This window comes from Bartonella sp. AA86SXKL, assembly GCF_042196885.1.
The window spans coordinates 57,672-115,342 of record NZ_JBHIRE010000006.1 but is presented as its reverse complement, the minus strand read 5'-3'; the positions used below and the strand labels follow the sequence as shown (position 1 = coordinate 115,342).

Annotated in this window: 44 protein-coding genes and 5 pseudogenes (1 of these 49 only partly in view); 19 read left to right on the top strand and 30 right to left on the bottom strand. The window is 39.0% G+C overall.

Annotated features, from left to right (window positions below):
- On the bottom strand, positions 1-670 hold the 5' portion of the coding sequence (locus tag ACFIO5_RS04485) for a DUF1013 domain-containing protein (protein WP_375634428.1). The gene continues 26 nt to the left of window position 1, outside the view; 670 of the gene's 696 nt are visible here — the first part of the coding sequence; its start codon is at positions 668-670; the stop codon falls past the left edge of the window.
- Positions 671-1,038: 368 nt separating this feature from the next.
- Between ACFIO5_RS04485 and ACFIO5_RS04480 the strand changes: the two genes are divergently transcribed.
- On the top strand, positions 1,039-1,785 hold the full coding sequence (locus ACFIO5_RS04480; RefSeq protein WP_254492472.1) for a YebC/PmpR family DNA-binding transcriptional regulator: 747 nt from the start codon (positions 1,039-1,041) through the stop codon (positions 1,783-1,785).
- A 1,067-nt stretch (positions 1,786-2,852) separates the two neighbouring features.
- Here the strand turns inward: ACFIO5_RS04480 and tolB are convergent.
- The 11 genes and pseudogenes from tolB to ACFIO5_RS04425 form a co-directional block, all read right to left on the bottom strand.
- Entirely contained in the window at positions 2,853-4,178 is a 1,326-nt protein-coding gene (gene tolB, locus ACFIO5_RS04475; protein ID WP_375633419.1) for a Tol-Pal system beta propeller repeat protein TolB, read from the bottom strand.
- A gap of 38 nt (positions 4,179-4,216) precedes the next feature.
- Positions 4,217-5,644 (bottom strand): cell envelope integrity protein TolA, encoded by a 1,428-nt coding sequence (tolA, locus tag ACFIO5_RS04470; RefSeq protein ID WP_375636466.1) that lies wholly within the window; start codon positions 5,642-5,644, stop codon positions 4,217-4,219.
- A gap of 107 nt (positions 5,645-5,751) precedes the next feature.
- The gene (gene tolR / locus ACFIO5_RS04465) at positions 5,752-6,207 is read right to left on the bottom strand and encodes a protein TolR (protein WP_375634426.1); all 456 of its coding nucleotides are present in this window, start codon (positions 6,205-6,207) and stop codon (positions 5,752-5,754) included.
- Between the two features lie 15 nt (positions 6,208-6,222).
- On the bottom strand, positions 6,223-6,936 hold the full coding sequence (tolQ, locus tag ACFIO5_RS04460) for a protein TolQ (protein ID WP_375634425.1): 714 nt from the start codon (positions 6,934-6,936) through the stop codon (positions 6,223-6,225).
- 1,753 nt (positions 6,937-8,689) lie between these two features.
- On the bottom strand, positions 8,690-9,130 hold the full coding sequence (gene ybgC / locus ACFIO5_RS04455) for a tol-pal system-associated acyl-CoA thioesterase (RefSeq protein WP_375611759.1): 441 nt from the start codon (positions 9,128-9,130) through the stop codon (positions 8,690-8,692).
- A gap of 211 nt (positions 9,131-9,341) precedes the next feature.
- Positions 9,342-10,436, bottom strand: coding sequence for a Holliday junction branch migration DNA helicase RuvB (gene ruvB, locus ACFIO5_RS04450; RefSeq protein WP_375636468.1), 1,095 nt, complete (start codon positions 10,434-10,436; stop codon positions 9,342-9,344).
- A gap of 13 nt (positions 10,437-10,449) precedes the next feature.
- Complete coding sequence (gene ruvA / locus ACFIO5_RS04445; RefSeq protein WP_375636471.1) at positions 10,450-11,064, bottom strand: Holliday junction branch migration protein RuvA; 615 nt, start codon at positions 11,062-11,064, stop codon at positions 10,450-10,452.
- Positions 11,065-11,077: 13 nt separating this feature from the next.
- Positions 11,078-11,593: a crossover junction endodeoxyribonuclease RuvC gene (gene ruvC, locus ACFIO5_RS04440; protein WP_375633424.1), complete on the bottom strand. Its 516-nt coding sequence runs from the start codon at positions 11,591-11,593 to the stop codon at positions 11,078-11,080.
- A 1,327-nt stretch (positions 11,594-12,920) separates the two neighbouring features.
- Positions 12,921-13,167, bottom strand: a pseudogene (locus ACFIO5_RS04435) (DUF1465 family protein); the annotation flags it as partial.
- A 19-nt stretch (positions 13,168-13,186) separates the two neighbouring features.
- Complete coding sequence (locus ACFIO5_RS04430; protein WP_208439387.1) at positions 13,187-13,705, bottom strand: DUF1465 family protein; 519 nt, start codon at positions 13,703-13,705, stop codon at positions 13,187-13,189.
- 181 nt (positions 13,706-13,886) lie between these two features.
- On the bottom strand, positions 13,887-15,029 hold the full coding sequence (locus tag ACFIO5_RS04425; protein ID WP_375642894.1) for an OpgC family protein: 1,143 nt from the start codon (positions 15,027-15,029) through the stop codon (positions 13,887-13,889).
- Between the two features lie 365 nt (positions 15,030-15,394).
- Between ACFIO5_RS04425 and ACFIO5_RS04420 the strand changes: the two genes are divergently transcribed.
- From ACFIO5_RS04420 to ACFIO5_RS04370, 10 genes and pseudogenes are all read left to right on the top strand, one after another.
- Positions 15,395-16,057, top strand: a complete 663-nt coding sequence (locus tag ACFIO5_RS04420; RefSeq protein ID WP_375677838.1) for a thiamine phosphate synthase — start codon at positions 15,395-15,397, stop codon at positions 16,055-16,057.
- Between the two features lie 497 nt (positions 16,058-16,554).
- Positions 16,555-17,250 (top strand): hypothetical protein, encoded by a 696-nt coding sequence (locus tag ACFIO5_RS04410; protein ID WP_375625256.1) that lies wholly within the window; start codon positions 16,555-16,557, stop codon positions 17,248-17,250.
- A 721-nt stretch (positions 17,251-17,971) separates the two neighbouring features.
- Positions 17,972-18,373, top strand: coding sequence for a helix-turn-helix domain-containing protein (locus ACFIO5_RS04405; protein WP_375705122.1), 402 nt, complete (start codon positions 17,972-17,974; stop codon positions 18,371-18,373).
- Positions 18,374-18,717: 344 nt separating this feature from the next.
- Positions 18,718-19,761 (top strand): tetratricopeptide repeat protein, encoded by a 1,044-nt coding sequence (locus ACFIO5_RS04400; protein ID WP_375636481.1) that lies wholly within the window; start codon positions 18,718-18,720, stop codon positions 19,759-19,761.
- Positions 19,762-19,927: 166 nt separating this feature from the next.
- Positions 19,928-20,296, top strand: a complete 369-nt coding sequence (locus ACFIO5_RS04395; protein WP_375638272.1) for a helix-turn-helix domain-containing protein — start codon at positions 19,928-19,930, stop codon at positions 20,294-20,296.
- Between the two features lie 631 nt (positions 20,297-20,927).
- Positions 20,928-21,326 (top strand): conjugal transfer lipoprotein TrbH, encoded by a 399-nt coding sequence (locus ACFIO5_RS04390; protein ID WP_375634416.1) that lies wholly within the window; start codon positions 20,928-20,930, stop codon positions 21,324-21,326.
- A 315-nt stretch (positions 21,327-21,641) separates the two neighbouring features.
- Positions 21,642-22,061 (top strand): annotated as a pseudogene (locus ACFIO5_RS04385) (helix-turn-helix domain-containing protein).
- A 441-nt stretch (positions 22,062-22,502) separates the two neighbouring features.
- Positions 22,503-23,078, top strand: a complete 576-nt coding sequence (gene efp, locus ACFIO5_RS04380) for an elongation factor P (RefSeq protein ID WP_015856958.1) — start codon at positions 22,503-22,505, stop codon at positions 23,076-23,078.
- Positions 23,079-23,089: 11 nt separating this feature from the next.
- Positions 23,090-23,881: an inositol monophosphatase family protein gene (locus tag ACFIO5_RS04375; RefSeq protein ID WP_375620999.1), complete on the top strand. Its 792-nt coding sequence runs from the start codon at positions 23,090-23,092 to the stop codon at positions 23,879-23,881.
- An 8-nt stretch (positions 23,882-23,889) separates the two neighbouring features.
- Positions 23,890-24,586: pseudogene (locus ACFIO5_RS04370) on the top strand (inositol monophosphatase family protein); the annotation flags it as partial.
- A 164-nt stretch (positions 24,587-24,750) separates the two neighbouring features.
- Here the strand turns inward: ACFIO5_RS04370 and ACFIO5_RS04365 are convergent.
- The 5 genes and pseudogenes from ACFIO5_RS04365 to rpmE form a co-directional block, all read right to left on the bottom strand.
- Complete coding sequence (locus ACFIO5_RS04365) at positions 24,751-26,181, bottom strand: hypothetical protein (protein WP_375705121.1); 1,431 nt, start codon at positions 26,179-26,181, stop codon at positions 24,751-24,753.
- A complete protein-coding gene (locus ACFIO5_RS04360; RefSeq protein ID WP_375680193.1) occupies positions 26,150-26,302 on the bottom strand; it encodes a hypothetical protein in 153 nt (50 codons plus the stop codon). Before ACFIO5_RS04360 ends, ACFIO5_RS04365 begins: the two co-directional genes overlap by 32 nt.
- A gap of 956 nt (positions 26,303-27,258) precedes the next feature.
- Positions 27,259-27,505 (bottom strand): annotated as a pseudogene (locus ACFIO5_RS04355) (ABC transporter); the annotation flags it as partial.
- A gap of 193 nt (positions 27,506-27,698) precedes the next feature.
- On the bottom strand, positions 27,699-27,920 hold the full coding sequence (locus ACFIO5_RS04350; protein ID WP_375636488.1) for a hypothetical protein: 222 nt from the start codon (positions 27,918-27,920) through the stop codon (positions 27,699-27,701).
- Positions 27,921-28,207: 287 nt separating this feature from the next.
- On the bottom strand, positions 28,208-28,429 hold the full coding sequence (gene rpmE, locus ACFIO5_RS04345; protein WP_005774581.1) for a 50S ribosomal protein L31: 222 nt from the start codon (positions 28,427-28,429) through the stop codon (positions 28,208-28,210).
- Positions 28,430-28,616: 187 nt separating this feature from the next.
- Between rpmE and ACFIO5_RS04340 the strand changes: the two genes are divergently transcribed.
- Complete coding sequence (locus tag ACFIO5_RS04340; RefSeq protein WP_375671765.1) at positions 28,617-30,407, top strand: ABC transporter transmembrane domain-containing protein; 1,791 nt, start codon at positions 28,617-28,619, stop codon at positions 30,405-30,407.
- Between the two features lie 1,938 nt (positions 30,408-32,345).
- Here ACFIO5_RS04340 and ACFIO5_RS04335 read toward each other — a convergent pair.
- The 5 genes from ACFIO5_RS04335 to tkt all read right to left on the bottom strand — a co-directional run bounded on the left by ACFIO5_RS04335 (position 32,346) and on the right by tkt (position 39,461).
- Positions 32,346-32,759: a hypothetical protein gene (locus ACFIO5_RS04335; RefSeq protein ID WP_375683948.1), complete on the bottom strand. Its 414-nt coding sequence runs from the start codon at positions 32,757-32,759 to the stop codon at positions 32,346-32,348.
- A 659-nt stretch (positions 32,760-33,418) separates the two neighbouring features.
- Positions 33,419-34,450: a class I fructose-bisphosphate aldolase gene (locus ACFIO5_RS04330; RefSeq protein ID WP_375705120.1), complete on the bottom strand. Its 1,032-nt coding sequence runs from the start codon at positions 34,448-34,450 to the stop codon at positions 33,419-33,421.
- 108 nt (positions 34,451-34,558) lie between these two features.
- Positions 34,559-35,752 carry a phosphoglycerate kinase gene (locus ACFIO5_RS04325; RefSeq protein WP_375705124.1) on the bottom strand — a complete coding sequence of 398 codons (1,194 nt, stop codon included), beginning with the start codon at positions 35,750-35,752 and terminating at the stop codon, positions 34,559-34,561.
- 514 nt (positions 35,753-36,266) lie between these two features.
- Positions 36,267-37,274 (bottom strand): type I glyceraldehyde-3-phosphate dehydrogenase, encoded by a 1,008-nt coding sequence (gap, locus tag ACFIO5_RS04320; protein WP_375705119.1) that lies wholly within the window; start codon positions 37,272-37,274, stop codon positions 36,267-36,269.
- 180 nt (positions 37,275-37,454) lie between these two features.
- The gene (tkt, locus tag ACFIO5_RS04315) at positions 37,455-39,461 is read right to left on the bottom strand and encodes a transketolase (protein ID WP_375705118.1); all 2,007 of its coding nucleotides are present in this window, start codon (positions 39,459-39,461) and stop codon (positions 37,455-37,457) included.
- A gap of 334 nt (positions 39,462-39,795) precedes the next feature.
- Here tkt and ACFIO5_RS04310 point away from each other — a divergent pair, with 334 nt between their 5' ends.
- Complete coding sequence (locus ACFIO5_RS04310; RefSeq protein ID WP_375617852.1) at positions 39,796-40,071, top strand: DUF4164 domain-containing protein; 276 nt, start codon at positions 39,796-39,798, stop codon at positions 40,069-40,071.
- A 12-nt stretch (positions 40,072-40,083) separates the two neighbouring features.
- Complete coding sequence (locus tag ACFIO5_RS04305) at positions 40,084-40,467, top strand: cell division protein ZapA (RefSeq protein ID WP_375636496.1); 384 nt, start codon at positions 40,084-40,086, stop codon at positions 40,465-40,467.
- 1,483 nt (positions 40,468-41,950) lie between these two features.
- On the opposite strand, the gene pyk is transcribed toward ACFIO5_RS04305, so the two are convergent.
- Together pyk and ACFIO5_RS04295 are read right to left on the bottom strand one after the other, a co-directional pair.
- Positions 41,951-43,387 (bottom strand): pyruvate kinase, encoded by a 1,437-nt coding sequence (pyk, locus tag ACFIO5_RS04300; protein WP_375633445.1) that lies wholly within the window; start codon positions 43,385-43,387, stop codon positions 41,951-41,953.
- The gene (locus ACFIO5_RS04295) at positions 43,384-43,872 is read right to left on the bottom strand and encodes a DUF1036 domain-containing protein (protein ID WP_375633446.1); all 489 of its coding nucleotides are present in this window, start codon (positions 43,870-43,872) and stop codon (positions 43,384-43,386) included. The genes pyk and ACFIO5_RS04295 overlap by 4 nt, the downstream gene beginning before the upstream one ends.
- Positions 43,873-44,134: 262 nt before the next feature.
- Here ACFIO5_RS04295 and ACFIO5_RS04290 point away from each other — a divergent pair, with 262 nt between their 5' ends.
- Complete coding sequence (locus ACFIO5_RS04290) at positions 44,135-44,395, top strand: DUF2312 domain-containing protein (RefSeq protein ID WP_005774567.1); 261 nt, start codon at positions 44,135-44,137, stop codon at positions 44,393-44,395.
- A 560-nt stretch (positions 44,396-44,955) separates the two neighbouring features.
- Here ACFIO5_RS04290 and rimJ read toward each other — a convergent pair.
- The 4 genes from rimJ to ACFIO5_RS04270 form a co-directional block, all read right to left on the bottom strand.
- Positions 44,956-45,519 carry a ribosomal protein S5-alanine N-acetyltransferase gene (rimJ, locus tag ACFIO5_RS04285; protein ID WP_375629686.1) on the bottom strand — a complete coding sequence of 188 codons (564 nt, stop codon included), beginning with the start codon at positions 45,517-45,519 and terminating at the stop codon, positions 44,956-44,958.
- 571 nt (positions 45,520-46,090) lie between these two features.
- Positions 46,091-47,953: an ABC-F family ATP-binding cassette domain-containing protein gene (locus tag ACFIO5_RS04280; protein WP_375705123.1), complete on the bottom strand. Its 1,863-nt coding sequence runs from the start codon at positions 47,951-47,953 to the stop codon at positions 46,091-46,093.
- Positions 47,953-48,339, bottom strand: coding sequence for a YMGG-like glycine zipper-containing protein (locus tag ACFIO5_RS04275; protein ID WP_375633448.1), 387 nt, complete (start codon positions 48,337-48,339; stop codon positions 47,953-47,955). Before ACFIO5_RS04275 ends, ACFIO5_RS04280 begins: the two co-directional genes overlap by 1 nt.
- A gap of 105 nt (positions 48,340-48,444) precedes the next feature.
- Positions 48,445-49,080, bottom strand: coding sequence for a thiamine diphosphokinase (locus ACFIO5_RS04270; RefSeq protein WP_375617849.1), 636 nt, complete (start codon positions 49,078-49,080; stop codon positions 48,445-48,447).
- 147 nt (positions 49,081-49,227) lie between these two features.
- Between ACFIO5_RS04270 and ACFIO5_RS04265 the strand changes: the two genes are divergently transcribed.
- Positions 49,228-50,805 carry a M48 family metalloprotease gene (locus tag ACFIO5_RS04265; protein ID WP_375680188.1) on the top strand — a complete coding sequence of 526 codons (1,578 nt, stop codon included), beginning with the start codon at positions 49,228-49,230 and terminating at the stop codon, positions 50,803-50,805.
- Between the two features lie 297 nt (positions 50,806-51,102).
- On the opposite strand, the gene ACFIO5_RS04260 is transcribed toward ACFIO5_RS04265, so the two are convergent.
- Complete coding sequence (locus ACFIO5_RS04260; protein WP_375613183.1) at positions 51,103-52,014, bottom strand: RNA polymerase factor sigma-32; 912 nt, start codon at positions 52,012-52,014, stop codon at positions 51,103-51,105.
- A 577-nt stretch (positions 52,015-52,591) separates the two neighbouring features.
- Between ACFIO5_RS04260 and ACFIO5_RS04255 the strand changes: the two genes are divergently transcribed.
- The 3 genes from ACFIO5_RS04255 to ACFIO5_RS04245 all read left to right on the top strand — a co-directional run bounded on the left by ACFIO5_RS04255 (position 52,592) and on the right by ACFIO5_RS04245 (position 55,423).
- Entirely contained in the window at positions 52,592-54,172 is a 1,581-nt protein-coding gene (locus ACFIO5_RS04255; RefSeq protein WP_375705117.1) for a hypothetical protein, read from the top strand.
- Positions 54,173-54,193: 21 nt separating this feature from the next.
- On the top strand, positions 54,194-54,535 hold the full coding sequence (gene fdxA, locus ACFIO5_RS04250) for a ferredoxin FdxA (RefSeq protein WP_375617846.1): 342 nt from the start codon (positions 54,194-54,196) through the stop codon (positions 54,533-54,535).
- A 303-nt stretch (positions 54,536-54,838) separates the two neighbouring features.
- Positions 54,839-55,423, top strand: a complete 585-nt coding sequence (locus ACFIO5_RS04245) for a CarD family transcriptional regulator (protein ID WP_375633451.1) — start codon at positions 54,839-54,841, stop codon at positions 55,421-55,423.
- An 897-nt stretch (positions 55,424-56,320) separates the two neighbouring features.
- Here the strand turns inward: ACFIO5_RS04245 and ACFIO5_RS04240 are convergent.
- A pseudogene (locus ACFIO5_RS04240) lies at positions 56,321-57,068 on the bottom strand (tyrosine-type recombinase/integrase); the annotation flags it as partial.
- Positions 57,069-57,671 lie beyond the last annotated feature (603 nt).

Here is a 57,671-nt window from a genome sequence, read left to right as displayed (position 1 = left end):
TTTTTTGCAGCGCGTTCAGCTTTGCAAAAACTTTATCAGCGTCAAAAGTCTTATGCAGATTGTCTTCACTCTCATTTTCCTCTAGAGCAGCGTTTTCCGTCACAGAAGCGGGAAGCAACGACCTATCTTCTTCTGCTGCAACAGGACGATTTTTCGCCGCACGCTGGAGCTCAAAATCTAAATCGATTTGCGAACACAAACCAAGTCCTACAGGATCAAGAGGAACCAAATTTGCACTATTCCAATGGGTTCTAAGGCGGATTTGTTCAATTGTCGCTTTTGTTGTCCCAATCAACCGTGCAATTTGCGCATCTTTCAACTCGGGATGGTTCGTAACCAACCATAGGATACCATTGGGACGATCTTGGCGTCGAGAAAGAGGGATATAGCGTGCCCCTTTACGTTTTTTTTCAGGAATATGCACCCTAGATTGAGAAATTTTCAATCGTGCGTTTTGATCAGCCTCCACCCGTGCAATTTCACTGCGCGTCAATTGCCCAGAACTAATCGGATCTAAACCTTTAATACCATAAGCCGCATCACCATCGGCAATAGCTTTTACTTCCAAGACATGCAATTTACAAAATTCTGCAATCTGATCAAAAGAAAGAGCTGTATTATCAACCAACCAAACAGCTGTTGCTTTGGGCATCAAAAGTTGCGTTGCCATTTTTATAAATCCTCTTCTGCGCCTCTTCTATGAGGCAGGTTACCGCCCACTCAAGAGCACTGGAACTTTTTTATATGTTTAGGTCTCTCCAACCACTCCTAAAACAAAGCGCGGCATGGAATAAACCATTTTGCTATGAGATTACATTCTGTTATAGCGTTATTTTTGCTCAACGACAAGAGATCTCTCTTGTAATGATCCTCAACTAAGGTGTCTTTACCTTTAAGATGAATTTTCTTATAAAGGGTTTATTCGATTATTTCACCTCATGCTGTGGCACATTTATTCTGGTGGGATGCATGCTTTATCGCCTTAAATTCTAAGGAGTATCCAACTGGCAAAAAAGCCCTCAAATAGGAAGGAAAACTATGGCAGGCCATTCACAATTTAAAAATATTATGCACCGTAAAGGGCGTCAAGATGCAATGCGCTCGAAAATATTTTCTAAGCTTGCGCGCGAAATTACCGTAGCAGCAAAACAAGGTGCTCCTGATCCAGCCATGAATCCACGTTTAAGGCTGGCTGTTCAAAATGCCAAAGCACAATCGATGCCGAAAGATAATATTGAACGCGCGATTAAAAAAGCGTCAGGCGCCGATGTCGAAAATTATGATGAAGTACGCTATGAGGGCTATGGACCAGGTGGCGTTGCCGTCATTGTTGAAGCTTTAACTGATAACCGCAACCGCACCGCTTCAAATGTGCGCGCCGCCTTCACAAAATCAGGAGGAGCCTTAGGGGAAACAGGATCGGTCAGTTTCATGTTTAATCGGATTGGTGAAATAATCTATAAGCCAGAAGCAGGAACAGCCGATAACATCATGGATGCAGCAATTGAAGCCGGTGCCGAAGATGTGCAATCAGAAGAAACCGGACATCATATTACCTGCGCATTTGAAGATATTGGTGAAGTTTCCAAAACACTTGAAGCAAAACTTGGTGAAGCAGAATCGATTAAAACGATTTGGAAAGCCACCACCCTTGCACCAATAGATGAAGAAAAAGCTTTGTCCGTTTTACGACTAATTTCAACATTAGAAGAAGATGATGATGTGCAAAATGTTTATGCAAATTTTGATGTCAGTGATGAGATTTTGGCAAAATTGTCTGTATAATTCCCATCATTTGCATAAGCCCTCTCTTCATTCATGAGGGCTTCAAAAGCATCTGTCACCCCTCCTCTTTATCCGCACATATAAAAGCCCCGCATCAATAGCGGGGTAAGCCATTGATGCAACAAAAAACCACAATCAATCGCAGAAAACATAATCCCAAAAAGAAAGCATACAAAACTCTGTAGCCTTACGCCTTTCTTACATGCCCCAAAGATTATCCCTATATTCCTCTCTATTTGATCTTTTTGTTCTTTAAGATTAACCTCCTCTCCCCACCCTCAAGTAATGAAATGATCTAGCCTCTAAACAATTGGGGTTTTCTTGACGTATTCCTATGACGAATCACTCATGAAATTCACTTGAAACTTAAGGCTCAACAAACATGCATTCCCCTAAATATTCGCTACGCACTTAAAAAACACTTAGAATATATCAAGGAGGTTTATACGCCCTATATCCCCACACCTCAAAGGGCAGTGTTTTTACAACATCACAGAATAAAAATAAGCAAATGGAAAGCCAGAGCTGATTTTTTAGCAAAGTATTGTACAAAAAGCCGGTACATCTCTCTAATCCGTTGCAGATAAATTTTTGACTTTATGGCATTAACTTTATGGCATCGTATATTTCTAAAATAACGTCATTTATCTTAAAAATCTGTCCTTTTGCTCTTACCGATCAATCAATATTCAGACCTAAAACAACCGCGTACTTGAATAAAACACATCAGAGAGCAACAGCCCCCCCTGACAAGAGTCCGGACTCTTCACAAACAAAATCGAAGAGGAAGTTTAAAAAAAATATAGCGACACTTTGAATAAAAAGTTGAACTCTAGAGACCTCAGAATTTTCGACTCTATTTTTCAAGGTCTTGTTTTGAATTTTTTTAAGCATTTTCCCCCAAGGAAATTCCATTATCGATCAACAACCATAGATGATAGATGAAATCTACATAACTCCCCATGCCCATTATAATCAATTCCTTCTTTTAAATAATTTAAAAACTATTGAGATTGTGTAAACTTGAGACTGTATTCCTTCTATATTCTGTTTTTAAGCATTTTGTTTTACTGTACATTGAGCAAAGGCGACCATGCTGGATCTGAAGCATCATTGGGGGTAGGGAGTTGTCGTTCATTGCGTCCCGTAATATCAATCGTATAAATTTTTGGTCCCATACCGGGATTTTTGCGAAAGAACATCAGTACACGACCATTGGGGGCCCACGTTGGTCCTTCATTGTGAAACCCTGTGGTTAAAATTCGTTCTCCTTGTCCATCAGGGCGCATAACACCGATAGAAAATTGTCCGCTTAATTGTTTTGTAAAGGCGATATAGTCACCCCGTGGAGACCAAATAGGTGTTGAATAACTCCCATCGTTTGAAGAAATACGTTGAATATCACTCCCATCCGCATTCATTTTATAGATTTGCGGCTTTCCACTACGATCTGAAGAAAAGACAATTTGTTTTCCATCCGGTGAATAAGAAGCAGAAGTATCAATAGCAGAAGTTGTTGTAAGTCGCGTCATCGTACGGGTTCGTAAATCCATAGTGTAAAGATTGGCACTCCCATCATTTTGTAACAAACTCATGATAACTTTTTGTCCATCAGAAGAAAAACGTGGAGCAATTGTCATGTTATTAAACGTTCCGATCAACTCTCTTTGCCCCATTTCAATTTGTTGGAGATAAACATGAGGTACTTGATTGTCCTCATAAGCCATATAGGTCATTTCTTGTCTTTTTGGGGAAAAACGCGGTGTAAGCACCAATTCACTTCCATCAGACATATAAATCAAATTTGCGCCATCTTGATCCATCATTGCTAAGCGTTTAATGCGTGCATTTTGGGGGCCTGTTTCATCGATAAAAACAATTCGTGTATCAAAATAACCACTTTCTCCTGTCATTTCACTATAGATCTCATCTGCGATCATATGTGCCACACGCCGCCAACGTTCTGTCGCGGTATAAAAACGCCGTCCTTTCAATTGTCTTTGTCCAAACACATCCCATAAACGAAAATCGACCCTCAAACGTCCATCGATTTCTCTCATGACTTGCCCAGTAACTAAACCTTGCGCTTTTATTTTCTGCCAAGAAGTAAAATGCGGTTGTTTATTAGGATTAGAAATGTTTTCAAAAAAATTTGCTTTATCAAGCGGTAAAAAAAGCCCCGACCGTTCAAGATCGGCTGTCACCACAGCAGATATTTTTAACCCAATCGAATCATTGGAAATAAAGTCTGTAATTGCAATGGGAATGGGATTAAAATCAGCGCTCGAAATAGTTCCTTTCAATTGCGCATAACCCGATGAAATATTTGAAAGCCACAACCCACAAGTGACAATAAACCAAGCAAAAACTTTATGTCTCGTTATAGTCATCATGGAATGTGTCCTTTCGTTAAGCGCTTTTTTCTCGTTTATCATCTTATTTCTTGGAGGGGATCAACATTAAAGTCAAAACCTTGCCCCCATAGATCATATTGATCACGTGGGAGATCTGCATAAGGTTGGCATGAAAAGACAGCAGCATACACCTGCCTTATCATAATAGCTTGTTGACTCTCAAGGCCGCTTACGGGATCAATGATAGGGTCGCCCACAACCATCCCTTCACGGTCTAAGTAAAATCGCAACCGCACGACCGGACGATTTTTTAAATCGCCGCCAAGCGCCACAAGTTTAAGCTTCTGTTGAATACATCCCCCCGCAATATTGACCAATGTTTGTGCCATTTTTGTGGTATCGTTAATATTTTTTCTTGCACCCAAAGCTTCTGGTATATGAGAACGTTTTGCTCCCCCTCCTTGCGACCGCGCACGATTGAGCAAATTATTTTCCTCCAGAGCTAAAATATCTTCAATGGTCTGTTTCTCTTGGTTTTTCTTATTAAGCTTTGGCGTCTTTTGATTCAATGCAGCCTCATTCTTCTTTGGAAATTCTCCGTCAAACTTTGGTTTAAACTGTGGAAGAAGAGATTTTTCTGGAAGTACAATTTTGGGCGCTTGATGAACAATCTGCTCTGCTGATACTTTTGGGACCGTTGGAGCCAATTCTTTTGGCGATATCATTTCTTCATTTTTGTGCGCAGGCTTGAGCGCAACCTTAGAGGCATCCTCCGGTGCCTCTAAAGGCATCTCAGGCGCAACCTTGGGTGCATCCTCCGGTGCCTCCAAAGGCATCTCAGGCGCAACCTTGGGTGCATCCTCCGGTGGTGCCTCCAAAGGCATCTCAGGCGCAACCTTGGGTGCATCCTCCGGTGGTGCCTCAAAAGGCATCTCAGGTGCAACCTTGGGTGCATCCTCCGGTGCCTCCAAAGGCATCTCAGGCGCAACCTTGGGTGCATCCTCCGGTGGTGCCTCAAAAGGCATCTCAGGTGCAACCTTGGGTGCATCCTCCGGTGCCTCCAAAGGCATCTCAGGCGCAACCTTGGGTGCATCCTCTGTTTTTGCTTCTAATAATTCTGGTTTTGTAAGTTCGGGTGCAAATGTTTCTGATGTGTTCTCGCTTGATGGTGGCGATGCTGTTTCAACGGGACGCAGCTTTTCCTTTGGTTGAAACGGTGCCAGACTATCTATTTGTCCCTCTCCAATATGGCGTGCATCTTCTTTCTCTTGTGGTTGCATAGTTGGTTTTATGGCAGGGATTGCACGGATAGGAGCCTTCACGGCTCCTTGTTGAGAAGAAAACTCGTCCACTAAAGGAGCAAGAGTGATGGGAATTGCTTCCAATGGTTGTGGTAAAGAGACAGAGCTTGTAAACTGAATAGCTCCCCAACTGAGAAAAATGACATGGACCACAAGGGATAAAGCCAAGCCTCGTTTCATACTATGATAAGAGTCTTTGTTCATTCTTTATGCCTTACTTATGCCTTACATTTTTTCATTTTTAATCACTCTATGCTCTTTTAAAAACATCTTAAAAACAACCGTTTATGCACAATTTTATTACTTATTATTTATTGTTCTAAACTTGCTAACGCAACTTGAGAAAACCCCGCTTTTTGAATATCCGCCAGCAGTTTTAATACTTGTTGATATTCAACAGTTTTGGCAACCCGCACAAAAACCCGTTGATCTTTTTGTGTAGCATCTGCTTCCAGAAGAGTTTTCAGGTGTGCAATCAGTGCCTGTGACGTTTCATAATAATCTTGATTAATGGCAAAGCGCCCTTGCGCGTCAAGTGAAACCGTAAGGGGTGTTTTTTGAGCTCGTACGGGACCCGCTTGACTACGAGGCAAATCTAGAGGAACACCGTTCACTAAAAGGGGAGCAGAGACCATAAAAATAATCAACAAGACCAGCATGACATCCACAAAAGGAGTGACATTGATCTCACTCATCAGTTGGCTTCGTGAATGATGCCGCCTACGTGTATTTTTGCGAGAAGAAGAAGAAGCAACAGAAACGCCCATGGGATAAGATCCTTTTTATAAAGAGGAAGGTGCTGTGCGTGTTTCATCAATACGCCGCGATACAATTGTTGAAAATTCATCGGCAAAATTTTCTATTTGTGCAATGATGCGCGCACTTTCATGAGTCAACTTGTTATAAGCAATAACAGCTGGAATTGCTGCAAACAAACCAATAGCGGTTGCCAAAAGCGCTTCTGCAATCCCTGGCGCGACAATGGCAAGTGATGTATTTTGAGAAGCTGAAATAGAAAGAAAAGACTCCATAATACCAATAACTGTTCCAAAAAGTCCGATAAAAGGTCCCGCAGATCCTAGTGTCGCAAGAAAACTTAATTTTGATTCTATTTTTTCACTTTCACGTCCCAGCGTCAAATCCATAGCCTTATCAATTCTGCTCTGCAAACTTTTCGATGTATGGGTCCCTTTTTCAAGAGATTTTTTCCATTCAACCATTGCTGCCATAAAAACTGCGGATATACTATTGGTACGTTGACTTTTGCATGATGCATAAAGATCTTCTAGCGCTTTGCCAGACCAAAATGTGCGTTCAAACTGCTTTATTTCACGCCGTATTCTCCGATACGTAAAAATTTTATCAAAAATAATTGCCCAACTCCAGATAGAAGCGAGCAGCAACCCGATCATAACACCTTTCACGATCCAACTCGCTTGCATAAACAAATGCAACATTCCAATTGTTTCTGGATTCGTTAGTTCTACATGCGGCATAATTTTTGTCCCTCTAAATGAAAGATGCATTTTTTAAAATTTTATAAAACAGATTATTTTATAGTTTCTAAATTTAAGTAAAGACTCTAGTCTCACATAAATCCATGCGCTAAAACAAGACTTGTTTCTTAAATTTCCTTAAAAAGTGATGACGAGAGACATCCCTCAATGCACGCCCCCCTCATTTCACAACAGCATTTATGAAAAATATAACGATAAGGACTTATCCATAAATGCTATAAAAATAAAAGATATAAAAATGCATAATATAAAATCTATTATGCACCACCATCTTTACGCTTCTGAAAAGAACGCTAAATCATCATACGCGTTTCTAGCTTAAAATGCTGCAATAAGTCTTAGCACTTGAAAAGATTCGTAAGAGGTATTTTATTCCTTTCTTAAGTGTTTTTGTATCCACTCACCAACTCCGCTTGTGACATGTAAGAAAATGTTTTTGATTAATTCGCGGCAATAGAGCTTGAAAAGAAAAAGTTTTACAAGTTTCAGAATTATCTGAAAGTGACAACGCAATGAATTATCATTGTAAATAAATATGTTATCATCATAAAAGATGACGCTTTGCCTCAAGCTATTATTTCTCTCATTTTCTATCGAATTGAATACGAGGTACACCATCGGGCACAAAAAACGACAATAAACCACCATAAAATGCCTCACAACAATGCGCCTCACCCATACACCCCTATTATAAGTCCTATATAATCTAGTGTAAGTCTCATGTAATCTCATTGTGTTGTGAATTTACCCCTTTCAATCCCTATCATCTCTCTGGCATCATGGTGTAACGTACAAGCTTCTGTGATATGAAAAAAGCCTTTTCACATCTTTACTTTATGAAAACCGGCTTCTTCGCTCTCTTTGCTCACTTGCGATATTTGATCGTTATTGCATTGAGAATGATCCATAAGGAACATTTTTACAATTTTTTTCAATAATTTATATTGCTCTCTTATGATGTGTAAGCAAATGATTTTAATTGTTTCAACATGAACAGATTTGAAATGAAAGTATTTTATTCTATTCCTCTATTAGGGTTTGTGCCCGTAAGAAGTGATAATTTATCTTTCTAAGTCAATATATTATATAGAATAATATGCTTTTGAAACTTTAAATGCAAGAATGCATTTCTGCTTTGCATACATTGATCTCTCACTCATTCACTACGTTTAGAAGCGCACATAAATCGCGCATTATAGCACATAAAGTCATGCATGATGGATAGAAATGGATGAAACACGCGCTTTTGTGATGCCAAATGATAATCCAGTAAAAAAACAAATCAAATTGCTTAAAAACACCCTTTAGGTGTTTTGAGACAATTTTCGACCTAATAGCTTATTATCACTTTATTGCAATATTGTGCTGAGTATGTGCATTTTTATAAAAATAAATCTTAATCCATTTTTATTTTTTTATATTTTGTACTTTTTCGCTGCTTTCTGATGCCAACAAACCTTTCTTCAAAAGAAAGAAAATATCTTGAGTTTATAGCAGAAAATGGATGAGGCGACATTGATTTTGAATCATAACATGGATGAGGTATGTTTAATTTTGTGGGATATCATCTTCAATTTATTGTAGTTATTGTAGCAGAGGTGCTTTCTTTTGCTGTATCGTGTAACCTTATTGGAAAACATTTAGGCTATGATAAATATGTATAATCTTAGATTGTAGATTACTTTATATCTGCTGATCTTTCCTGAAACTGCTAATTCAATGAAGAACACTTTTAACCAAGCATTTTTGCAAAAAGTTCTTTGGGTAAACGTCGCGGTTTTGCCTCCTCATTAATCAGAGCAATTTCAACTTTGGCTGTTACCAACGTGGTCATCTCATGCAAAATAGATTGCTCCATAAAAAAGCGGGCCCCTTGGATATGAGTAACACGTGTTTTAACGACTAAAAGATGATCAATTTTAGCTGGTCTTGAAAAATTAATTTCCATATGACGAACAACAAAAAACAGTTTTTCCCCCTCACCCCCTGCTGCTAACATCTTATTATTAAAACCGGTATCCCGTAAAAACTCTGAACGTCCTCGTTCAAAAAACTCAAGATAACGCGCATGATAAACTACACCGGAAAAATCTGTATCCGCAACATAAACGCGGACCTGAAAATTATGAAAAGCGTTTGTATGATTGCTCTTAAAAGGTGTTATTTCTGTCATCGACTTCATATCCCATAAAATCATCTAATATAGCAAATTATCTATCAATCAAAAGATTGAACACATTTTTGTGTTGAAGTTGTGAAAAGCAAAAAATTTTTAATAGTGCCAAACCTTTTTAGCCAGAATATGCTAAAAGAAGGCACGTCTCTTGTATTTTATGACCTTGCTATAAAATATTCACATAGTTTCTTTTAATAAAGAGAATGTCTTAATCATCTTCCCCATCCCATAAAGATGTCTGAAATGATGAATTCTCTTGAGCCTCAGAAAGTTGAGAACGCCTTTGTATAGACGTTGTAGAGGCTGGAGCAGAAAGCCCTAAATGGCTCCAAGCCTTTTCAGTTAGAATACGTCCACGAGCGGTTCTTTGAATAAACCCTTGTTGGAGCAAATACGGTTCAACAATATCTTCAATGGCATCGCGTGGTTCTGATAAAGCAGCAGCAATTGTTTCAATCCCCACCGGTCCCCCTAAAAAAGTTTCCGCAATCAGGAGCAAGTAGCGACGATCAAGCGGATCAAGACCAAGATGATCAACCTCAAGGCGCGAAAGCGCTTCATCGGCGATTTTTTGGTCAATTTGTTTTGCTTGTTTAACCAAAGCAAAATCACAAACACGCCGTAAAAGCCGTCCGGCAATACGAGGGGTCCCCCGTGCTCGGCGTGCAATTTCATGAGCACCATCATCACTGATCTTGACGGCAAAAAGTCGTGCATTACGCTGCACAATATATTCCAATTCTTCTATAGTATAAAAATTGAGACGAATTGGGATGCCAAAACGGTCTCTCAGCGGCGTGGTCAAAAGCCCCAAACGTGTGGTTGCCGCTACCAAAGTAAATTTAGCCAGATCAATTTTCACCGAGCGTGCGGCCGGCCCCTCCCCAATGATCAAATCAAGTTGATAATCTTCCATGGCTGGATAAAGAATTTCCTCAATCGCCGGATTTAAGCGATGAATTTCATCAATAAACAAGACATCACGTTCTTCAAGATTGGTCAAGAGAGCGGCTAAATCCCCTGCTTTAGCGATGACCGGCCCTGAAGTAGAGCGAAAATTAACGCCTAATTCTTTTGCCATAATCTGTGAAAGCGTTGTTTTTCCTAACCCCGGTGGTCCTACAAACAAAACGTGATCCAGCGCTTCTTGCCGTGTTTTTGCTGCTTCAATAAATATTTTTAAATTAGCCCGTGCCGCTTCTTGACCAATAAAGTCATCGAGAACTTGTGGCCTCAAGGAACGATCTGGATCGTTAGGAAGGGGGGCGGAACCCAGAAGGCGTTTATCTTCATCTTTATGCATTGTTACCTTGATTTTAAGTAGGAGAAGAAAGCAATTTGAGACTATGGCGGATCAGCAGGGCAGAAGAAACAGTTTCCCCCTCAAGAGCATTCATCGCAAGAGCAAGAGCACGGGATGCATGTTCCCGTTCAAACCCTAGCTTCATCAACGCGGAAAGCGCATCATGCGCAGGTTGATTGGTCATCTCACGCTGAGGAACAGAAACAGTCTTGACCACTTGTTCAAAGGGGAGTGTTTTACTTTTCAGTTCACCCACAATTCTTTCACTGACTTTTTTACCAACGCCTGGCGCTCGACTAATCATCGCAACATCATTTAAAGCAATAGCCTGTGCAAGTTCATCTGGCGATAAAGTACCCAAGATTGCCAAAGCAACCTTTGCCCCTACTCCAGGAACATTTTGTAGAAGACAAAACCACTCCTGTTCAGCTCTTGTAGCAAAACCAAAAAGGCGGATTGCATCTTCCCGAACATGCGTTTCAATAAAAAGGCTTAACGCCTCCCCAACCGAGGGTAAAGAAGGACGCAGACGATTTGACACAAAAACAACATACCCCACACCGTGAACATCAAGAAGGATATGATCATCAAAGATATGTTCAAGAGTGCCCTTTAATTTGCCAATCATGCTTTCACCCCAATCATATCGCCATCCTTGCCTGATAAGATCGGTCAACACTCTTACGATGCATACTATGACAAAGAGCAAGAGCAAGAGCATCAGCTGCATCACTGCTATCAAATTCAGCCCGTGGGAGGAGAACTTTGACCATCATATGGATTTGTTCTTTAGCCCCATGTCCAACACCAATAACCGATTTTTTCACTTTGTTGGGCGCATATTCAAAAACAGGAAGAGTTGCTTGCGCAGGAACCAGCAATGCAATTGCACGCGCTTGCCCAAGTTTTAAAGTTGCTGTAGCATCTTTGTTGACAAACACATGTTCTACAGCAGCTTCATGGGGCATAAATTGATGCACAACCTCTGAAAGACCTTTGTGGATCTGACATAGCCTGGAAGCCAGCTCACACTGTACATCAGAAGAAACCGTCCCTGCTGCAATAAACTGAAGACGATTACCCACAACATCGATAACGCCCCACCCTGTACGCCGTAATCCGGGATCAATGCCTATAATACGAATCGTCTCTGCCATAAACTACAGTCTATACACTTTTCCCCCCTGTGAATAAAGATGTGAATAAAGACAAGAACACAAAGAAACCAGCAACCCAAGACAAAACCAGTAAAAAGATAATCATACCCCCAAATTTATACAATTATAACACACAACGAACAGCATCTTTATGGAATACACTTTATGAAGCATAACTGAAATCAATCAAAACCATTCACACATTACAAGCAAACACCCTCTAAAGCATAAAAATTCCCTTTCTATATCATACTAATGCCATAACGGTTAAACATCGCAAGCGAGCAAATAGAGAGTGCTGGATTGTACATTCATTAAGTGTAAAGAGGCTATGCAATGGATGGTACACACTTTGCGAAAACTTTTTACATTATAGCATGACGCTACCATTATAAATCAACGCATTGATTTATAATGATAATTAATTATTTTGTATGTTGCATAAGAATCCCGAATATCCTAAGATTTTCTCATTACAAATCTGTTTATCTTGAATCAATCAAAACCATTCGCTTACATATGAAACGTGGGATTGCCGTATAGAGTGAAACTGTACAAGAAAGGACTAAAAATGCCTCTAATGAATTGACTCAAGTGCCAAAGGCTGTTGCAACATTGGGGACTGGCAAAGATGATGATAGTGCCGGCTTTCTCCTTTGCAAACGTAAAGATGAGGAGAGCTCAACGGATATGAATAAGAACTGAGAGGTGTTTTTGAATATACCCATCACACCACAATGACATTACGTAAAGAGGAACATTGCATAGAGAGGGACATTGCATGGGGGCACAAGGAACCCATGGGACATTCATTATATGGCACTTTGATTTTGGATATTTTATTTTACGCGAGGGAAATAACTTCCATTCAAAACAAAAGAAGCCCCAAAACTGCAACAATGTGTATTATCCTCATTAACACACACTTTACAGCAACTTTATAGGCATAAATTATAGAGCATAAATAAATTAATGTACAAGCCCCTGCTCTATCTAGCGTCTAATCATTATCAGAGCCAAAACAAAATCACACGATAGATCAACAGAAAGTGTTCTAGCTGCAATCAACCAAAGTCGATTTCCCACAAAGACCAACCATACCCTATTCCATGCCATAATTCAAAATCAATACCTATCCCTCTCTCAGCTATAAACTCAAGATATTTCCTACGCTCAAATAGAAATTAGGCAGAAAAAAGCACTCTAGATTGGTTTTAGTTGTGAAATTTTGGTTGTAAAAAATGGATATACTGCTCTAAATATCGCAAGAAAGAAGCAAGGCGCTATTCTTCTCAGAACGCCCAAAAGCTGTTTTCAGTAATTCGATTTATTTTCCCACTGGATTATCATCGTTCAAAATATAGCCGCCGCTTATTGACCAAAGCGCTTAAACTACAGCAGCATCTCTAAATGAAACAAAATGCACGCTTCTAAACGTAATGAATGAGAACAAATTGACGGAAAATTTCTGGCAATTCATGCCAATGAGGGGGTTCAAGTTCCAATGTCGGTGTATGAAGTGACACTTTTACAATTGCTTTTTTTATTTGTTCTGATGATATTTCCCCTTCGCGCAAAACAAGGGGAGTACCTCTAAGAACGCCCAAAGGCTGTTTTGAGCAATTCGATTTGTTTTCCTACAGGGTTATCATCTTCTAAGGCACAAGAGGCTGCAGTTTCCCACCCAGCACGCATATACTGTATCCGCGCTTCTAAACGCAATGAATGAGAAACAAATTGGCGAAAAATTTCTGGCAATTCATGCCAATGAGGGGTTTCAAGTTCCAATGTCGGTGTATGAAGTGACACTTTTACAATTTCTTTTTTTATTTGTTCTGATGACATTTCCCCTTCACGCTCTGCGCGAAGAAGAAGGAGTTGAGAAGCGATTTGCATAAGTCGTGTACTTAAATACATAGCCTCTTTCGCATAGACTGCAGAAACCTCTGCCGAAAGAGAGCGTGCCACTAATTTCCCTTCTGAGTCAATATACGCTGCGGTTTTTTCAATCAGCGCCATTGTTTCTTCGTAGAGACGATTAAAAGCATTTTCAAAAGCATTATGCTCAATCATGATAATAGGTTCATCATATGGACGTTTATGTACACTCACGCTTTTATACTCCAAGTATCAGCACAAAATCATACCCCTCAACGAACAGAGTATTAAAAAGTTTCTTTTGTTGCTGTATAGAACGCTTTTTTTTTAAAACTGCTACCTCTTTTAATTTTTTTGCGCAACGCACTTTTTATACTAAGGTTAACGTGCCCAACAAACACTATAGGAATGTTTTTTATAAACGGATCATTTTCCTTGAAAAGGACCACTGCCAAGATTGCCGTTTTTCACAATAATAAGCGACTCCAAATTGCAAAGCAATACCCGTTATTATTAAGAAGGTATCGGAAAAAACCGTTTCTGTCATCACTGTTTTTATAATTTGTCCAAACATCGCAAAAATGGTTCCCGTTACAAAGACCGGTAAACTATGTTTTCCTAAAATTGCTAAAGGATGTTTCTGAGAAACATAAAACCATTTATTGATGCGTGGCAAAGAAAGAATGAGAAAGGCTAATGCAAGAACATGGAGTAAACGTGGCAAGCTTAAAAAGGTTTTATTAAAGTTCACCAACGGGGAAGACCAGCCAAGCCACCCCAAAATGCCCCACCAGTTTAAGCGAACCCATAACAGCGCCAACAAGAGATACGCTGCCGCACAAACAATCCAAAAAGACTGAAAAGCGATTGTTTTTCCTTGTTTAAGCGCTAAAGTACTGGTCAATCCTATGACAAATAAGAATTGCCAAGACAAAGGATTTAAAAACCACTTTCCCTCTAAAGGATAAGAAGGAGGAGCAATTTTATAAAATCCGCAGATAAGATACAGTGTAAAGGAGCCCAAAAGCAGCCATTTTGTCTGCTTACAACTCAAATAAAGGATAAAAGGCGCAAAAAACATCAAAACGATATAAAGAGGAAGAATATTATTATATCCCAATTGATGCCCAAAGCTTAAGGTACTCAAAAATGCGATACCAGGCTCTTTAAAAAAGAGTCCTACATTGTTCATTGATAAAAGTTTTTCTGTTCGCCATAATAAAAAGGCAGCAAAAAAAAGGCTTAACGTGACAAAAGTCGTAAAAAGGTATGCACCATAGAGCTGCAGAGCTCTGTACCAAAGTTTTCGGATAATAAAAGCAAAGGATTTTTGCTGTAACCGTCCATGAAAGCTTAACCCAAGAGCAATCCCTGAAAGCAAAACAAACACTTCTGCACAATCAGAAAAACCGAAATTTCTATGAGTAAAAGACTCATAGATCGTTCTGGGAATATGGTTGATGAAAATCGTCAATAAGGCCAAAGAACGAAAAACGTCAATGCGTGTATCACGATGAGAAGGTTGAGTATTATGCTCAAGAATACCTTGGTACTTCATCAGTGGACTCCCACACGTTGCACCCCCCTTGAAGTCCCATAAAAATGGTGCTTACCCTTATTGCCAACAAGCATGAACAGGATGAAATTTTAATTTTTAAGAGTCAAGTTTCATTTTAAGCGTTTATTTTTTTAAAAGCAAAAGTTTTTTAAAGGCAAAAGAACGAAAAGCGTCCATACGTGTATCACAGCGAAAAGGTAACATATTATGCTTAAAAACACTCTCATTTCTCATAAACAGGCTTCCACACACCCACAAATCCTTTAAATTACGTGAAAATGGTGGTCACTTTCATCGCAAATAAGCATAATAGAATGAAACTTTAATTTTTAAGCGTTATTTTTTCTAAGAAACAGGGATTTGACATGACACAACAAAAAAATAAACCAATTGATCCACCTCTTTTCCCTCAGTTGATTTTAACACTTGATGTTCGGCGCAACACCCCACACACATTTTTGCAGCAAATTTTGCAAACAAAGTCTTTTGCATGCGTCATCCTCTATGATTCTGAAAAATTGAAAGATGATAGCTCTTTTTTACAACAACAAGCGCAAACTTACGCAGAAGATATTCAACATCATGACGCAGCCCTTCTCATTGCTGATGACAGCCGCATTGCTGGGCGCATAAAGGCTGATGGATTGCACATAGAAAATGATCTTAACGCTCTTGAAAGCTTCAAAAATCAGCAAAAGGAACAAAAAATTATAGGCTTTGGCAATTTACGCAATCGCCATAGTGCTATGCTTGCAGCGGAAACAGGTGTTGATTACCTGTTCTTTGGAAAACTCGGTGCTGATAAAAAACCCCAAGCGCACCCCCGCAATCTCCAGTTAGCAACATGGTGGGCAGAAATTATGCAAACCCCCGCCATTATCCAAGCAGGAAGCGATTTTTCAACCTTTGATGAAGTCTTAAAGACTGGATGTGAATTCATTGCTGTAGAAGAAGTCATTTTGGGGAACGACAACCCCTTAATACTGCTTAAAACAATGCAAGAAAAATGTGAGAACACCCCCTTGTAATATAGGAGACATACATAAGCCGCTGATAAAACCCCACACACTCACTCATGCAATATCCAGTGAACATAGCGATAAGCAAAAGCTACGAAAATCCCTGCCATAGTTCAAGCAGGAAGCAATTTTGCACTCTTTGATAAAATCTTAAACACCACATATGAATTCATTGCTGTAGAAGAAGTGTTTTTGGGGAACGACAACCCCCTGATGATACTTAAAATGATAAAAATAAGGGAAAAACCAAAGCACTTTCAAAAAAACAGTACACTGTCTCAAATTAAATTAGAGATTTTAGTTACTAACAATAACAATAAATAATAATAATAATAATAGTAGTAGTTATAGATTACTTAATATAAAAATAAATAATTTTTAATTAAGGGATATTGTAAATGTAATTAACAGTAATTACATGAGTTATTGTTTCATAAATTATTATTCAACAAATTTTATCAATAAAAAAATGTATTATACAGTTTTTAAATTAAAAAGGGGAGAAAATGAAAAATACAAAAAATATTGATTTTGACTATATTTATAGTTCATTTGTTTCAAGATTTTATTGGAAATGTAACTATTTTAAAAACGTATTTTCACCTTTCTATATAGAGAAAAGTCTTTTTAAACATGGCATGTTAGGTCTTTTTGAGGATGAAACACAGGGGTTTTTACTGTTACCATGTGAAGCTCACTTACAAGAAGGAGAACCAACAGAATACAAATGCAGTGGGAATGGCTATTCAAAAATAATTAATAAAGAGAATATTGTCATTCTTAGAAATGGTATATCTAGTGATATTCCATCTTTAATAGCTAAAAAATATGCAGAGAGGACATATAATATATTTCAAAATCATGGTATTGTAGCGCGAACATTAGAAAATGCGGTTTCATTCCCCATAAGTCCTGAAAGCCCTATACAAAATTTAGAAAACTTGCGAAAGCACCTAGAAACTTCAATCTCTGTAGCTGATCCTGGAAGCCTTATACAAAATTTAGAAGATTTGTGGCAACAACGAGACGACTTGCTTAATGAAGCTTTCTCAATATTAGGATTAAAAAAAGGAGATAATTTTATACGCTGTGTACATGCAAGAGAGACTTTTGTGAAAAATTGTAAAGATCGTTTTAATTTTGATATTAGTTTTAAAAGCCAATATGAATATCAGGAAGAATTATCCTCTCGCTTACGGTAAAATCAAGCACCATTAATTGTCATTAGGATGTGAAAATCATAGTAGTAAAATAACTAAGCTTTGCTTTAATGAGAGGCTCTCCGCCTCTCATTAAAAAGCTGTAAGTTACAAAAACTTTTTTCATTTTTACTGCAATCTCCTAAAATCACTTTATTCCCCCTATAATCACTTTATCATTGAGCAAATGTTTTTTATCGCATACACAACACCTAGGAAGGGTTTGAAACAACTTCTTGCATATTAAAATGGGAGAGATTTTTCAATTTTAAAAGAAGCTTGTATACTACCATTGTCCGAGCATCTGTACCTATATTGTCAAAGTGAGAGAGTGCTAAGATTGCGGGAAATCATAGCGCATCCAAATTATCTTATATTGTATCGAGTAGCTGCAAAATAAACTGAGATTTTAACCGTAGTACACGCCCGCCGTAAATTTCCTAACTCCATTTGATTTGATGAAAAACGCAATACCTCTCACGAGAAAAACACTATTTTAATTTTTATTGTAAATTTCCTGAAATTACTTTATGAATTAAAAGATGTTTTGGTCGCATACGCAACGACCAAAAGGGAACTGAAAACCCTAGATCCGAGCGTAAAAATAAACCCACTCCTGTGGGTATCCCGGAATTCCGGGAGATTTTGCTATGTCCAGGTGCTTCTCAGCACTAAAAGCAAAATGCTGACTCGGATTCAGTGTTTTCAGACTCCCGGAATACTCATGCGAGGGCGCTCGCAACCGGCGGGGGGCTTTAAAATGCAAACCAAAGATCTTGATAATGATATTTTCATTGGCAAAAAAATTCGTTTGAGACGAAAAATGCTAAAAATGTCTCAAACAACTTTAGGGCACGCTTTAGGCGTAAGCTTCCAACAAATTCAAAAATATGAAAACGGCTTAAATCGTGTCAGCGCAGGGCGTTTAATGGAAATTTCTGATATTTTGAATGTTCCCATTGCCTTTTTTTATGCCGATATCTTAACAAAACACCAGCCCCCATACCACCATGAAGAAATTGCATCAAGCACAGAGGAATACCTGCTGCTCAAAAGATTTAGAGTTCTAACAACGGTAAAAAAGAAAGCCTTTTTACAGCTGATCTCTGATGAGAATGCAAGCTAACATCACACGGATAGCGTGCGCTATTCATAAGCATTCATACGTATTTTAAAAAGCAACCTCCATTGTAAGCATTTTTTCATTTTAAGAGGAGAAGCCCTTGATATAATAGAAGATAAGCATCTTTATATACGATAACCCTTCATCATTATTATTTTTAACAGAACTATTTTAAACAGTCTGTCTCTCGTCGACATTTATGCTACTTTTTTAACTTACCCAACCCTACCTTGAACCAAGATGAAAAACTGAGAGATAAAAAGTAATATAGAAATGAAATTCTTATACGGCTTGTAATGATGAAAAAAAAATGTGAAAATTCTGATCGGTAATGAGGAGAAAACACCATGATCAAGAGAAGCGTGAAGCTGCTTATCTTAGGCGTGATTGGGCTTGCAAGTTCTGCTGTAAGTTCAGCGGGAAACACTGAAGAAATCTCAAATTCTGAAAGCTCTTTCAATACGATTCAAGAAGCTTCAAACACTCAAGAACCCTTTCAGCCCTTAAAAGCTGGAGACTATGATCAAGCCTATGACTATTACATCCAAGGTTATTATTTAAAAGCTTTTCGTGAAGCACTCCGACGTGCTGAAAAAAATGATCCTTTTGCACAAACTCTTCTTGCCCGAATTTATATGGAAGGATGTGCTGTCCCTATTGACGGTGCGCGTGCTGCTTTATGGTTTGAACGCGCCGCAAAACAGGGGGAACCCCAAGCACAACTACGCTATGGACTTATGTTGTTTGATGGTCACTTTATAAAACAAAATCAAGAACTTGGTGAACAGTTCATTCAAAAAGCTGTCAAAGCAGGCGTCAAGGAAGCCTATTTTTATTATGGACAACTGCTTCTTTATAAAGCCTCACAGGAAAAACAAGCTCTCCCTGGTGTTTCTTCCCAAAGTCGTGAAAATGAAGCAATAGAGCAAGCCTTAAAATGGTACTTAAAAGGTGCTGCTCTTGGGGATGCTGAAGCGGCTTTTTCTGCTGCAAAAATTCTTTCCTTAGGCACGTTAAAGCGACCAAAAGATGATCACAATGCCCGCAAGCTCATGGAGGTAGCAGCTCAAAACAACCACTTAAAAGCTCAACTTCATTTAGCACAATGGCTTGTACAGGGGCGTGGAGGAGAAACAGATTTTCAGCGTGCTTTTCATTTACTTCACAGAAATGCCGTCAACATGATTGCACCAGCACAGATTTCCCTTGCAAGGCTTTATCGAGATGGCACAGGAACAAAAGGCGATATAATAATGGCAGCGGCATGGTATATGCTCGCAAAGGAGGCAAAAATGCAAGCTCCTGATCTTGAAATAATGCTCCAAGGCATGGACAAGACACAACTAGAAAAAGCGCACAAAGAAGCAATAAAGCTCCTTCCTGTTTTTTAAAATACTCCTCTCTGCTTCAAAAAGATAAAATTTATAGAAATTCCGGGAGATTTTGCTATGTCCAGGTGCTTTAAGCACTAAAAGCAAAAAGGCTGATTCGGATTCAGTATTTTCAAACTCTCGGAATACCAACGCGAGGGCGCTCGCAACCGGCGGGGGCTTTAAAATGCGAGCCAAAAATCTTGATAATGACATTTTCATTGGCAAAAAGATTCGTTTGAGACGAAAAATGCTAAAAATGTCTCAAAAAACATTAGGTCAACATTTAGGTGTTACTTTCCAACAAATCCAGAAATATGAAAACGGCTTAAATCGTGTCAGCGCAGGGCGTTTAAAAGAAATTGCCGATATCTTAAATGTTCCACTTGTCTTTTTCTATGCGGATATCTTAACAAAACAACAGCCCCCGTACTCTCATGATGAAATCGCATCAAGTACAGAGGAATACCTACTGCTCAAAAGATTTAGAGTTCTAACCTCGATAAAACAAAGAGCCATTTTACAATTACTCTCTGATCAAAATGAAAGCTTTTAACATCATAATATAGGGCGCTACACTCTCTATTCTTGACTTGCCTCCCACCCCTCAAAGGACAGAAGCCCCTTCCCTATCCAGTTGGGAAACAATCCGTCTTCTCAGAACAGAACTCTTTTAGCTTCCCATTTTATGTGGTTCATTTCACAAAATTATCCGGACAAGCTCTCCCTCAAATATTCACCACACACTCTCATAAAAACATCACATGTACAAAATTTGATGCCTTACAAACACCACACCTCAAACGATAGTATTTAAAAAAACAGAATAAACATTCATACGTATTTAAAAAAAGATAGCCCTTAAAAAGCAATGCTTGAAAATTTTTTTGGTCGATCTGGAACAGCACCTAACGCATCATTTTATAATAGTGATCGAGGATATGATCTTAACATGCAAACGCAAAAAATTGCTTTTTTATCATAATCACTAAAAGCAGCTGTTTATTAAAATATACGCCACCAGAAGCACTTCAAGCAGCCTTTACAGCTGAAACCATTATTCATCGATTAATTAACCGATTGATTAGATACCGATATGTTGTTAATGTGCTATAAGTAAAGTTGCTCTTATTTCTGGAAGAGGAGCTTCGCAAATAAAGAGCAACAATAAGTAAGGGGAATTAAAGATGTTAAAATATTTATTGCTGTCACCGGTTGTGTTGGTAGCTGGTTGCGCATCTGTAGGCAATTATTCATCAAATTATGTTGATCAAAGTCTTACAAAGCGTCAGGCACAATTAGTCGCTAACAAATTTATTAGCGGTAACAAAGGGTTTTTACCACCCGCTACAACCACACTTCTTATAAAGAAAAATAATACAGCAGACAACTTTACTCCTTTATTTATCAATCTGTTGCGACGGAATGGATATAATGTGATCTATACAGATCAACCTCAAAAGCAACAAAATATGGGTGTGATTTTGAGTTATAGAATAAGATTAAATAGTAGCACTATAGTGTCTCTTTTTCAGTATAACGTGAATGGAGAGCCGCGTTCTTATATAAATACTCATCCCAGATGAACCCGCTATTTAATGTAAACATTCTCTATATTTTACACGTAAAGACTTAAAAGCTCTTGTGAAAGCCAAAGAGATTTACACCTCAATAAAAAACCTCATTTTTAGCCAGAGTGGATAAATTTTATTATAGATTGTAACAATACAAAATAGTGTAAGTTATAGCTTTAAGATTTAAAGAAAGAAAAATACTAAAAATAATGAAAATGCCCCATACCCTAGCAAATTATTACGCGAAGATATAAATGCAAAACTTGGCTTATCTGTGATTGAAGCGGCTGAATAGCTTTCTATATCCTGTGTAGCATTTTCTAGGGTATTGGTAAAAATCCTTATAACGACATTTTCAATGGCAAATTCATTGGCAAAAAAGTTCGTTTGAGACGAAAAATGCTTAAAATGTCTCAAAAAACATTAGGTCAACATTTAGGTGCCACTTTCCAACAAATCCAGAAATATGAAAACGGCTTAAATCGTGTCAGCATAGGGCGTTTAAAATAAATTGCCGCTATCTCAAATGTTCTACTTTCCTTTTTCTATGCTGATATCTTAACAAAACAACAGCCCCCGTACTCTCATGATGAAATCGCATCAAGTACAGAAAAATACCTGCTGCTCAAAAAATTTAGAGTCCTAACCTCGATAAAACAAAGAGCCATTTTACAGCTCATCTCTGATGAGAATACAAACGAACACCCTGTGACAACACACCACGCTCTATCCCATGAGACACTATAATAAACTCCGTATTCACATATTCATCACATATTCTTAATTAAAAACACCTCATGGTTTTAGGGAACTTATATCATTGCCATCAATTATATTATTGCCATCAATGATGATATTTTACGACACAACGGGATAAATTTCCCCAAAAATTCTAAAAAATTTTTGTGCAAATTTTTAAAAAGCTTGCGTCTGAGCGCTTTTTATGGTCTTGCAAAGAACTGAAAAGCAAAAATACATAAAGGTCCTTTTTTACTTAAGCTTTTCTCTTTGCAAAAAGCAGGAGAAAGCCCATAAAGAGCACACAGGACCATGAGAGAGCAGCAAGGTTAATCAAAGGGATTTTAGCCCGAAAATAACAAAAGAGCTTGACTGTTAAAGGCAGCAAAGAAAAGCGCCATAAAGACAACAAGAGAGTTCTTTTTGCAAGAATAGAATTGGATAGAAACGATGAAAATTAATGGCAATGAAATTCGCCCTGGTAATGTGATCGAACATCAAGGAAGCTTATGGGTTGCTGTTAAATGCAACGCTGTAAAACCAGGAAAAGGTGGTGCATTTAACCAAGTTGAAATGAAAAATTTGATTGATGGTACAAAACTTAATGAGCGATTTCGCGCTGCTGAGACCGTTGAACGCGTGCGCCTTGAACAAAAAGATTTCACATTTCTTTATCAACAAGGGGATGCTTTGGTCTTTATGGATTCAGAATCTTATGAACAACTAGAACTTCAAAAGGATTTTGTTGGTGAACGTGCTGCTTTTCTCCAAGATGGGATGACTGTCACAGTTGAACTTTATCAAGAAAAGCCTATTGGCATCTCACTTCCTGATCAAGTTGCTGTCACAATTGCGGAAGCCGATCCTGCCATCAAAGGACAAACGGTTACCTCCTCTTATAAACCCGCCATTCTTGAAAACGGGATTCGTATTCTTGTTCCCCCCTTTATGAATGCTGGTGAACGTATCATTGTAGACACCAATGAGTTGATTTATTTGCGTCGCGCAAATGAAAAAGATAAATAAAGGAATAAAAAATGGCCCATTCTGCAGTCATGAATGTCATGGTGCAAGCTGCAATGAAAGCAGGACGCTCGTTGGTACGTGATTACGGTGAAGTGCAAAATTTGCAAGTGTCTTTGAAAGGACCAGCAGATTATGTCAGCCAAGCAGATCGCAAAGCGGAAAAAATTATTTTCAATGAATTAAGCAAAGCGCGCCCCAAATTTGGTTTTCTGATGGAAGAGTCAGAAGAAATCATTGGAGAAGATTCACAACACCGTTTTATTGTTGACCCTTTAGATGGCACCACAAATTTTCTCCATGGCATTCCTTTTTTTGCTGTTTCCATTGCCTTAGAAAGCCAAGGAAAAATCGTTGGTGGTGTCATTTACAATCCCGTGAATGATGAACTCTTCACCGCAGAACGCGGGTGTGGTGCTTTTTTCAATGACCGCCGCTGTCGCGTTTCTGCTCGACGCAGACTAGAAGATTGTGTCATTGCCACAGGAATGCCTCATTTTGGTCGCCCAAATCATGGAACCTACCTTATTGAATTACGTAATGTGATGGCAGAGGTTGCCGGACTTCGCCGTTTTGGTGCTGCTGCTCTTGATTTAGCTTATGTGGCTGCTGGAAGAACCGATGGCTTTTGGGAAGATAACCTGCAAATTTGGGATATGGCTGCTGGAATACTGATGGTTCGTGAAGCCGGTGGTTTTGTCACCGATAAAGAAGGCGGCAACAATATATTTCGCAAAAAAAATATCATTGCCGGCAATGAACACATTCGCCTAAAATTAGAAAAAACCCTCAAAAAAGGCATTTAGACCTCAGAAAAGATCTAGCAGATGACCTCAGCCAAGCAGATCGCAAAGCGGAAAAAATTATTTTCAATGAATTAAGCAGAGCGCGCCCCAAATTTGGTTTTCTGATGGAAGAGTCAGAAGAAATCATTGGAGAAGATTCACAACACCGTTTTATTGTTGACCCTTTGAGATGGCACCACAAATTTTCTCCATGGCATTCCTTTTTTTGCTGTTTCCATTGCTTTAGAAAGCCAAGGGAAAGTCGTTGCTGGTGTCATTTACAATCCCGTGAGTGATGAACTCTTCACCGCAGAACGCAGGTATGGTGCTTTTTTCAATAACCGACGCTGTCGCGTTTCTTCTCGACGCAGACTGGAAGATTGTGTCATTGCTACAAGCATGCCTCATTTTGGTCGCCCAGGTCATGGAACCTATCTTATTGAATTACGCAATATAATGATGGAAGTTGCCGGACTTCACCGTTTTGGTGCTGCTGCTCTTGATTTAGCTTATGTTGCTTCTGGCAGAACCGATGGCTTTTGGGAAGATAACCTGCAAATTTGGGATATGGCTGCTGGAATACTGATGGTTCGCAAAAACGGTGGTTTTGTCACCGATAAAGAAAGCGGCAGCGATATATTTCGCAAAAAAAAATATCATCACAACAAAACGCCCCAAGAAGCAACAACGACATCAGAAGCCAACATTCTCCCCTACTTCTCTTAAGAAATCACCGCCTACACAGCAAAAAAGATTGACTATAATTTAAAATATCCCCTCTCTGCTAAGGGCTATCACATATGCCTCTCATAGTTTTCACCTCTACATGACAACAGAAATTTTAGCAAATCCATTGATTTATACAGCCATTCCCCCCCTTCATTTAACCATTATCTCAGATAGTCTATGAAATACTCTCGAGATTTATAGTAACAAAAATCTTTGTTTTCCAAAATTGCTTTCTGCATTTCACTTGCAAGCTGCTCTTTATCTTTTTCAACAACCTCTTTCAGCGCCTTTACCTTCTCATTACCGAAGATAATTTTTAATTTTTCTTTTAACTTTTTTTCCTCAACAAGCTTCTCCCAAAAGATCAATCGGTTATCGCATTTCTCATTTGATGATTTCATCCACTCTTTAACGCCTAATTTGTAAGCTTCTTCAAATGTTGGATTCCCTTCAACAATGGAAAGCTTTTTTGCTCTATTTGTGTCATTCTCTTTACAAGTATTGATTACATCTCTAACTGTGACAGAATGGCAACCATTATCAAAGGCAACATAGCCTTTTTTCACTGTTTTAATAAGCTTCTTATAGTAAATGAAAGTTTCTCTTGCCTCCTTATAATCACTGGAAATATCACACAACAACAACAACACATTCTTTTTACAATATAATAATAAAGTACACTCACCAGACCAAGATTCCGAAAGCTTTAGCATTTTCTCTATCTCTTTGTGTTCTATACTTATAGATATGTTGTCCCACAAAGTATCTGTAAATTTTTTCTTTTCATCCTCCCCTGTAAAGTTTTCCTTTTGGTGCTGTTTGCATTCAGCTGTAATCATATCATCAAGAACATATAACCACCAATGAAGTAATAACATCGTAGGTTGACTCCGTTTTTTGTTCGTAAGAGGATCTACAAACTTTTGCAGAGTTATTCCATTCTTGCTCATTAATCGCACTGCTTTTACAAAAAATTTCCTAAAATATGAGGTATCCAAGAGACTACATATTTTTTTGTAATGTTCATAAGTAAGTTTTTTTCCAAGTGCTTGCTTGTACAATAAACGCACTTTGTGATCCCCTCGAACACAAATATCCTTTACCAATGGAAGCCGATCTCCACTGAATTTCATATCTTCCCTAGGATTTTTTATCCCCAGTACGTCTCTTTCCCATAGCCTTACTCCCTCATCCCATTGTTTCAACCATTCCTGCGATATTTTTTGAGTTTTTTTAACAAGCCTTTGTTCCCCTTGTGCAATAATATCTTGATATCCAGCGCAATCTTGCTCTTTTTGCTCAAGTCGTTCAGTCAATTGAAGACACTTCTGTTCCCCTTGTGCAATAATATCTTTATGTCCAGCGCATTCTTGCTCTTTTTGCTCAAGTCGTTCAGTCAATTGAAGACACTTCTGTTCCCATTGTGCAATAATAGCTTGATATCCAGCGCACTCTTGCTCTTTTTGCTCAAGTCGTTCAGTCAATTGAAGACACTTCTGTTCCCATTGTGCAATAATAGCTTGATATCCAGCGCACTCTTGCTCTTTTTGCTCAAGTTGTTTAGTTAAATGCTTGTTCTGATAAATTGCCAATGCAAGCATTAAGCTTCCCCCACAACACACTATCATTGCCAAACCGAACAAAAAATCCACTGAGTATCCCAAATACCACCACTTCCCCATCAATATGATGCAGAAAATCATAACGCCGCATCTTACACTCCCATATTTTTTCCCCCATTTCCAAATGACCTTAATTGTAGCTATTCTGAAAGCTATTGCCAATTTTATGTCTTCTTCCATTCTTGCTCTCTTCTATCCTCACCAACATTTAACGCAGCTCTTTTATCGATCCCTCGATATTGTATCATTATGTGTACATATGATTTAAAAATCACTACATATTATATTTTAATAAAAACAACACACAAAATATAGATATTTTTGTTTGTAAAATAAAACAATTTGTATTTAATAATGCTGTTTTAGTGATTTATGTACTTTAAAGAAAAGCCTTATAAGCCCTCAAAATGCATGATCCATGAAATATTGATTTTCAAAGTAATAAAAACCTTAACTCAACCAAACAGCAAAACAAACTGCGTGCTTTGTTCGCACTGTTTTATAACATCAATAAAAAGCGCCTCTCTGCCTATTTAGCAGTTCTTCTTTAAGTAGCCCAGCACCATCATACTCTTATGCCAGCGCCCCCCGTTGTGATAGCCCTTGAAACTTGAGACGATTCATAAAGAGGACTTATTCTTTCTAAAGTGTTTTATTCACGCGAGCTCTCTCTGCTTGCAGCATGCAAGAGACATGGTTTTGACTAATGCAACATAACCAAATTTGAAACGATAAATTCCATGTAAAATCTCTCATATAAAACAATGAATTATCCTTATAAATCAACGTGACAGTGCTGTTATGAAGAGAACTCCTTGCTCATCTTAATAGTCCATAGCGATTTAACTGGGTATTATTTTATATTTTGTACACAGAAGTGTCTTTATAAAAATACTTCATCTCAGGCAAAAAAAGAACAGCCTATTAAAAAAGAAAATCATCTCAATGCTTGCCTTTCTTTTTTCCATGAGAGTTTCAAATTAATAAGCCTGTCTGAAAAGAGTGCTGTTTACGCCCTTAAAGATACTGCTCTTGTATCAAGATTACTTACTCAGATGAGAATTGCAGTTTAGCCAAATGCGCATAAACATTATTTTTTATAATGAATTGTGTGTTCCTTCTTCCACAAAAGCGCCTTTATCCATCACGAGAATACGATCAGCTTTTAAAATTGTTGCCAAACGATGTGCAATGACCAGGATTTAGGATTTTGTATCAATCCTTCTAAGGTATCTTGCACCAACTTTTCACTGTTTGCATCTAAAGCAAATGTTACTTCATCAAGTAGCAACATTTTGATTTATAATAATAATTCATTGTTTTATATGTTGAATGAGAATCCCGAATACCGTAGGATTCTCTCATTTCAAACCATGTTCCATGGTGAACCAATCAAAACCATGCCTTTTGCACTTTACAAGTGGGGAGAGCTCGCGTGAATAAAAAAACTATTAAGAAAGGACTTAAAATGCCTATAATAAATTATCTCAAGTGCCAAGGGCTGTAGCAACATCCACGAGTTGGCAAATATAATGATGGTGCCGGCTTGCAACAAGAGGGCTGCATTTCTTAAAATCGCCAGTGCAATACCAATGCGTTGTTTTTGCCCCCCCAGAAAGCATGGTACCACGTTCTTCTACTTGCGTATTCAAGCCATCTGGTAAAGCTTGAATAAATTCAAATGCATTGGCAGCTTTAGAAGCGGCCAAAATTTCCTCTCCATGGGTATGTTCAGTTCCAAAAAAAGAAGAAAAGTTTACAATTATTTTATTTCAAGTCTTTATACTCTAGGGAAGAAAGGATTTATGCATATATTCAAAATGATTTTTGAATTTAAAAACGCAACCACAATGATTTATAAGTGTTTAAGACCCATCTGTTTATGTCGGATGCGTTTTTGAATTAATATTTAAAGTGCACTCTTTGATAGGATAAAAAATCCATCCATTTGCAATCGATTTGTTTAAAACCTTTGTACCCCATAAAAAGGAGGCTTTTACATGCCAATATTACCAAAACGATTTTTGAATTTAGAAAGACGACCACCACGATCTACGAGTGTTTGGGAGCCACCTGTCCATGCCGGATGCGTTCTTGGATCAATATCTAGATTAAGAGTATCGCCTTCTTTTCCCCAAGTAGAGCGCGTCGTATATTGGGTTCCATCCGTCATAACAACGGTAATTTTATGATAATTGGGGTGAATATTCGCTTTCATGCGTCAAACCTTTTGCGTTTATAGAATGAAATAGCACTTGCTTGTTTTTTTAAGTGCACTTCCTTTGTCTTTTTGATACATTGATTTAAAGTATTTATTTCTATAACTGAGCACGCATCAAAAAACAAGTGTTCAAGATACATCATTGTATCAAGTGTTACAAATCCAATACAGTGAGCAAAATTTTATGACATTACGTTATCGTTCAGAAAAATCGACAAAGTCTTCCCCTAAGAAATCTTCATTCTCTTCGCTTGCAATTTTTTTTCCCTATATTTTGCGCTATCGTTGGTTGTTTATCTTTGCTTTTCTAGCGTTATCTGTTGCTGCTCTTGTCACATTAGCTTTGCCTGTGGCTATCCGCCAAATGTTTGATCATGGGTTTTCTACTTCAAGCCATGGACATATCAATTTTTACTTTGGAATTTTGTTTATCTTAGCCTTGTTTCTCGCATTTGCTTCAGCAGCCCGTTATTACTGTGTTATCACCTTAGGAGAACGGATTGTTGCCGATTTACGGCGTGATGTGTTTGTCCATATTATGAAACTTTCTCCTGCTTTTTTTGATCGATCACATTCAGGAGAGATTGTTTCAAGGCTTCTAACAGATACCACACAAATAAAATTAGCTGTGGGCTCTACCGCCTCTACCGCTTTGCGTCAGCTGATTATCGTGATCGGAGCCGTCGTAATGATGGTGATCACCAATGCTAAATTGTCTTTGTTGGTTTTAGCTGCTATTCCTGTTGTGGCCATTCCCTTGGTAGTCTTTGGACGTAAAGTTCGCTCTCGTACCCGCGCGGCGCAAGATCGTCTCGCAGATGCCAATGCTGTTGCTACAGAGCAGGTAAGTGCTATTCGCACTGTGCAAGCTTTTACCGCTGAAAAACTCGTTACAATACGTTTTTCACAATTGATAGAACGTGCTTTTCAAACAGCACGTGCTTCTGTAATCTTGCGCTCCTTTTTTACGGGGTTTGCAATTTTTTTGGTTTTTAGCAGTGTGGTTGCTGTTTTATGGATTGGATCGCGTGATGTTTTGAATGGAACGATGACAGGGGGAACCTTAGGGCAATTTGTCCTTTATGCGGTTTTTGGAGCTTCTACTTTTGCGCAATTATCGGAACTGGGAGCAGAATTAATCCAAGCAGCAGGCGCTGCTGAACGGCTTGCCGAATTGTTACAAGAACAACCTACTATTGTAGCTCCTAAAAATGCTTTATCATTGGCGCAACCTGTTCGAGGTGAACTTGTTTTTGATCAGGTTGATTTTACCTATCCTTCTAGACCACAAGAGAAAGTTTTACGCTCGCTTTCATTTTCTGTAAAAGCAGGCGAAACGGTTGCTTTTGTTGGGGCTTCCGGAGCAGGAAAAAGCAGTATTTTTTCTTTGATCCTTCGTTTTTATGATCCAATAAGTGGAACAATTCGGTTGGATGGCATGGAAATTAATCGCCTTTCTTTACAAGATTTACGCAGTGCAATTTCCTATGTTCCACAAGATGTCGCCATTTTTGATGGAACATTGCGTGATAATATTATTTTTGGAACTGAAAATACCCATGAAGAGGAAATCCTTGTTGCCGCTAAAGCGGCTAATGCACTTGAATTTATTCAAGCTTTACCAGATGGCTTGAATACGCAAGTAGGAGAACGCGGTACCATGCTTTCTGGGGGACAAAAACAACGCATTGGTATTGCGCGGGCAATTTTAAGAAATGCACCCCTCTTGCTGCTTGATGAAGCAACATCGGCTTTGGATGCAAACAGTGAAAAGTTGGTGCAAGACGCTTTAGAAGGATTGATGCAAAATCGTACAACCTTGGTCATTGCACATCGTTTAGCAACAATTTTAAAAGCAGATCGTATTCTTGTGATGGATAAAGGCGCCCTTGTTGAAGAAGGAACGCATGCTGAACTTGTGGCAAAAAATGGCGTTTACGCTTACCTCGCAAAACTCCAATTTTCACCTGAGTAAGTGATCATGATACAAGAGCCGTATCTTTAAAGGCATAAACAGTGCTCTTTTCAGACAGGCTTATCAATTTAAATCTCTCATGGAAAAAAGAAAGGCAAGCATTGAGATGTTTTTCTTTTTTCTGCGCAAGATAGAGCATTTTTATAAAGACACTTCTGTGTACAGAATGTAAAATGATACCAAGTTAATCTCTATGGACTATTAAGATGAGCAAGGAGTTCTCTTCATAACAGCGCCATAACGGTGATTTATAAGGATAATTCATTGTTTTTCATGAAAGATCATAAATACCATAGGATTTTCTCATGTCAAACCCTCATAGTAAGTCAAACAAAATCTCTTGCTTGCTCATCACAAGCAGAGTTGGCGTGTGAAGTGAAACGGTACAAGAAAGGAATAAAATACCTCTCTTGCCCCTTTACATTCTAAGGGCTGTCAAAACATTGGGGCGCTGACAAAAGAGTATACGCTGGCAAAAAGTATAATAGGTGCTCGCTTGCTTGAGACCCTTATGCGGCTCACACTTGATAGGGTTCTAGGGACACAAGCTCTATCCTAAAGACTGACCACACTCTTTAAAAAAACTGAATATTAAAAATTTGCCCTCTCTCACCGCTCTAAACAATAGTGTTTACCGAAAATCATGACAAATTGTAATTCACAAATACACTTCTCTATTGCAAGAGTATCCTTTTATTCTCTTTCAAAAATACGAACACTTTTTGAATATTGTTTACAGATCCGTCTTATTGAAAAAGAGCAAAGATTTTTTTAGCACTTTTGGGCTTCTTATAACTTTTGTGTGAGAGCACATGAGAAACAGCGTTTATAATAAACTGGCTTTTGGCAAAATCGTAAAATTTTATCAAATTTATTGTTTGTAAATATCACCACGACCACTGTTCTGCTCTTGCAGACACGCAACCTCAAAACGACGTTCTCTTTACTCACAAATCGTCTCTCCAGCTCTCTCTTTCAGTCATAGCCCATAAAAATAAGGATAGAGTACTTCGATTAAACACCATCTTCTCACCCCCTCCAAGCCCCATATATTTTACAGCTCTCAATTTTATAGCACCCCCTGTCGTGCTTTAAGAAGGCATTTTAACGATGATAAGAACATGTACAAAGAGGATATATCTTTAGGGTCTTTATGTTTTAAAGCTTGCACTAAATCATAATTTTTTTGTATAGCGAGCTAAGCGTATGCAGAACTGACACCCTAACCATTTCAAACCATTCAGCTGTTTCAGGAACAGATAAGCCAAGTTTTACGATTATATCTTCAACCACGAATTCACCGAAGTACGGAGGATTTTCATCATTTTTTAGCGCTCCCTCTTCAGTGATCCTCTAGATAATTAACTCATTCAGCATCTATACCAGAAAAGCGAAATATTACATGCTAATTTTCCTTTACATTCATTAGCCAAGCCCCCTCAAAATAACCTTTTAGTGAATAGAGCTAAAAGGATAAGTCTTCAAAACCATTTGGTGATATAGCTATATCAAGAGCACCTAAAATACGACTTAGTTGCTCAATATAGGCGATTTTCCCCTTTTTATCGTATCAGTCTTGTAGAAGACTTTAAGTCTTTTATGCTTAAATCAAAAAATTATAATTGGATTATATTGCATAAAGATGCTTTTTCTCATTTTTCCATTTAACACACGATAAGTTACCATTTAGGCACGATGAGAAGCTTTCCCCTTATATCATACATGTTAAAAACAAAATAAGCCGTTTGGGTATCTTAAGGTCAAGGATGCAGTTAGGCGCAACTTGTAAAGGGTTGCCTTGAGGCTTAAGGACCCAAGGCTTGTTAGTCCCTTCATTAAAAGCGGGTCTGATGTCATTATTTTGGAGAGCGATTATTAAGAATTTGAGAGGCAGACAGCCTCTCATTTTGATTTGTACGCAAACAAAGTGCACTCTATTTATTCAGGAAGAATAAGAATATACCCAGGAGGTGCTAAACGGAATAAGAGAGCGTCGTAACCCCACGCAGCAGACAGGAAGCAAATAGAAGAAACGCCTTCAAGAATTGTTAAGAATAATGCGTACGATATAGCGGCTTCATCTGCTGCTTCGCGGCGTTCTATAAGATATCCGAAAAAAAATAAAAAGCACCCTATTCCACTCACCGACCCAAAGACTTTTAATGCGGTATGAACCGGCCCACGTATGTTGAGCAAGATAATAAAAATTATGAAAGTAAATACTGTAAAGATCCCTTCGAATACCCCACGCACCATATTGCACAATTTTCGCATCATAATTGCAGAAAAGCTCTGTTCTGCGTATCGATTTTTTCTTTTGATGCTTGTATTCTTAGAAGATATACCGTCCACAACTCCCCCCGTTTTAAGCCAAGATGCTATGAAGTTAGTTACTTTCAATTATATCATCAAAAAATACAAGAAAAATTTATCCATTTTAACGAAAAAATAGGTGTTTTATTGAGGTGCAAATCTATTTTCTTTCGCAAGAGTTATTCAATTCGTTCGCCAATAGAAAACTACCCCCATTGAAGAGGAAGCTATCCTGACGCAGAAAAGCTTCATAATCTGTATTCCAATCCGCTCAGAAATCGCAACTTTCTAATCTACCCGCTTAATCCACCTTTGAAACTGCAATAAAATAAATTCTGCTGATGACAAGTAATGATAACATGAAAAAGAGAAAATATCACAATATCAAACTCTTCAATACAGTATGAGCTTTATGATTTTCACTCAAGAAGTAAGTGCCCACCCATGAACGACACCATACTAAAGTGCTGTGCATTCACAAATTTCCTAGCATTATCTCCCCTTCTCGAAATTGCACCTCTCCCGCAATCTTATCTCTCGATAGCACCCATTAAAGACTTTTAAAAGGTCCAAGGAAAAAACTCTCTGAGAAAGCTTTTAAGCCTAAAATGCCCCCGCCATTCTTATCATGATGAGGGCACCAAAAATCACGCAGAAACATGCAAAATCTCTCCGCATTTAAAAACAGAGCTTGTGCTTCAATCGCACACTTTTTCTTGTTCTTTTGTCCATTGTCCCAAGGCCGCAAGATGGTTCATCCGAGCCCGATGACGAAAGGCCTTCTGTGCAACAGCAATATTTTCATCTTTTCCCGCCCATGCTTTTAAGGCAGCTGCTTGCAGTGCTCGTCCATAGGAAAAGGTCAATTTCCAAGGCAATACGCCCAAAGAATTCATAGCAGATAAATGCGCCGTTGCTTCCTGATCAGACTGCCCTCCAGAAAGAAAAGCAATTCCTGGAACAGCAGCAGGAACAGTCTGTTTAAGCACTTGGATGGTCTTTTCAGCAACTTCTTCAACAGAAGCCTTGCGAGCATCCTTTCCATCAATCACCATATTGGGCTTTAAAATCATCCCCTCCAAAAGAACACGAGCTTCAAACAATTCTTTAAAGACAGCCTGCAAAACAGTGCGTGTCACCTCAAAGCAGCGTGTAATTGAATGCCCACACGATGGTCCATCCATCAACACTTCCGGCTCAACAATGGGCACAATATTGAACTCCTGACATAAGGCAGCATAGCGTGCAAGAGCTTGTGCATTTTGTCTTATGGCGCCTCTTGTTGGCAAAGTGTGTTCATCAATAGCAATTACCGCACGCCATTTAGCAAAACGTGCTCCCAAAGCATAATAGTCTTTTAGCCGCTCACGAAGACTATCCAACCCTTCGGTAATTGTCTCTTGGGGAAAAGCAGCCAAGGGTTTCGCACCGGTATCAACTTTAATCCCTGGCAAAGCGCCTGAATCCCGAATAAGATCCGTCAACATTTTCCCAGTAGATGCTTTTTGCCGAATGGTTTCATCAAATAAAATAACCCCAGAGATGGCGTTTTCCATCGCTTCTTTTGTACTAAAAAGCATTTCACGATAAGCACGGCGCTTATCTTCATTGGATTCAACACCAATGCTTTCAAAACGCTTTCCAATGGTCGCCGTACTTTCATCTGCCGCCAAAATACCTTTACCCGCATGCACCAAAGCAAGTGCAATATCTTCAAGCCGTTCATTCATAAAAAATTCCTCTTTATTTTGTCTTAATTTCTAAAAATGCGCAACACTATCAAAACACTCTACACGACCGTATAGTTTTTCTTTAACCTTCCCCTTCAAAGAAGCCCTTTAAGCCTGCATAAGGGCAAGAATACCAGGAAGGGTCTTTCCTTCCATCCATTCCAAAAAAGCTCCTCCAGCAGTCGAAAGATAAGTAAAATCATTGGCAACACCGGCATGATTAAGGGCAAAAACCGTATCGCCCCCTCCCGCAATTGAAACCAACTTTCCCGTCAAACTACGTTCTGCTGCATGGCGTGCAACGGCAATGGTTCCCTTATCAAAGGGAGACATCTCAAAAACACCAAGGGGTCCATTCCACACAAGAGTAGCAGCTTCATCTATCGCAGCATTGATATGCGCAATAGAGCGCGTCCCAATATCCAATATCATGCCATCTTGTGGAATATCTTCAATGTCATAAAGACGATGCGGTGCATCTTTTTCAAAACGAAATCCCACAACAGCATCCTGAGGGAGCAGAAGCGTACAGTGACACTCTCGCGCTTTTTTAATAATTTTTTTTATCGTTTCCATCAATGCATGTTCACACAGTGATTTCCCTACATGGATACCTTGCGCAGCTAAAAAACTGTTAGCCATCCCCCCACCAATAATTAAGGAGTCAACTTTTTCCACCAAATGATTGAGCACAAAAAGCTTACTAGAAACCTTTGCTCCTCCCACAAGGGCAACCACAGGACGTGCTGGATTGCCAAGTCCTTTTTCTAATGCCTGCAATTCACCTTGCAAAGAGCGTCCTGCATAAGAAGGCAACAAATGCGTTATTCCCTCCACCGAAGCATGGGCACGATGAGAAACTGAAAAAGCATCATTAACATAGAGATCTCCATTATGAGCCAAAGCTTCTGCAAAAGAACAATCATTCTTTTCTTCACCAGCATAAAAACGAACATTTTCAAGCAGTAAAACACCACCATTTTGTAATGACTCAACTGCAACCTGCACCGCCGAACCGATACAGTCAGGAGCAAAAGCAACCGGCTGATTAATGATCTTTTCCAGCACTTGCACAACAGGACGGAGTGAAAACTCTTGCTCTACCTTTCCTTTGGGGCGACCACAATGAGAAAGCAGAATAAGTTTAGCACCACACTTTTGTAGCTCAATGAGTGTCTCTTTATGCCGCTCTAAGCGTGTCGTATCACAGACCTTACCCTGCGCCATTGGCACATTAAAATCCACCCGCACAAGAACACGTTTTCCAGTGACATCAACATCATCAAGTGTACGAAACCCCATCACTGCTTCCTCTTCACTTTCCATTGTTTCAAATAAAAACGCATCCAACAACCCTGCCCACTTTTCTTTCCACTTATCCCCCTCTTTGCTTTTACAAGAGATCCACGACAGCCTATCTCTCACCCTTTGCTTAATAAAAATCCAAAGCTTTTATCGTCAAATGTACAAAAGCCCACCATTGCTCTTAATCTTCATATCCCATTGTGGCAAACAAATGCATTGGCTCAACTTGATCTCTATTAAAGCTTCCTTTTACTTCTAGGAAAAAGAGTTTACATCTCCTGTTTTCTAACGTTTTCTCAAAAGGTGTCTCGTTCAGATCTTACTTTTTAAAGTTTACTCTTTCATGCAGGTTTTAAAAGCACGTATTGACACAGTATTAAAACAAAACACATCATCAATTTTTCAATAGCCTCTTCTCTCTAGCGCATGAGAACAACAGCCTCTATCTGTTTTTCTCAAAATTGCACAAAAATGAGACTTTTCCCTATAAAAAGAGGACCCTGAGGTCCTCTTATATTGTCTTAGCAAAAGCCACTGCCGTATCACTCATACGGTTAGAAAAGCCCCATTCATTATCATACCAAACCAAAACGCGACAGAGCTTACCATCAATCACTTTTGTTTGATCATTGTGGAAAATAGCTGAATGAGGATTATGATTAAAATCACAACTCACAAGTTTCTCTTCTGTATAATCCAAAATGCCCTTCAAAGGACCTCGTGCAGCAATAGCAATAGCTGTATTAATTTCTTCGATTGTTGTGGAACGCTTAGCGATAAATGTCAAATCAACCACAGAAACATTAGGGGTCGGAACACGAATCGATACACCATCAAGCAATCCCTTTAATTCTGGCAAGACCAATCCCACAGCTTTTGCCGCTCCTGTTGAGGTAGGAATCATAGAAAGAGCTGCCGCACGTGCACGATAAAGGTCCCGATGCATTGTATCCAACACAGGTTGATCACCCGTATAAGAATGGATTGTTGTCATGAAGCCCTTTTCAATGCCCACCGTGTTATGTAAAACTTGTGCAACAGGCGCCAAACAATTGGTTGTACAAGAAGCATTTGAAACAACGCGATGCTCGCTGCTTAAAGATTGATGATTAACCCCATAGACGACCGTAAGATCTGCTCCTTCAGAAGGCGCAGAAATAAGAACACGCTTTGCCCCCGCATCTAAATGAGCACTTGCTTTATCACGCGCAGTAAAAATACCCGTACATTCCAAAGCAATATCGATATCCAAATCTTTCCAAGGCAATTGAGCAGGATCACGCTCTGCGCATACCTTTATTAAACCACCTCCCACATCAATAGCATCCCCTATCACCTTAACGATATCAGGAAAACGCCCATGAACTGAATCATAGCGTAATAAATGGGCATTTGTTTCCACCGATCCCAAATCATTAATTGCAACCACTTCAATATCTTGTCGTCCACTTTCCACAAGTGCACGTAAAATATTGCGACCAATACGACCAAACCCATTAATTGCAACACGAACTGTCATTTCACATGTTTCCTCATAAATTTTTTAAGCACAACATTTAAAACACAATAAATGGGTATTTCACCAATCCCAAATCATTAATTCCCACATTGTCAATATCTTGATCACTCACTCACTTATCCACAATAATGCACAAAATATGATGCCCTAAAACCACCCCATTCATGACAACACAAGCTGTCACTTTGTCTTTTCTTCTTTGATCTTTTCCAGCTCTTTTTCAACGGTGGCAACGACATTTTCCCAAGTAATACCAAAATGCGCATAAAGGGCATCAATTGTTCCACTTGCCCCAAAGCCCTCCATACCAATAAACACACCATCACAGCCAATAAAACGGTCCCATCCTTGGGCGACGGCAGCTTCAATGGCAACTTTAATCGGTGCATCTCCAATGAGAGCACGCTGATAGGAGAGAGATTGTTGAGAAAAAAGTTCAAAACAAGGCACAGAAACCACACGCGTTGGGATGCCTTTTTCTTCTAACACCGCATGTGCCTCCACTGCAATTTGCAATTCTGAACCAGAAGAAAACAGCGTCACTTGTGCATCATCGCTAGCTGTTAGGAATTCATAAGCACCAAGCATACAGAGATTTTCTTCTTCATACTCCTGACGCAAAAGCGGTAGATTTTGTCGACTCAAAGCCAAGGTAGAAGGTGTCCCGCGTGCTTTCAAAGCCAATTGCCAACACTCGACTGTCTCCATAGCATCGGCAGGACGGAACACAAAATGATTAGGCATTGCACGCAGGCAAGCCAAATGCTCCACGGGTTGATGGGTCGGACCATCCTCACCAAGACCAATAGAATCATGAGTCATGACATAAATCACCCGCAACCCCATGAGAGAAGACAAACGCATAGCAGGACGCATATAGTCAGAAAAGCATAAAAAGGTTCCCCCATAAGGAATAAAGCCGCCATAAAGGGCAAGACCATTCATCACAGCTCCCATTACATGTTCGCGAATTCCATAATGCAGATAGCGCCCTGAAAAATCTTCAGCAGAGATACTTTTCATCTGGCTGCTTTTTGTATTATTAGATCCGGTTAAATCAGCCGAACCACCAATAGTTTCAGTAACGACTTCATTAATCACTTCAAGAGCCATTTCCGAAGCTTTACGCGTAGCAACAACAGGGCGCTCTTCAACGAGTTTTTGTTTATAAGTATCAATAGCACCATCAAATCCGCCCACGAGATCGCCCCGCATCAATCTTTCGAACTCCACACGCTCTGAAACAGGAAGACCAGCAAATTTTTCTTCCCATTTTTGGCGTTTTTTAGCAGCATTGAGACTAGCCAAGCGCCAATTATCAAGAATATCGGCTGGAATAACGAAAGGCTCAGCATCCCACCCTAACGCGATACGGGTTTCAGTGATTTCTCGTGCGCCCAAAGGAGCTCCATGAACTTTATTGGTACCCGCTTTATTGGGTGCTCCAAAACCAATTGTTGTTTTACAAGCAATCAAAGTTGGTTTATCGGAATTTTGTGCCGCCTCAATAGCCCGCGCAATTGCTGCTTGATCATGCCCATTGACTTTATGTGTCTCCCAACCAGATGCCTTAAAACGCGCAATCTGATCTGTACTGTCAGCAAGGGAAATCTCTCCATCGATAGAAATATTATTATCGTCCCACAATACAATAAGCTTATTGAGTTTCAAATGACCAGCAAGGGAAAGTGCTTCTTGAGATATCCCTTCCATAAGGCATCCATCGCCCACCAACGCATAAGTGTAATGGTTGATAAGATCACCAAAACGGGCATTTTGCAAACGCTCTCCAAGAGCCATCCCCACGGCATTAGCCAACCCTTGTCCAAGAGGACCAGTCGTTGTTTCGATTCCTGCCACATGCCCATATTCTGGATGCCCGGCAAGCTTTGCTCCTAATTGGCGAAAATTTTTGAGATCTTCAATGCCAATATCTTCATAACCAGAAAGATACAAGAGAGCATAAAGCAACATAGACCCATGTCCTGCTGATAACACAAAACGATCACGGTTAGGCCAGCGAGGTTTTTTGGGGTCATGAGCAAGGAATCTTGTATAAAGAACCGTAGCAATATCGGCTGCTCCCATTGGCAAGCCCGGATGACCAGAATTTGCTTTTTCAATCGCATCAATAGCAAGAAAACGGATAGCATTGGCCATCTGATTCTGTTGGTGGGTGTTTGTCATGAATAATCGACCATTTCGTTAAATACGTTATTCTGTTGCTTTTTCCGTATTCTCTTAAAATTCTCAAGAAATACTATTTTCTAACCATTAGCGTGAGACTTTTTGCCACCACTTCAATAATATTAATAACATTCCCCTCACGCGTTCTGTATATCCATGTCATTTATGCCAATACGCGCAAAAAATCCAGCTTTTAATTTATATCTATCCCCTGCTTTGCTTGCTAAAATATCCTACATACTTAAAAATAAAATGCACACAACACAAGAGTGAAAGTGATTCGTTTTTGCATAACACATTGATAAAGGATACAATTACCCAAAGGATAAAGGCAATGAACCAAGAGACTACAGTTCTACAAGATGCTTTAGAGCACCTAGAAAAGGCACTTAGAACTTTAGAGATTACCATAATAAACCGCAATGCGGTTATTAATAAAAATAACGAATGGGAAGAAGAAATCCAACGAATGAATGCTGACCGCAGCCATCTTGCCCAAGCGCTTGACAAAGCTGAAGCCCAAATTGAACGCTTAGAGTCCGTAAACAAAGAAGTTTCCAAACGTCTTATTAAAGCAATGGAAACAATTCGTGTTGTCATTGATAGATAAAGGTTTGAATGTATGGAAACTGTTTCCGTTACCATTGATGGTAAAGTTTATCGCATGGCTTGTGACAAAGGACAAGAACGTCGTCTTATTGCGCTTGCTGCTCAATTGGATCAATATATCACACATTTAAAGAACAATTTTGGTGAAATTGGCGACCATCGTTTATCGGTTATGGCTGGCATAATGATTATTGATGAAATGGAAGAAATAAAACGAGAAAATAAAAAATTACAAGAAGACTACAATACTCTTTTACGACTCCACAACGAAAGAGACCGCACCATGGGGAAAATTATGCGTGACACCACACAACGCATTGAAAATCTCACCAACCAATTGCTCAAAGATGATCAAAACTGCACAAACATTCAAGAACAAGAACAGGAAGATTTCTAAAAAGTACATCAGCGCGTAATAAACCAGAGACTTGACTTGTCCGCCACATCTCACAGGATAAAAATTCTTAACCCCACACCAGTCTGTAAACAGTCTGTTTTTTTATAGGAAGGATTCCAGCTACTCACGACTTATGAGATTAACTTAAACCTCAACAAGAAAGTCCTACCCTGAATATTTGACCTCCGCACAAACGCTTCCTATATCAAGGAGGCTGTCTTATATCACCACATTTCAAATAAGATGTCTTTTAACAGCGCAATAAGATAACAAAACCAACATCCTTGTAAAAAAATCATATAAATGACAACAGCAACAAACAAATAAAGCACCCTTCGAAAAAAAGAGCTATATTCATGTTCCCTATGAATGCATGCCAAAAAATTCTTTCCCCTAGATAATATCAAGCATATTCAATATATATTAAAAAATAACCTTATCTATTATACCGTAAAACACCGCCACTTGATAATACAAGCACCATGGAGTCTTTGCACCTGAAATGTCCATCCGATGAAACCCACCGAAAAGAACCGTATCATTTATAAACCAGCGTGAATTAAGTATTTTCATCCTTTAGAGCAGGAAAAAAGTCAAACTCGAAGAGTATGTTAATCTCATACAAGCTCAAACATTATAAACAACAATAATAGCTCTTGAAAACATTCTCTACCGACATCTTTATCCTTATAACAAACAAACAATTCATCCATACCTCTCTCCCCACCCCTCAAAATCTCCAAGCTTAATAAAAGAAAGAGCAAATCGGCATCATCATTATAGTCAGCCCTCAATATTGCGATAGCCCCCTTGGCTCGTAAAACGATTCATAAGAGGCATTTTTGTACACTTTTTACCCACATGCCCCACCCGCTTGTGACGTGCAAACAAAGAGTTATGATTAACAAAACATAAATAAATTGAAGAGAATTTTACGGAATTCGGGGTTCTAATTCAAGTTTAATAACGATAAATTATCATTATAAATCAATATTTTGCAAATGCTTCGACAAAGCATATTTTAAAAACACATTCACCCATCACTTTTTCTCATAACATACCAGTACGATTTTTTAGGCACATAATTTTAACTTTATTCAATTCTGTTGGCAAAAGTTTAAAATGAGAACAATTTCAAGGCTCTTATCCAAAAAGAAAAAGAATAAATTCTCATTATCAATAAACATCTCGCTCGTATAAACATCAATAAAGCAATCCCCAATATGCCTCAATGAAATAAAAGGAGGAGCTCCCATTAAATGCCTACCGTAAAAGCAGCTTCCTCAGAACTAAAACAAAATCAACAGACAACATCACCGCATCTGCTCCCATCCCCAAACTGGACGACCTAACGCAATACCTTTCTATCTTACGATAGGAGATAAAAGAATAATGGGTCTATGGAGGCATTCACAAGAGGCGCACACCCGTTGTTTTTAAAGCCTGTTCAAAGGCGCATGAAAAAACACCATGCGTAAACGGCTCAAATCCCTTTCGTTCCATCTTGGGAGACAGAGGCAATACGCAAGAGATTTGTCGCACCGGGCGTTCCAAGGGGAACCCCAGCTGTCACAAGGAAGCGATCTCCCCCTTTGCAAAAACCTTCCTGAAATGCAATGGCTGCTGCACGATCAACCATATCCTCTAAACTCCGTGCATCTTGCGTGACCACACAATGAAGCCCCCAAACTAAAGCCAAACGCCGTGCTGTTTCCACAATGGGCGATAAAGCAATAATGGGTCTATTAGGGCGTTCACGAGAGGCACGCACCCCGGTGGTTCCTGAAGCCGTATAAGCAATAATAGCGGATAGCGCAAGTGTTTCAGCAATCTGACGTGCAGCAAGAGAAATCGCATCCGTTCCTGTTGATTCTGGTGCTGGATGTTGTGCTCCAACCTGAGCGGCATAAGTATGATCTTGTTCGATTTGTCGCGCGATTCGGTCCATCATAAGCACAGCTTCTTCAGGATAGCGACCAGAAGCAGATTCAGCAGACAACATCACCGCATCTGTTCCTGCATAAACTGCTGTAGCAACATCCGACACTTCTGCGCGTGTCGGAACAGGAGATGTAATCATTGATTCAAGCATCTGTGTTGCCACCACAACAGGCTTTCCTGCTAAACGACAAGCTTTTATGAGCTCCATCTGAAGTGCAGGGACCTTTTCCAAAGGCATTTCCACTCCAAGATCACCCCGTGCAATCATAATACCATCGGATACCTCAATAATTTTCTCTATATGCTCCAAGGCTTGAGGCTTTTCGATTTTAGCCATCAAAGACACCTTGCTTTTCGTCAACTGACGCACCGCCATAATATCTTCTGGACGTTGAATAAAAGAAAGAGCAACCCAATCAACAGGCTGCTGTAAAAGAGCCTGAAGATCCTCCTTATCTTTTGACGTCATTGAATCAAAAGGCAAAATTGTATCGGGAAAACTGACACCCTTTCGATCAGAAATACGGGTTCCAGCAACCACGCGACACTGTACAGAATGACCATCACAAACTTGCGCACGCAGTTCCACCCTTCCATCATCAATCAACAACCGGTCCCCTGGTTTAATCGCCGAAAATACATCCTCATGAGGGAAAAAAACACGCTGTGCATCACCAAGAACATCGCGATTATCTAATGTAAAGTTTTGTCCAACACGCAAATCTTCTTGACCCTTAGCAAAACGCCCCACACGCAGTTTTGGCCCCTGAAGATCCACCAAAATACCAATGGGGCGTCGAACTGTTTTTTCAACTTCTCGTATAGACTTGACCAAATCACCCATCATATCACGATCAGTATGGCTCATATTAAGACGAAAAACGTCTGCTCCTGCCCTAAAAAGCTTCTCAATCATCAAACGAGAAAAAGAAGAAGGACCAAGAGTCGCAATAATTTTCACTTTACGTGCACGTTTCACGGTGGAGAATTTCCTGAAAGAGAAGGTATAACTGAATTGTTTAACAAAGACTCATCCGTCAACTGGATCATCCAACTGGTTTGATTTCCGGTATCGATTTCTTTAAATTCAGCCTTTTGATATCCTCGAGGGAAACAATCATGAACGCCTTGAATGGTAAATTGGCTATCTTGCACACACATGGTTACAGAGCCTGCCCAGTTCCCCTTTTTTTGTGCCCCTTCCGCATAAAAATAATAAAACCGTGAAGCAAGAGGCCCCTCAATTAAGGTTTTACACTCCGTCACGGGTACCGTCCACCAACCTTCGCTCACCCATCCTGAAAATGTACGATATCCAAGAGCAACCCCTACAGACTGTTGGGTTGTATTACAAACCCTAAAGTCAGCTTTTGCAAAAACAACAAGGGGAAACAAGAGCAAAATGCTCAAGAAAAAAACCTTAAATCCTTTCTGAAGCACCCAATATCGTTTTTTTAAAATCACAAAACTTCCTCTATAATGTCAAATTCTCAAAACAAATTACACACTTCTTTTTCAAAAGCTTTTCAAGTCTAAAACGTATATTTTTATATTTTTCTTTTTATAGCCCTTTTATCAATGCATATATCTTAAAAATTTTACAAAATATTTAAAGTCAATTTGTAAAAAAGCTGTGTAGCTTGATTTACTTTTTGTTTTCAAGCTTTTTTAACATAAATTCGTCGTCGAAAAACAACTTAAAATATATAACTTGGAGAAAAATACAATGAACGATACAGTAACCGATCAAACACACGCTATATCCGTAAACCAATTACGCTCTTTTATCGAACGTATTGAACGACTAGAAGAAGAGAAAAAAACCATTTCTGATGATATTAAAGACGTTTACACTGAACTTAAAGGCTCTGGTTTTGATAGTAAAGCTGTTCGAAGCATTATACGGCTGCGTAAAAAAGAAGAGCATGAAAGAATGGAAGAAGAAGCAATCATTGAACTTTATAAAAATGCGCTTGGTATGAATTAAAACCATTGATAACATTGGAAATTTTTTTAAGAAAAGAAAATACAAAAAAAATGGCAAAAAACAAATGAATGTATAAAAATTTCACCCAAACAATAAGCCGTTTGTGTAACTTGTAACGAGACTATCGATCACAGAATACACAATATTGCAACAGCCCTCACATTTAAAAGGATTTATACAGAGAATTTTTATTCTTGTTCTTCAATCATTTTTATCCACATAAACCCTCACTTGTATGCCAACCTATGCCAACCCAGTTTGTGATGTGCAAGAGAGGTGTTTTTATGATTAAACATCAATAAATTTGAAATGAGAAAGTCTTCCGATATTGAGGACTCTCTTCCTTCAAATTGAACAAAATGAATTATGATGATAAATCAATTCATTATCTACAAAAAGAAACATATGAAAGCGGTCAGCAGTTGAAATCCGCTAAATGAGAGTCTGAGCTGTTTACAAAAGAAGAGCTGGTTAAGGATCTTTATCTTTTAGGATAGGCAGAAATTCGGCATATTTACACATTTGATAAAAAGCCCCTTGATAGAACTTTTAATAAAACTTTATTCGAATCTATTAACCGACTCATACAGATCATTGATTCGAGAGGTTAGAATGTGATCTCTCCATTTTCCAGAAATCATCAAATAGTCTTTGGCATAGCCTTCTTTTTCAAAATGAAGGCGTTTTAATAAACGTTCGCTTTTTATGTTCTCAGGTCTATAATTTGCCATCACTCTATGCAGATGATAAACATGAAAGATATGCCGTATTAGAGCCGATAAACTCTCAAACATAAGACCTTTACCTTGTTGTTTTTCATCAAGAGAAAAACCAAGATGACAAGCTTGAAAAACACCCCGAACCACATTTGTAAAATTCACAACACCAATGACTGTGTTTTCATTTTTTAATCGTACGGCATATCGGTATGCTTGTCCTTGTGCACTTTCATAAGCAAATGCATTAGCTCGTGTTTCCCAAGCTGTTAGGCTGTGGTAACCATCAGATCTAACAGGTTCAAAAGGACGCAGATGATTCGCATTACGGAGGAAATAAGAAGACAGTTCAGCTGCATCTTCTAAACTGATCAATGTGGAAATTGTTCGCTTTGTTTTAATTGCCATCATTTTCTCCTCCTAGAAATGTTGCAATAACACGTTGATTTATCTTAACAAATCATCATTTTTAAACTTAAATTATAACATCAAATACAGTAAGCTTTCCTCATCACAACACTTCTTACGTTAGAATTAATGAGGATCATTTGCTTTTCCATCATAAGCGGGGGTGGTATGTTTAAAGCATAAGGTAAAGACAAGGGCATGTTTCTTATGAATGCTCTCAAATTCCAAGGGGCGCTATAGCAACACTAAGAGCGAGCAAAATATGCAATGGAACTGGCGTACTTCCATATACGAAATTTTGAAAAAACTCACGGCAAAGGTAGTTTTGTTTCTTTGCCTTGTAAACGAAGAGCATGCTTGTTTTGCGCTATCATATCACTGCTCCCCCGTATAGAAATCCCAATGACCATCACCTTGAAATGCTATATGTTACAGTGCAATCTAAAAAGTCTCTGCCATAACTCGTCAACAGCACTGTTCCCGCTAAATCAGCCACAAACTCTTGTAACAAATCAAAGAAAAGCGATGATGCAATACGAATTAAAATGTTTAGATATTAATATCTGAAACATTACCGTGAACACGCTTCCATTTCTTCGCGTAAAATTTCAAGTTCTAGCCATTCTTCTTGCTTTTGTGTGCAAGTATTTCTCTTTTTTTCCAACGCTGTTGATAAACGCTCAAAACGTTCTTTATCGCGGCAATAAAGGGTTGGATCAGAGAGCTCTTGCTCAATTTTTTTGATTTCGTCCTGTAAAACAGCAATTTCTTCAGGCAATTTTTCCAATGCATAAACCTGCTTATAAGACAATTTACTTCGTGTTTTTTTCTCTCGCCCTATCAAGCTATGATCTATTGATGTATCCTGTTTTGAAAGCTCTCCCGCATGAGATTTTGAAGGTGCTTTACGCTGCGATAATTCTGTTCTTTTGCGTTGTAAGCGAAGAGCATGCTGGTTTTGCGCCATCATATCACTATAGCCGCCCGCATACAAAACCCAATGACCATCACCTTGAGGTGCCAACATATGCGTTACAGTACGATCTAAAAAGTCTCTGTCATGGCTGACCAACAATACTGTCCCCGCAAAATCAGCAATAAATTCTTGCAACAAATCCAAAGTTTCCATATCCAAATCATTGGTCGGTTCATCAAGAATCAAAAAGTTTGCAGGACGAGAAAGAAGTCGTGCAAGCATGAGGCGTGCTCTTTCTCCCCCTGAAAATTCTTTAAGGGGAGTGCGAGCTTGTTCCGGTAAAAATAAAAAGTCTTTCATATAAGAAACGACATGCCGCTCCAGCCCATTGATCACAAGAGTATCACCTCTTCCTCCCGTTAAATAATGCGCTAAAGTTTCTTCTTCATTTAAAATACGTTGCTGATCAAGCAATGCCATAGAGAGGTTATAGCCATGCCTCACCGTTCCACCATCCACGGCTTCTTGCCCAATTAATACAGAAAGGAGCGTTGTCTTTCCGATTCCATTGGGTCCTACCAACCCGATTCGATCACCACGCTGAATGCGCAAAGAGAAATCTTTCACGATAATGCGATCACCATAGGATTTTGAAATTTTCTTTGCTTCAAGCACCAATTGCCCAGACTCATGACTTTTCGCTGCTGTCAAAAGTGCATTTCCAGGCTGCCCTTTATAGGTTTGATGACGCTGTCTTAAGTTGTTTAATTCGCCTAAACGCCGTACGTTACGCTTACGCCGTGCACTTACGCCATAACGTAACCATTGCTCTTCACGAGCAATTTGGCGCCCCAATTTATGCTGTTCGATGGCTTCTTCTTCCAGTGCTTTATCACGCCAATTTTCAAACTCAGAAAAACGCTTTTCCAGTCTTTTGGTTGTGCCACGATCAAGCCATACCGTTGACCGCGTAACATTTTCTAAAAATCGCCGATCATGGGAAATCACCACAATCGCTGAACGCAAAGAAGATAAAACAGCTTCCAGCCATTCAATGGTTGGTAAATCAAGATGATTGGTTGGTTCATCTAAGAACAAAATATCGGGTTTTGCAGCAATGGCCCGTAACAATGAAACACGCCGCTTTTCGCCTCCCGAAAGCGTTTCCAATTTTTCCGCCCCCGAAAACCCTAAATTTGTGCGAAGCGTATTGATCCACTGAACATCAGATATATCGTCCAGCCCCGCTTCCATATAAGCGTTAATATCTTCAAATCCTGAACAATCCGGATTTTGTGAAACATAACGGAGCGTCACTCGCGGGTGGCGAAAAATTTCGCCACCATGAGGCTCTAATATTCCCGCGGCAATTTTTAACAGAGTTGATTTTCCACAACCATTACGGCCGACCAGCGCAATACGCGCCCCTTGCTCAACCGATAAAGAAGCTTGATTGAGCAAAGGCGTTTTTCCAAAATTTAAGAAAATGCGGTCAAGCCGCAGAAGCGGCACCGCCATTAACGAACGCGGTGCGGACAAGGTGCTTTATACATCACCCCTCTTGCATCACGGTAAGCACACAATTGCCGTACAGGAACTCTCTGTCCACAAGGTGCTTGGTAAACATGCCCTCTACGACCGCGATACGTGCACAATTGTGATGCCTGTCTTTGTTGTTTTCTTTGATTTGCAGCTGCACCTGTTACTGTTCCAGCCAAAGCACCAAATGCTGCACCGGTAAGTGCTGCTCCAGGCGTACTTCCAGCAATAGCAGTTCCAGCCAAAGCACCGATTGCTGCTCCTCCTACGCCGTAACGTGCAACGCGTTCATCGTTTGTGGTACAAGCAACTGAACTGAAACCAATGGCTGAAACAACTGCCACTTTAAAAATTGATTTTAACATATCAAAACCTTTCCTTCTCAAGATCAATACATAATATATTGTTTATGTCGGCACTTATAATCACTAGTCCTCCCCCTGCCTTATTCAAAATATATTGGAAGAGCTTTATGGAATAGGCACAGACGCTAACAATATAGCTTTTCCAGAACCTAAATGGCAAGAAAAGGTTCCACAAATACGGTTAGAAAGTGTTAAAGAAGAGCCAAATGACACATTTTTGTCACAAACTGGCCATTTTACCCCTTTAAGAGTTAAACCTTTTAAATCAGAAAAACCGATAATACTAAACAAACATCCCTTAGGCAAATCATACGAACAAGGTTTTGACAAAACCGGCCAACCTTCTTCCAAACCGCTTGTCAACAACACTGAAATACCCCTTTCAGCCATCATCAACGCTTGCGTCATATGAGAAAGGCTATGATCACTTCGCTCCCCTCCCAAAGCACCGCACAAAATAAGCTTTTTAGCGCCATTTTGCAACGCTCTTTCACATGCCAGAGCACTATCTGTCATATCTTTATCAGAGGGAAAAACTTCACGCGGAACATGACTATATTGACGTATTAAGTTCTCATCTGATGAATCAAAGTCCCCTAACCACAACTCAGGCGTCACATTAAGCGCTGCCGCATGACGCATACCACCATCAGCAGCAATTACCCGACTGTTTTGAATTTGATTAAGCAAACGATCAGTGATATGAACATCCCCATTTAATAATATCGTAAATGTTGTCATGCCATACTTTGCCTTTCACAAAATTTTCTTTACAGTGCATCTTTTTATAAGTGAGAGTCATTTTTTATAAACAAAAAGCGTGATATAGCCAAACGAATCCTTATCCCTAATGCCTTTCTTAAAGAAACATACGATATAAAGATACAAATGCAATTTGCCAAATTACTCCGCAGAAATAATGTGCACCATGGTCCAACGCACCCCATTTTTCACCGCAATTTTCTTTTTCGCTCTTGCCTGTATAAAGCAACTTTCATAAGTTTAACGTTTCTCCTTTCAGCTTGTCATACACCCTTTTCTCAAAATGATAGGTTTTCTTCCACTTCTTCTAAAACGATCAAACGTACCAACAACCACAATATCTATGTCACATTAAGCGCTCTGCAACACCCACGTATTTTGCAAATGTATGGTGGCGCTTATCATGATGCAAAACTTGAACACCTTTTAGCAAAGATTGTCCGTAAACTGGCAGTTGCATCACATAGTTCTCATCAAAGCTATTCTGTAACAATTTTAAACTCAGAAACTATCAACGCTTTTGCGCTCCCCAACGGCTCGATCTACATCACTCGTGGTATGCTGGCATTAGCCAATGATTCTTCAGAAGTTGCAGCCATTTTAGCCCATGAGATAGCACATATCAGAGCCAATCATGGCATTTTACGCCTGCAAAAAGAAGCCCAATTAAAGATGACAAATCACATGTCTTCACGTCTTCTTTCTTCTATTGGCAAAAAACTTCATAACCCTATGCAAAACAAGCAACAACTCGCGCAATTTTCCCGCAATCAAGAGCTGGAAGCTGATTCCATTGCGCTCGAAATGCTCCAACAATCAGGATATGATCCTTTTGCTTCACCACGCTTTCTTCAAACAATGGAAGCCTATAGTGCTTTTCGTAATATCTCTGGCTCCCAAAATGCCTCTCTAGATTTTCTAGCCTCTCACCCAACTACCCCTCAACGCATTCGGCTTGCGATAAAAAAAGCGGGTAAAATCAGTAAAGGGAATAGTAAAATATCTGATCACGATTCTTTTCTCAAAAGCATTGATGGCATAATTTTTGGAGGAGGCTTTTATACAGGTTTTGTACGAGGCAACCAATTTATTCACCCACAATTGCGCATAGCTTTTTCTGTTCCAAACAATTTTACAATAGAACATTCAGCACATACTGTTTGGGCCAGTGGACCAGATAAAATTGCGATTCGTTTTGACGCTATTCCACATCCTGCTGAAATATCTGCGAGTGATTATTTGAAAAGTGGCTGGATTATCGGTCTAGACCAATCATCTATCCGCCCCATCACAATTCAAGGGCTCCCCAATCAAGAATTTATGCGTCAAGAATCCCAAAGCCAAAATTTACTTGGAGCAAGGGCCCATGCTACCAATGATCAATGGCAATTTGATGTGGTTGTCATTCCATTCAACAACCACATCTTTCGTTTTTTGACGGCCGCTCCACATAATTCTCGAAATTTTGCAGAGGTTGCCCAAAAAACGCTACAAAGCTTTCATTCTCTTTCATCTTCACAGTTAAAAAAATTGCAGCTCTTAAAAATCCGTGTTGTCCGTGTTAAACAAGGAGAAACCGTTGCAAATCTTGCAGATAAAATGCAATACACACCATATAAAGAAAAACTCTTTCGCATCCTCAACGCCCTCTCACCAACGCAAACTTTACCGGCAGGTACAAAAGTGAAAATTATTACAGAATAAGCCTTTCTTCTCATCTGTTACAGTTTTGATTCTTTTCTGTCTGTATCACGCCCTCCCCCTTAAAGCATATTCGAAAATAAAGAGGAACACTTTAAAATCCAACTTCATCATACCTTTATAGGTCTCCGTTTGATATATATTTCCTCCAACTAACAGCCCCCTATCTTCCTCTGTAGTAGCGCTCCCAAGGAGGCATATTTCTAAACAAATCCGGACATCCCCTAAAACTGACTTTATCATATTCTCATATGCCCCCACTTAATATATTCTCTTTCCCCCCAAAAAGCCTTTCACTGCTTATATATCGTAAGCATCTTCTGAATGAATCGTAAGGAGAGCAGAACGCAATTTTTGCAAAGCCCTAGCTTCAATTTGACGCACGCGCTCTTTCGAGATTCCTAACTTTTCACCCAAAACTTCGAGAGTCGCACCCTCTTCATTTAAGCGACGAAAGCGAATAATTTCCAACTCCCGTTCGTTGAGAATTTGCAACGCATCGTAAAGCCATTGTGTACGCCGTTGACCATCAATGACTTGCTCAATTAAAGCATCAGGAAGAGGACTATCATCCACCAAAACATCCATCTTAGCAATGGGATTATCACTGTTCTCAGAAACAGAAACACTCAAGGAATTATCAGAACTGGAAAAACGAAAATCCATCGTTTCAACATCGCGCACGGAAACACCGAGTTTTTCAGCGATTGTGCGAAAAATATCCTGTTTTGACAAAGCACTATCATCTTGTATCAGTTTTGCACGCAAACGCCGAAGATTAAAGAAAAGTGCTTTTTGCGAAGAACTCGTTCCCCCTCGAACGATTGACCAATTTCGCAAAATATAATCTTGAATAGAAGCGCGTATCCACCACGTTGCATATGTTGAAAAACGCACTTCCCGATCAGGTTCAAAACGTGCAGCTGCTTCCAATAGTCCCACATACCCTTCTTGTACCAAATCCCCCAATGGCATTTTGAAACGTTTAAAGCGATTAGCAATAGCAATCACTAAACGCATATGAGCCGCTGCAATTTGATGCATGGCGTCATCATCACGTTTGTCTTTCCACCGCAGAGCCAAATCATGCTCTTTTTGTCGTTCAAGATAAGGTGCTTGCATAGCAGAACGCATCATATTACGTCCTAAGCTTTTGTCTGCATCGCTATAATTTTTGCTGCTTTTATAAACAGCATTTGAAAGATTACCCATAATAACCCCTTGCGATTAAAATTATCAAAATTGATTTGGCAACGACATCATTGTTCTTCGCTTAAAAAGAACGCAAAAGTTGTTAACTTCTGTGACCACTACTTTAACGTGTAATTTTATAATCGCAATTGTTTTTTTTACTGTCATGGTAAAACTTCTTGTCATAAGACACAATTTCACCTGCAAAATGCCTTTACAATATGCCTTTTAGCCTATGAAATATTTGAAAAAACTTTCTCTTCACTTTTCATGACAAAACAGCAAAAAAATTAAAGTGATCATGCAAAAGAAATGCCGTTTTTTGATAATCGGTTCCGTTTCCTTTTAAATCGAAGAATTTATTTATGCTTTTAGCTTTACAATACAACTAATAAGTGTAATTTGCAAATATAAAGCATCCAAACTGAATGAAAACTGAATGAAAAAAGAATCATTCAAGTTTTAAAGGCGCAAAGAAACAGCAAAAAATGACAAGAGTGATTGAAGCAAACGCAACAAACGTGTTAAAGAAAGAGCACCATTATGAAATTGTCGCAAAAAGCTTTTGACCAGTGTCACACTGAGAAAGAAAATGATCATGGATAGCAAGATTGTTCAACAGAATGAGATTCTTCAAGATGATATTCTCATTGAAAAACACGGAAGGGGTAAATTTGAAGGTTTTCGTTTTTATGCCAACAAAAACAGTACCGATCAAATAGCTGAGAAGCAAATTTCAACAGAGAATGAGAATTTGATTCTTGCTTTTTCCAAACGCGCGACACGTTTTTGTGCTTGTGCAAATGGAGATTTTACCCTCAGTTCTGATGGAATTGTGCGCTGGATTGGTCAACCCGTAGGACAACTTGTAGCAACAGAAGATTTTTTCAAACCAAAACTAATTGTTTTAGCAGATGAACAACTCACGGAAGAATCCCGCAATAACGTTGTGAAACGATTAGAACGCTTTGTCACCTTTCATTTTGAAACGACTTTAAAACCCCTGTTTGATTTGCGCAATGCTGATAATTTAACAGATTCAACAAACAGTCTTGCTTTACAACTTTTTAACTCTTTAGGGATTTTACCACGCCGCGAAGTCTTAGACATTGTCAAAAACCTTGCGCAAGAATCACGTGCCGTTCTTCGGCGTCTAGGCGTGCGTTTTGGCGCTTTTCATATCTATGTTGCCGGAATGCTTAAACCTGCTCCGGTTCAAGCCATTACTCTCCTGTGGAATCTTCAAAATGCGGGACAAGATCAAACTGGTTTGGGTGAAATTTTTTCAGCATTATCTGCTGGTCGAACCTCTTTGATGGTTGACTCTACCTATAACCGCCAATTTTATCAATTAGCCGGCTACCGAATCTTAGGACAACGTGCTGTACGGATTGATATTTTAGAACGTCTTGCCAATCTCATCCGTCCCGCACTTCATTGGAAACAAGGAAGTGATCCCAAACCAGATGGCGCCTATGATGGAAAAAGTTTTTTTGTTACACCAGCCATGATGTCCATTCTTGGGGCCAATGGAAATGATATGGAAGAAATCCTCAAAGGACTTGGTTATCAATCGTACAGCATAAGCAATACTGTTTTTGAACAAAATCTCCTTGCACACCAAGCCTCTTCCCCTGTCAATGAGACAATGCAAGATGTTCCCGCAGCAGAATGCGTTGGAAGTCAATGGCAAACAATAAGCGATTTAGAAACAACACGAGAAGAAAAAAATATCTCATACCCAAACATTTCATCCTCTGGTATTGAAAAACATCTCCATAAAACCAATCGTTTACCAGAAGCTGAACCTATTGGGAATTTTGCCAAATCCCCTCGCTCTACAAAAGAAGATAAAGTTATTTTATTATGGCATTATAAGCATCAATTTCCCCACCATGCACAAAAAAAACGTGATAAATTAGGAAATAAATGGCAAAATAAATCGAAGAACGCTGTAAAAAAAGCGGAATACAAAAATGAAAATTCCCCTCAAAAAGCACCATCACAAGCAAAACGCTCTCATAAGTTCCACAAATCCCAAGGAAAACATGCAAATCATAAGCCCTTTCAAAAAGAAAAGCGCCTTAATCCTGATTCACCTTTTGCGAAACTAGCTGTACTACGCGATCAACTCACCAATCATAAAAACACGCACACACTTTCCTCTAAAGAGAATTAAAGTAACAAATGGAGTTCGATCTTGACCCACGTAGTAACCGACAACTGCATTCACTGCAAATATACGGATTGCGTTGAAGTCTGCCCAGTTGATTGTTTTTATGAAGGGGAAAATATGCTTGTTATTCACCCCGATGAATGCATCGATTGTGGTGTTTGCGTGCCAGAATGCCCAGCAGAAGCGATTTTACCTGATACAGAACCAGGGTTAGAAAAGTGGTTAGAACTCAATCTTCATTATGCAAACAAATGGCCTAATCTAACCACCCGAAAAGATCCTCTTCCTCAAGCAAAAGAAATGGATGGCGTTCCAAATAAATTAGAAAAGTATTTTTCAGAAAATCCAGGAAGTGGCGAAGAGTAATGATAAAGTGTACACTCTCCTCCTTCAACGATTGAAAGACTTCTCTTGTAAAAATAAAAAATCCTTAAGCGAAATGATTGATTCTTTTAAATTTTGATGTTAATGTTATTTTAACATGATCATCTTTCTAAGTATTTTTCTTTGCTTGTTATAGTAAAGCGGTGTATTTTTTTTTGATTTAAAAGTACTCGGCTTTTATGCTCACTTAATTGGTACAATATACTTGGTTAAAGAAAACTCAACCCTCAGGTTTATAACCTGTTTTCCGATACATTTGTTGATCATAAGGGAGTAAACTAAAATATGGCATCCCAACATGGAACGTCTTCCAAGACCAAAGAATTTGCAACCTCTGAATATATCGTCTACCCTACGCATGGAGTAGGACAAATTATAGCGATTGAAGATCAAGAAGTTGCAGGACATAAATTAAAACTTTTTATCATTCATTTCGCGAAAGATAAGATGGATGTCAAAGTCCCCATTGCAAAAGCCCTTTCCGTTGGAATGCGTAAATTATCTGCTAGTGATTCTGTCGAACGTGCCTTAAAAGTTTTACGCGGAAAAGCACGCGTTAAACGGACCATGTGGTCACGTCGTGCACAAGAATATGATGCTAAAATCAACTCAGGAGATCTTATTTGTATCGCCGAAGTGGTCCGTGATCTTTTCCGCTCTAATCTACAGCCTGAACAATCTTACTCTGAGCGCCAACTTTATACAGCTGCTCTTGAAAGAATGGCCCGCGAAATTGCGGTTATTAATAGTCTTTCTGAAACAGAAGCTATCAATCTCATAGAGATGCATCTCTCCAACAAGCCGGAACGCGAGTTTAAAACTGAGAGAGAAGAAACAGATGAAAACAGTAAAGCTGTCTACGCTGCATAATACACTCTTTCATCATAATGATGATATTTCGATAAAACCAGCGAAAAGCTGGTTTTATTTTTTAACATCCTCTCTACCCTTAAGGACAAAGTTTCTTAACCAGCGCCAATCTATAAACAATCTAACTTTTCGACAAATTCCTCCTCCTTATTTTCTTTCTTCATAGATAACAAACTGATTAATCATCATAATCTAGCATTATTCATATTAAATTAGAATCTTGAATATGGTAAGATTTCTCATTTCAAATTTCTCTCATGTTGAATTAATCAAATCACTTGCTTGTCAATCACAAGCGGAGCTGATCTGTGGGTAAAAACTGTACAAAAAGAGCGAGACACTGTCTCAAGCACCAAAGGATATACCAACATTGGAATCTGGCAAGATGTGTAAGGGCGGGGCTTGCTTTTTTATTTAAGCGTAAAGATCATAGTGCCGTTTATACACTACACCGAAACTTTACCATTTATCCCCTTCTACAAAACCATTGTAACATTCAAAAACACCGTCATAAAATGGATGCCACAAATATTGAAAAATATTGCTTAAAAAAAATGCGTGACGGTACAACATAAGATATTTTGTCTTGGGCGCTCTATTTTGCATGAGAAGCATTCCCCATTAAAGAACGCGATAAAAAAAGCATGAACTAAAACCATCATCTCCATTCTGTAAAAGGCATTCCAAATACTTTTGAAAGCTGTAAAACTAACTTAAAAAATCACAATAAAAATGAACGTTGGCATTGCCCTTCCAATTTCATATTTTTCCCAAATGAGGTTTCTATTTCAGAGGAGATATACGCAATATTCTTACTCCAATCGAACACAAAAAATCTAGAATGATTCATAGAACTCTTAAAAGTCTTAATCTCTGTTTCAAACAGACTGCTAAAGATTGGATATTCTCAGCAGGAATTGTCCAGTTATCATCTTCAATCTGATCTTCACGAATATGACGCAAAGGATTAGTACGAACGCCTATCAGGACAAGCAAACGCAAAGCCAGTTATGTTATGTTTTACAGAGTAACTGATAAAAGGCAAAAACATCTCTCCAATCCATTGCTGGTCTATGAGTGGTTTTATGACGTTGTTTGCCTAAGAGCGCGCGTACTTTTGCACTGCTTGTAAATCAACATCCACACCCAATGCAACCGCATGTTTAAGACAAAGATTAAGACGCTTCAGTGCTGTCTGAGCTGTTCCAGCTTTTGCATGCCAAATAGAGGCAAGGGTATTGCGTATCTCTGTTTGCGTAATCTCTGAAACAGGCAGACAGCCTAATTTGGGGAGAATATAAAGGTGTAAGGGTGAAAACCAATCACAAGCCTCACCATCATTTTTTAATTCAGCTTTACGGCTTTCAAAAGCATCCAACACGATATCTTTTAAGTAATGGAGATTGCTTATTGCCTCACGCTTTTGTTTCTCACGTTCTTTAATGGGATCACGCCCCTCACGTAAAACAGCCCACCACCCAGTTGCCAATTCACGGGCTTGTTTAAAAAAAACATCTCGCAAGGCACCCAAGCCCATTTCACGGCGCCGACCATGAATGGTATAACGATAAAGCCATTGAGCACCACCATCTTTACGTTTGTGAAGAAGCAAGCCGGCACCATCATTATATTTGCTAGCCCCCAATGTTGTGACAACCCTTGGCTCTTAAGACTCTTCATAAGAACCATTTTTAGTTCTTTCTTATACAAATTTTATCCACACACTCATCCCACTTGTGACGTGCAAACGAGTGGTTTGGATTGATTCTAGATAGAGAGATTTGAAATGAGTGAATCTTACGTTATTCGGGGTTCTAATTCAATATGAAAAACAATGAATTATATATATAAATCAATATGTTGTCTAGTGATGAACAGATAACAAAAAAAATCATAAACTTAGGTAAGCAACACTATAAAATCATTCATAAACCAGCTATGAACTGGAGAATCGTACCGGCTTTGATAAAATACTTTGCTCACCCCCACACATAACATATCTGGTTTTAAGTTTACTTATTTTTACAAGCTGTTCGCAACAAATCCCTTATATTCACAAAAATAAGAAAAATATATAGACAATTCTTAGTTCAAAAACATGAAAATACAGCGTGATATTCATAGAAAAGTCTCATGCACTTTTATCATAAAAAGTACTAAAGATTATTGAATGTGTACACCTTCTGTCTTGTAACGGTTTTCTCTTTTCTGCTCATAAGAAAGCGCGCTGGCATCAGCATACACTTAA

Bases quoted from the DNA above. Each gene is read 5' to 3' on its own strand.
- ACFIO5_RS04480 (WP_254492472.1), top strand. From the start codon at position 1,039: ATGGCAGGCCATTCACAATTTAAAAATATTATGCACCGTAAAGGGCGT.
- tolB (WP_375633419.1), bottom strand. From the start codon at position 4,178: ATGATGACTATAACGAGACATAAAGTTTTTGCTTGGTTTATTGTCACT.
- tolA (WP_375636466.1), bottom strand. From the start codon at position 5,644: ATGAACAAAGACTCTTATCATAGTATGAAACGAGGCTTGGCTTTATCC.
- tolR (WP_375634426.1), bottom strand. From the start codon at position 6,207: ATGGGCGTTTCTGTTGCTTCTTCTTCTTCTCGCAAAAATACACGTAGG.
- tolQ (WP_375634425.1), bottom strand. From the start codon at position 6,936: ATGCCGCATGTAGAACTAACGAATCCAGAAACAATTGGAATGTTGCAT.
- ybgC (WP_375611759.1), bottom strand. From the start codon at position 9,130: ATGACAGAAATAACACCTTTTAAGAGCAATCATACAAACGCTTTTCAT.
- ruvB (WP_375636468.1), bottom strand. From the start codon at position 10,436: ATGCATAAAGATGAAGATAAACGCCTTCTGGGTTCCGCCCCCCTTCCT.
- ruvA (WP_375636471.1), bottom strand. From the start codon at position 11,064: ATGATTGGCAAATTAAAGGGCACTCTTGAACATATCTTTGATGATCAT.
- ruvC (WP_375633424.1), bottom strand. From the start codon at position 11,593: ATGGCAGAGACGATTCGTATTATAGGCATTGATCCCGGATTACGGCGT.
- ACFIO5_RS04425 (WP_375642894.1), bottom strand. From the start codon at position 15,029: ATGAAGTACCAAGGTATTCTTGAGCATAATACTCAACCTTCTCATCGT.
- ACFIO5_RS04420 (WP_375677838.1), top strand. From the start codon at position 15,395: ATGACACAACAAAAAAATAAACCAATTGATCCACCTCTTTTCCCTCAG.
- ACFIO5_RS04410 (WP_375625256.1), top strand. From the start codon at position 16,555: ATGAAAAATACAAAAAATATTGATTTTGACTATATTTATAGTTCATTT.
- ACFIO5_RS04405 (WP_375705122.1), top strand. From the start codon at position 17,972: ATGCGAGGGCGCTCGCAACCGGCGGGGGGCTTTAAAATGCAAACCAAA.
- ACFIO5_RS04400 (WP_375636481.1), top strand. From the start codon at position 18,718: ATGATCAAGAGAAGCGTGAAGCTGCTTATCTTAGGCGTGATTGGGCTT.
- ACFIO5_RS04395 (WP_375638272.1), top strand. From the start codon at position 19,928: ATGCGAGCCAAAAATCTTGATAATGACATTTTCATTGGCAAAAAGATT.
- ACFIO5_RS04390 (WP_375634416.1), top strand. From the start codon at position 20,928: ATGTTAAAATATTTATTGCTGTCACCGGTTGTGTTGGTAGCTGGTTGC.
- efp (WP_015856958.1), top strand. From the start codon at position 22,503: ATGAAAATTAATGGCAATGAAATTCGCCCTGGTAATGTGATCGAACAT.
- ACFIO5_RS04375 (WP_375620999.1), top strand. From the start codon at position 23,090: ATGGCCCATTCTGCAGTCATGAATGTCATGGTGCAAGCTGCAATGAAA.
- ACFIO5_RS04360 (WP_375680193.1), bottom strand. From the start codon at position 26,302: ATGCGGCGTTATGATTTTCTGCATCATATTGATGGGGAAGTGGTGGTA.
- rpmE (WP_005774581.1), bottom strand. From the start codon at position 28,429: ATGAAAGCGAATATTCACCCCAATTATCATAAAATTACCGTTGTTATG.
- ACFIO5_RS04340 (WP_375671765.1), top strand. From the start codon at position 28,617: ATGACATTACGTTATCGTTCAGAAAAATCGACAAAGTCTTCCCCTAAG.
- ACFIO5_RS04330 (WP_375705120.1), bottom strand. From the start codon at position 34,450: ATGAATGAACGGCTTGAAGATATTGCACTTGCTTTGGTGCATGCGGGT.
- ACFIO5_RS04325 (WP_375705124.1), bottom strand. From the start codon at position 35,752: ATGGGGTTTCGTACACTTGATGATGTTGATGTCACTGGAAAACGTGTT.
- gap (WP_375705119.1), bottom strand. From the start codon at position 37,274: ATGACAGTTCGTGTTGCAATTAATGGGTTTGGTCGTATTGGTCGCAAT.
- tkt (WP_375705118.1), bottom strand. From the start codon at position 39,461: ATGACAAACACCCACCAACAGAATCAGATGGCCAATGCTATCCGTTTT.
- ACFIO5_RS04310 (WP_375617852.1), top strand. From the start codon at position 39,796: ATGAACCAAGAGACTACAGTTCTACAAGATGCTTTAGAGCACCTAGAA.
- ACFIO5_RS04305 (WP_375636496.1), top strand. From the start codon at position 40,084: ATGGAAACTGTTTCCGTTACCATTGATGGTAAAGTTTATCGCATGGCT.
- ACFIO5_RS04290 (WP_005774567.1), top strand. From the start codon at position 44,135: ATGAACGATACAGTAACCGATCAAACACACGCTATATCCGTAAACCAA.
- rimJ (WP_375629686.1), bottom strand. From the start codon at position 45,519: ATGGCAATTAAAACAAAGCGAACAATTTCCACATTGATCAGTTTAGAA.
- ACFIO5_RS04280 (WP_375705123.1), bottom strand. From the start codon at position 47,953: ATGGCGGTGCCGCTTCTGCGGCTTGACCGCATTTTCTTAAATTTTGGA.
- ACFIO5_RS04275 (WP_375633448.1), bottom strand. From the start codon at position 48,339: ATGTTAAAATCAATTTTTAAAGTGGCAGTTGTTTCAGCCATTGGTTTC.
- ACFIO5_RS04270 (WP_375617849.1), bottom strand. From the start codon at position 49,080: ATGACAACATTTACGATATTATTAAATGGGGATGTTCATATCACTGAT.
- ACFIO5_RS04265 (WP_375680188.1), top strand. From the start codon at position 49,228: ATGCAATTTGCCAAATTACTCCGCAGAAATAATGTGCACCATGGTCCA.
- ACFIO5_RS04260 (WP_375613183.1), bottom strand. From the start codon at position 52,014: ATGGGTAATCTTTCAAATGCTGTTTATAAAAGCAGCAAAAATTATAGC.
- ACFIO5_RS04255 (WP_375705117.1), top strand. From the start codon at position 52,592: ATGGATAGCAAGATTGTTCAACAGAATGAGATTCTTCAAGATGATATT.
- ACFIO5_RS04245 (WP_375633451.1), top strand. From the start codon at position 54,839: ATGGCATCCCAACATGGAACGTCTTCCAAGACCAAAGAATTTGCAACC.